General features: G+C 40.0%; 56 protein-coding genes (2 of these 56 running past the window's edge). 16 read left to right on the top strand and 40 right to left on the bottom strand.

Annotated elements, in window-relative coordinates; genetic code table 11:
* Both BMW98_RS04885 and BMW98_RS04880 read left to right on the top strand, forming a co-directional pair.
* Nucleotides 1–134: the 3' end of a flippase gene (locus tag BMW98_RS04885; RefSeq protein ID WP_090257388.1), read on the top strand. It extends 1,297 nt beyond the left edge of the window; 134 of the gene's 1,431 nt are visible here — the last part of the coding sequence; its start codon lies beyond the left edge, outside the window; the stop codon is at nucleotides 132–134.
* Nucleotides 131–1,027: a glycosyltransferase gene (locus tag BMW98_RS04880; protein WP_090257386.1), complete on the top strand. Its 897-nt coding sequence runs from the start codon at nucleotides 131–133 to the stop codon at nucleotides 1,025–1,027. Before BMW98_RS04885 ends, BMW98_RS04880 begins: the two co-directional genes overlap by 4 nt.
* Here BMW98_RS04880 and BMW98_RS04875 read toward each other — a convergent pair.
* Genes BMW98_RS04875 through BMW98_RS04855 form a run of 5 tightly spaced genes read right to left on the bottom strand, consistent with a single transcriptional unit; the run spans nucleotide 1,024 to nucleotide 6,120 of the window.
* Nucleotides 1,024–2,127, bottom strand: a complete 1,104-nt coding sequence (locus BMW98_RS04875) for a DUF1972 domain-containing protein (protein WP_090257384.1) — start codon at nucleotides 2,125–2,127, stop codon at nucleotides 1,024–1,026. The genes BMW98_RS04880 and BMW98_RS04875 overlap by 4 nt on opposite strands.
* The gene (locus BMW98_RS04870) at nucleotides 2,127–3,206 is read right to left on the bottom strand and encodes an acyltransferase family protein (protein WP_139177418.1); all 1,080 of its coding nucleotides are present in this window, start codon (nucleotides 3,204–3,206) and stop codon (nucleotides 2,127–2,129) included. The genes BMW98_RS04875 and BMW98_RS04870 overlap by 1 nt, the downstream gene beginning before the upstream one ends.
* On the bottom strand, nucleotides 3,199–4,350 hold the full coding sequence (locus tag BMW98_RS04865) for a glycosyltransferase family 4 protein (protein WP_090257380.1): 1,152 nt from the start codon (nucleotides 4,348–4,350) through the stop codon (nucleotides 3,199–3,201). Before BMW98_RS04865 ends, BMW98_RS04870 begins: the two co-directional genes overlap by 8 nt.
* A 17-nt stretch (nucleotides 4,351–4,367) precedes the next feature.
* Nucleotides 4,368–5,042, bottom strand: a complete 675-nt coding sequence (locus tag BMW98_RS04860; protein ID WP_090257378.1) for an acyltransferase — start codon at nucleotides 5,040–5,042, stop codon at nucleotides 4,368–4,370.
* The gene (locus tag BMW98_RS04855; protein WP_162844681.1) at nucleotides 5,035–6,120 is read right to left on the bottom strand and encodes a glycosyltransferase family 4 protein; all 1,086 of its coding nucleotides are present in this window, start codon (nucleotides 6,118–6,120) and stop codon (nucleotides 5,035–5,037) included. Before BMW98_RS04855 ends, BMW98_RS04860 begins: the two co-directional genes overlap by 8 nt.
* A gap of 171 nt (nucleotides 6,121–6,291) precedes the next feature.
* Here BMW98_RS04855 and gmd point away from each other — a divergent pair, with 171 nt between their 5' ends.
* A complete protein-coding gene (gmd, locus tag BMW98_RS04850) occupies nucleotides 6,292–7,308 on the top strand; it encodes a GDP-mannose 4,6-dehydratase (protein WP_090257375.1) in 1,017 nt (338 codons plus the stop codon).
* Nucleotide 7,309: 1 nt separating this feature from the next.
* On the opposite strand, the gene BMW98_RS04845 is transcribed toward gmd, so the two are convergent.
* The 35 genes from BMW98_RS04845 to cysC form a co-directional block, all read right to left on the bottom strand.
* A complete protein-coding gene (locus BMW98_RS04845; protein ID WP_090257373.1) occupies nucleotides 7,310–8,725 on the bottom strand; it encodes an O-antigen ligase family protein in 1,416 nt (471 codons plus the stop codon).
* Nucleotides 8,726–8,733: 8 nt separating this feature from the next.
* Entirely contained in the window at nucleotides 8,734–9,645 is a 912-nt protein-coding gene (locus tag BMW98_RS04840) for a glycosyltransferase family 2 protein (RefSeq protein WP_162844680.1), read from the bottom strand.
* Nucleotides 9,633–10,550, bottom strand: coding sequence for a sulfotransferase family protein (locus BMW98_RS04835; protein WP_090257369.1), 918 nt, complete (start codon nucleotides 10,548–10,550; stop codon nucleotides 9,633–9,635). Before BMW98_RS04835 ends, BMW98_RS04840 begins: the two co-directional genes overlap by 13 nt.
* Nucleotides 10,551–10,559: 9 nt before the next feature.
* The gene (locus tag BMW98_RS04830; protein ID WP_090257368.1) at nucleotides 10,560–11,633 is read right to left on the bottom strand and encodes a hypothetical protein; all 1,074 of its coding nucleotides are present in this window, start codon (nucleotides 11,631–11,633) and stop codon (nucleotides 10,560–10,562) included.
* A gap of 1 nt (nucleotide 11,634) precedes the next feature.
* Entirely contained in the window at nucleotides 11,635–14,199 is a 2,565-nt protein-coding gene (locus BMW98_RS04825; RefSeq protein ID WP_090257366.1) for an SLBB domain-containing protein, read from the bottom strand.
* A gap of 71 nt (nucleotides 14,200–14,270) precedes the next feature.
* Nucleotides 14,271–15,395 (bottom strand): glycosyltransferase family 4 protein, encoded by a 1,125-nt coding sequence (locus BMW98_RS04820; RefSeq protein WP_090257365.1) that lies wholly within the window; start codon nucleotides 15,393–15,395, stop codon nucleotides 14,271–14,273.
* A 25-nt stretch (nucleotides 15,396–15,420) separates the two neighbouring features.
* Nucleotides 15,421–16,401 carry an NAD-dependent epimerase/dehydratase family protein gene (locus BMW98_RS04815; RefSeq protein ID WP_090257363.1) on the bottom strand — a complete coding sequence of 327 codons (981 nt, stop codon included), beginning with the start codon at nucleotides 16,399–16,401 and terminating at the stop codon, nucleotides 15,421–15,423.
* Between the two features lie 108 nt (nucleotides 16,402–16,509).
* Nucleotides 16,510–17,292 (bottom strand): glycosyltransferase family 2 protein, encoded by a 783-nt coding sequence (locus BMW98_RS04810; RefSeq protein ID WP_245733486.1) that lies wholly within the window; start codon nucleotides 17,290–17,292, stop codon nucleotides 16,510–16,512.
* The gene (locus BMW98_RS04805; RefSeq protein WP_090257362.1) at nucleotides 17,289–18,032 is read right to left on the bottom strand and encodes a phytanoyl-CoA dioxygenase family protein; all 744 of its coding nucleotides are present in this window, start codon (nucleotides 18,030–18,032) and stop codon (nucleotides 17,289–17,291) included. Before BMW98_RS04805 ends, BMW98_RS04810 begins: the two co-directional genes overlap by 4 nt.
* Before the next feature lie 12 nt (nucleotides 18,033–18,044).
* Complete coding sequence (locus BMW98_RS04800) at nucleotides 18,045–19,670, bottom strand: sugar phosphate nucleotidyltransferase (RefSeq protein WP_090257360.1); 1,626 nt, start codon at nucleotides 19,668–19,670, stop codon at nucleotides 18,045–18,047.
* Nucleotides 19,651–20,391 carry a glycosyltransferase family 2 protein gene (locus BMW98_RS04795; RefSeq protein ID WP_090257358.1) on the bottom strand — a complete coding sequence of 247 codons (741 nt, stop codon included), beginning with the start codon at nucleotides 20,389–20,391 and terminating at the stop codon, nucleotides 19,651–19,653. Before BMW98_RS04795 ends, BMW98_RS04800 begins: the two co-directional genes overlap by 20 nt.
* Nucleotides 20,392–20,393: 2 nt before the next feature.
* A complete protein-coding gene (locus tag BMW98_RS04790) occupies nucleotides 20,394–20,771 on the bottom strand; it encodes an HAD family hydrolase (RefSeq protein WP_090257356.1) in 378 nt (125 codons plus the stop codon).
* Complete coding sequence (locus BMW98_RS04785; protein ID WP_090257354.1) at nucleotides 20,749–21,957, bottom strand: lipopolysaccharide biosynthesis protein; 1,209 nt, start codon at nucleotides 21,955–21,957, stop codon at nucleotides 20,749–20,751. Before BMW98_RS04785 ends, BMW98_RS04790 begins: the two co-directional genes overlap by 23 nt.
* Complete coding sequence (locus tag BMW98_RS04780; RefSeq protein WP_090257352.1) at nucleotides 21,954–22,886, bottom strand: WavE lipopolysaccharide synthesis family protein; 933 nt, start codon at nucleotides 22,884–22,886, stop codon at nucleotides 21,954–21,956. The genes BMW98_RS04785 and BMW98_RS04780 overlap by 4 nt, the downstream gene beginning before the upstream one ends.
* Nucleotides 22,883–24,040 (bottom strand): hypothetical protein, encoded by a 1,158-nt coding sequence (locus tag BMW98_RS04775; RefSeq protein WP_090257350.1) that lies wholly within the window; start codon nucleotides 24,038–24,040, stop codon nucleotides 22,883–22,885. Before BMW98_RS04775 ends, BMW98_RS04780 begins: the two co-directional genes overlap by 4 nt.
* Nucleotide 24,041: 1 nt before the next feature.
* On the bottom strand, nucleotides 24,042–25,400 hold the full coding sequence (locus tag BMW98_RS04770) for a hypothetical protein (protein WP_090257349.1): 1,359 nt from the start codon (nucleotides 25,398–25,400) through the stop codon (nucleotides 24,042–24,044).
* Nucleotides 25,401–25,420: 20 nt separating this feature from the next.
* The gene (locus tag BMW98_RS04765) at nucleotides 25,421–26,113 is read right to left on the bottom strand and encodes an acylneuraminate cytidylyltransferase family protein (RefSeq protein WP_090257347.1); all 693 of its coding nucleotides are present in this window, start codon (nucleotides 26,111–26,113) and stop codon (nucleotides 25,421–25,423) included.
* A complete protein-coding gene (locus BMW98_RS04760; protein ID WP_090257346.1) occupies nucleotides 26,110–27,156 on the bottom strand; it encodes a nucleotidyltransferase family protein in 1,047 nt (348 codons plus the stop codon). The genes BMW98_RS04765 and BMW98_RS04760 overlap by 4 nt, the downstream gene beginning before the upstream one ends.
* Complete coding sequence (locus tag BMW98_RS04755) at nucleotides 27,143–27,823, bottom strand: PIG-L deacetylase family protein (RefSeq protein WP_090257344.1); 681 nt, start codon at nucleotides 27,821–27,823, stop codon at nucleotides 27,143–27,145. Before BMW98_RS04755 ends, BMW98_RS04760 begins: the two co-directional genes overlap by 14 nt.
* Before the next feature lie 3 nt (nucleotides 27,824–27,826).
* Nucleotides 27,827–28,990 carry a UDP-N-acetylglucosamine 2-epimerase gene (gene neuC / locus BMW98_RS04750; RefSeq protein ID WP_162844679.1) on the bottom strand — a complete coding sequence of 388 codons (1,164 nt, stop codon included), beginning with the start codon at nucleotides 28,988–28,990 and terminating at the stop codon, nucleotides 27,827–27,829.
* A gap of 5 nt (nucleotides 28,991–28,995) precedes the next feature.
* Nucleotides 28,996–29,961, bottom strand: a complete 966-nt coding sequence (locus BMW98_RS04745) for a UDP-3-O-(3-hydroxymyristoyl)glucosamine N-acyltransferase (RefSeq protein ID WP_090257341.1) — start codon at nucleotides 29,959–29,961, stop codon at nucleotides 28,996–28,998.
* A gap of 13 nt (nucleotides 29,962–29,974) precedes the next feature.
* Entirely contained in the window at nucleotides 29,975–31,024 is a 1,050-nt protein-coding gene (neuB, locus tag BMW98_RS04740) for an N-acetylneuraminate synthase (RefSeq protein ID WP_090257340.1), read from the bottom strand.
* The gene (locus tag BMW98_RS04735) at nucleotides 31,021–32,175 is read right to left on the bottom strand and encodes a LegC family aminotransferase (protein ID WP_090257338.1); all 1,155 of its coding nucleotides are present in this window, start codon (nucleotides 32,173–32,175) and stop codon (nucleotides 31,021–31,023) included. The genes neuB and BMW98_RS04735 overlap by 4 nt, the downstream gene beginning before the upstream one ends.
* Nucleotides 32,176–32,188: 13 nt before the next feature.
* Nucleotides 32,189–33,373 (bottom strand): UDP-N-acetylglucosamine 4,6-dehydratase, encoded by a 1,185-nt coding sequence (locus BMW98_RS04730; protein ID WP_090257336.1) that lies wholly within the window; start codon nucleotides 33,371–33,373, stop codon nucleotides 32,189–32,191.
* 156 nt (nucleotides 33,374–33,529) lie between these two features.
* Nucleotides 33,530–34,648: a hypothetical protein gene (locus BMW98_RS04725; protein ID WP_090257334.1), complete on the bottom strand. Its 1,119-nt coding sequence runs from the start codon at nucleotides 34,646–34,648 to the stop codon at nucleotides 33,530–33,532.
* 200 nt (nucleotides 34,649–34,848) lie between these two features.
* Nucleotides 34,849–37,479, bottom strand: a complete 2,631-nt coding sequence (locus BMW98_RS04720) for an SLBB domain-containing protein (RefSeq protein WP_090257333.1) — start codon at nucleotides 37,477–37,479, stop codon at nucleotides 34,849–34,851.
* An 11-nt stretch (nucleotides 37,480–37,490) separates the two neighbouring features.
* A complete protein-coding gene (locus tag BMW98_RS04715) occupies nucleotides 37,491–37,997 on the bottom strand; it encodes a UpxY family transcription antiterminator (RefSeq protein WP_090257331.1) in 507 nt (168 codons plus the stop codon).
* Nucleotides 37,990–38,514 (bottom strand): helix-turn-helix domain-containing protein, encoded by a 525-nt coding sequence (locus BMW98_RS04710; RefSeq protein ID WP_090257329.1) that lies wholly within the window; start codon nucleotides 38,512–38,514, stop codon nucleotides 37,990–37,992. Before BMW98_RS04710 ends, BMW98_RS04715 begins: the two co-directional genes overlap by 8 nt.
* A gap of 136 nt (nucleotides 38,515–38,650) precedes the next feature.
* On the bottom strand, nucleotides 38,651–39,781 hold the full coding sequence (locus BMW98_RS04705; protein ID WP_222843602.1) for a DegT/DnrJ/EryC1/StrS family aminotransferase: 1,131 nt from the start codon (nucleotides 39,779–39,781) through the stop codon (nucleotides 38,651–38,653).
* Nucleotides 39,781–40,836 (bottom strand): NAD-dependent epimerase, encoded by a 1,056-nt coding sequence (locus BMW98_RS04700; protein ID WP_090257327.1) that lies wholly within the window; start codon nucleotides 40,834–40,836, stop codon nucleotides 39,781–39,783. Before BMW98_RS04700 ends, BMW98_RS04705 begins: the two co-directional genes overlap by 1 nt.
* Complete coding sequence (locus BMW98_RS04695; RefSeq protein WP_090257326.1) at nucleotides 40,836–42,113, bottom strand: nucleotide sugar dehydrogenase; 1,278 nt, start codon at nucleotides 42,111–42,113, stop codon at nucleotides 40,836–40,838. The genes BMW98_RS04700 and BMW98_RS04695 overlap by 1 nt, the downstream gene beginning before the upstream one ends.
* 2 nt (nucleotides 42,114–42,115) lie before the next feature.
* On the bottom strand, nucleotides 42,116–42,880 hold the full coding sequence (gene cysQ / locus BMW98_RS04690) for a 3'(2'),5'-bisphosphate nucleotidase CysQ (protein ID WP_090257324.1): 765 nt from the start codon (nucleotides 42,878–42,880) through the stop codon (nucleotides 42,116–42,118).
* The gene (cysN, locus tag BMW98_RS04685) at nucleotides 42,880–44,142 is read right to left on the bottom strand and encodes a sulfate adenylyltransferase subunit CysN (protein WP_090257323.1); all 1,263 of its coding nucleotides are present in this window, start codon (nucleotides 44,140–44,142) and stop codon (nucleotides 42,880–42,882) included. The genes cysQ and cysN overlap by 1 nt, the downstream gene beginning before the upstream one ends.
* Nucleotides 44,142–45,047, bottom strand: coding sequence for a sulfate adenylyltransferase subunit CysD (gene cysD / locus BMW98_RS04680; RefSeq protein WP_090257321.1), 906 nt, complete (start codon nucleotides 45,045–45,047; stop codon nucleotides 44,142–44,144). Before cysD ends, cysN begins: the two co-directional genes overlap by 1 nt.
* Entirely contained in the window at nucleotides 45,034–45,888 is an 855-nt protein-coding gene (gene cysC, locus BMW98_RS04675; protein WP_090257319.1) for an adenylyl-sulfate kinase, read from the bottom strand. The genes cysD and cysC overlap by 14 nt, the downstream gene beginning before the upstream one ends.
* Nucleotides 45,889–45,934: 46 nt before the next feature.
* Here cysC and BMW98_RS04670 point away from each other — a divergent pair, with 46 nt between their 5' ends.
* The 13 genes from BMW98_RS04670 to BMW98_RS04610 all read left to right on the top strand — a co-directional run.
* Nucleotides 45,935–46,603, top strand: a complete 669-nt coding sequence (locus BMW98_RS04670; RefSeq protein ID WP_245733484.1) for a heme exporter protein CcmB — start codon at nucleotides 45,935–45,937, stop codon at nucleotides 46,601–46,603.
* A 17-nt stretch (nucleotides 46,604–46,620) separates the two neighbouring features.
* Nucleotides 46,621–47,283 (top strand): cytochrome c biogenesis protein CcsA, encoded by a 663-nt coding sequence (ccsA, locus tag BMW98_RS04665; protein ID WP_090257317.1) that lies wholly within the window; start codon nucleotides 46,621–46,623, stop codon nucleotides 47,281–47,283.
* A 5-nt stretch (nucleotides 47,284–47,288) separates the two neighbouring features.
* The gene (locus BMW98_RS04660) at nucleotides 47,289–47,543 is read left to right on the top strand and encodes a CcmD family protein (protein ID WP_090258212.1); all 255 of its coding nucleotides are present in this window, start codon (nucleotides 47,289–47,291) and stop codon (nucleotides 47,541–47,543) included.
* Nucleotides 47,544–47,594: 51 nt separating this feature from the next.
* The gene (locus tag BMW98_RS04655; RefSeq protein WP_090257316.1) at nucleotides 47,595–47,993 is read left to right on the top strand and encodes a cytochrome c maturation protein CcmE domain-containing protein; all 399 of its coding nucleotides are present in this window, start codon (nucleotides 47,595–47,597) and stop codon (nucleotides 47,991–47,993) included.
* A gap of 30 nt (nucleotides 47,994–48,023) precedes the next feature.
* Nucleotides 48,024–50,561 (top strand): cytochrome c biogenesis protein CcsA, encoded by a 2,538-nt coding sequence (ccsA, locus tag BMW98_RS04650; RefSeq protein ID WP_090257314.1) that lies wholly within the window; start codon nucleotides 48,024–48,026, stop codon nucleotides 50,559–50,561.
* Nucleotides 50,562–50,622: 61 nt separating this feature from the next.
* Nucleotides 50,623–51,912 (top strand): aminotransferase class V-fold PLP-dependent enzyme, encoded by a 1,290-nt coding sequence (locus tag BMW98_RS04645; protein WP_090257312.1) that lies wholly within the window; start codon nucleotides 50,623–50,625, stop codon nucleotides 51,910–51,912.
* Nucleotides 51,913–52,025: 113 nt separating this feature from the next.
* Complete coding sequence (gene tnpA / locus BMW98_RS04640; RefSeq protein ID WP_090257310.1) at nucleotides 52,026–52,457, top strand: IS200/IS605 family transposase; 432 nt, start codon at nucleotides 52,026–52,028, stop codon at nucleotides 52,455–52,457.
* Between the two features lie 122 nt (nucleotides 52,458–52,579).
* Nucleotides 52,580–53,362 (top strand): Rossmann-like and DUF2520 domain-containing protein, encoded by a 783-nt coding sequence (locus BMW98_RS04635; protein ID WP_090258211.1) that lies wholly within the window; start codon nucleotides 52,580–52,582, stop codon nucleotides 53,360–53,362.
* 70 nt (nucleotides 53,363–53,432) lie between these two features.
* Nucleotides 53,433–54,293: a geranylgeranylglycerol-phosphate geranylgeranyltransferase gene (locus BMW98_RS04630; RefSeq protein WP_090257309.1), complete on the top strand. Its 861-nt coding sequence runs from the start codon at nucleotides 53,433–53,435 to the stop codon at nucleotides 54,291–54,293.
* Nucleotides 54,293–54,862, top strand: a complete 570-nt coding sequence (gene purN, locus BMW98_RS04625) for a phosphoribosylglycinamide formyltransferase (protein ID WP_090257307.1) — start codon at nucleotides 54,293–54,295, stop codon at nucleotides 54,860–54,862. Before BMW98_RS04630 ends, purN begins: the two co-directional genes overlap by 1 nt.
* 250 nt (nucleotides 54,863–55,112) lie before the next feature.
* Complete coding sequence (locus BMW98_RS20400) at nucleotides 55,113–55,274, top strand: hypothetical protein (RefSeq protein WP_162844678.1); 162 nt, start codon at nucleotides 55,113–55,115, stop codon at nucleotides 55,272–55,274.
* 98 nt (nucleotides 55,275–55,372) lie between these two features.
* Nucleotides 55,373–56,902 carry a bifunctional phosphoribosylaminoimidazolecarboxamide formyltransferase/IMP cyclohydrolase gene (purH, locus tag BMW98_RS04615; protein WP_090257304.1) on the top strand — a complete coding sequence of 510 codons (1,530 nt, stop codon included), beginning with the start codon at nucleotides 55,373–55,375 and terminating at the stop codon, nucleotides 56,900–56,902.
* Between the two features lie 74 nt (nucleotides 56,903–56,976).
* A protein-coding gene (locus BMW98_RS04610) for a rod shape-determining protein (protein ID WP_090257302.1) crosses the window boundary here: on the top strand, nucleotides 56,977–57,671 show its 5' portion. Its footprint extends 334 nt past the window's final position; only the first 695 of its 1,029 coding nucleotides appear in the window; its start codon is at nucleotides 56,977–56,979; its stop codon lies off the right edge, out of view.

Here is a 57,671-nt window from a genome sequence, read left to right as displayed (position 1 = left end):
TAAATTCTGAACTTATCATTTTCCTATCATCGGTATGCCTATGCCTAGCTTCTTATTTAGCTGTTCAGCATTTTCTATTTAAGGAAGGGCTAGTTAAAGAAGTCTTTGCGTTTTTAAAATCAAGAGGAAGATGAGCAGCAAGGTAACCGTGGTAATGATTACGTATAATGGGCATCAGTTCTTTAAAGAGCAGGCAGACAGCATACTAAATCAGAGCTACAAACCTTATCTATTATACATTCAGGACGACTGTTCTAACCCTGATTTTCAGAATGATTTACTAGCGTATAGCGTAAAACAGCGAGACAAATTGATGCTCAACATTTTAAACAAAAATGTTGGGGTAATTGAAAATATCAAATCAGCAATAGCCAGCAACTCAGACACCTCCTTAATTGCGCTTAGCGATCAAGATGATATATGGAAAAAGGATAAACTCCAGGCCGTAGTTAGCAAAATAGAAGCAAAATCAGGTTTAGATCACCCTCTTTTGGTTTACCACGATGCCGAGATAATAGACAAAAATGGCAAAGTCATTTTACCCTCTTTTTGGGCTTACTTAGGGCAAAATTGGTATGAGCATAGACTAGAAACATTCCTCTTTGGCAACTTTATTACCGGCTCAACAATGGTTTTTAATCAAGCATTAGCCAACTATTCCAAAGATATTCCAACCGATTTAGAAACATTACACGATGCTTGGCTAGGCTTATGCGCATTTTGTTTTGGTGAGGTAGTTCAAATTAAAAAACCTCTGAATCGCTACAGGCATCATGGAAACAATGTTGCTTTTAAAGAACTAAAAACAAAAAATACCCCACTATTTAGCAAAATACGCAACTGGCTAACGGATAGGCAACTGTTAAACGAAGAAGGCAAAATGGTTGAACGCTTTTTGCAAGTCTACAAAGAAGAATTGAGCCAAGACAAACAAGCCCAACTCATAAGGTTTTTAAGGTTAACTAAGCGCCCCCCTATCTTTAGAAGAATTGTAAAGTCAATAGTGTTAAGAAAATACAGGCTTTAGTTTCTTCGCAATTTTTGAAAAGCAGTATAGTACTGTTCTACCACATACTCCCATGTATATTTCTTGGTAATACCTTTTGGTGAGTTTTGCTTGAGCATGGCCATTTCCGAAGCGTTCGCTTCCATGCTATTAACCAAATGTGTGACTGACTTGGCATTTTTCTCAAAAAATCGGCCGAATTCCCCTCCATTGAGCATCTCCTGATTAAAGGCTGTATTTAAAGCCAAAATTGCCGAACCGTACGCCAATGCCTTCAACATTGTTGGGTTTGTACCGCCATATTCATGCCCATGAAAATAGCCAAAGGCCTGATGATAAAGCTCGGCCAATTCATTTTGATTGGTTACATAGCCTGTAAAGACCAACCTTTCATCGCTGATCCCTTTGATTTTTGAAGCATATTCATCGGTATAAGGCACATCTCCCACTACTACAAGCTTTTTACTAGAACCGGAGTTAATAAAGCCTTCAATTATCAAATCTGCATTGTTATCCGGAATTAGCCTTCCAACAATTAAATAGTAATCGTTTGATTTAAGCTCCCACTTTTCGATTAGCTCTGGAGCCTTTGATTTTCTGATTATGCCACCGTAAGCAATTACTTCAGAGTCAACATGAAAGGTTTCCTGATAAACCCGCTTCATTTCCTCTGAATCGTTGATAATTAAATCATAAAACTTAGTTGCTTGCTTTGCCGACCATTTAAAATACTTGGCTCCCAAGCCTTTCCACTTTGGCCTTAACCATTCCAAGCCATCAACATTTATGGCTGTTGGAATTCTAAAGAGTTTTGAGATTAGGCCATAAGGACCATTTGCAGCATTTACAACAAATAGCACATCGGGCTTATTAAAAATGAGATGTATGAATGAAAGCAGTGAATGTAACAGCTGACTCAGCGACTTTGTCTCTACTGTAGGAATGTAAGCCAAGTTAACACCATTCACCGTTTTAGGCCTTTCACTAAAAAGTCCCTTATGGCAATAAACCGTTACCTCTACTCCCTTTTCTACCAGTCCTTCTGCTAAATGCTTAATAAGCGTTTCGTATCCGCTATAAACATAAGGATACCCTCTTGAGCCAATAATTGCTACTTTCATTAAAAACCGAATCTCTTTTTGAGCTTATTACTGCAAAAAAGCTCTACATATTTAAAGGTAAAACTACTCACTAGAACAACTAATAACAGAGTTACTCCCCCTCCTAAAAAGGATAGCAACGGGGTAGGTTCTATCTTCAAAACCCTCCAAACAATTTGATGGAATACCCAAAGCACAATAAAATGATTGAGATAGAACGAGTAAGAGATTTTACCCAAATATTGCATCCATTTGCGCTTCAAAAAGCCAGAAACAGCGCCCTTTTCGAATGCAAAAACGTATACCCCAAAACTAAACATTACAGGTAATAGTAAATTCCATAATTCGTTTTTGCTAAAAGCAATTAGTCCAAGAGCCGAAAAAACAAGCAAAATGAACCACCATTCCAATCTTTTAATATTTGACCCTACGGTAGACCTACAAGCGTATAATTGATAAACCAAAACACCTGATGAAAAATTAATCCCCCCTCGAACAAAGCCGAAGTCACCGGTATAAAGGTACCTTCCATTAAACACCATAAATAATACGCCACCGCCAATCAGTGCAATAAATGGCCAAGTTTTATTAGGTATCATAAGGCCCACTAAAGCAAAAGTCACATAGGCAATCATTTCTGCAGAAATAGACCAAGAAACGGGATTCATGCCATTGTCGGAAGTGATTATTGGGGTAGAATTCATAAACGTGAGTGGCTCTATTGTCTCCAAAAACAGCGTATTTAGAGAATACCCCTCAGAATTGAAGTTGAAATCTGTAAAATACAAGGCATAAAGCTTTAAGCACACAAAGGCCATTACGGTAACAAAAAGTAGAGGGTACAACCTAATAAACCGCTTTTGGGTAAAGTGCTTAAATGACTGAAATGAATTGACTTTCCCCAAGTAATTGGCGGCAATTACAAAGCCACTCAACACAAAAAAGAAATCGACAAAAGCGTAGGACACTCTAAACACATAAAAACCTGAAAACAAGCTCAATGGATCAAAAAACTCGAGGCTGTAATGATAGAAAAACACCATTACGGCAGCAAAGCCTCGTATACCATCCAATGCCTGAAATTTGTGTACCTTATTCACCACCCGCTAAAGTATCATTTATTAGGGATAACATGCGTCTATCGAATTCGGCTTCTGAAAACTCCCTTTCCAATCTAAGCTTAGCTTCCTTCACAAATTGGCTCAACTTTTCCTCATCCTTAAGCAAACTATTGATGGAGCTTGCCGCGTTTTTTGGGTTCTGATAATCAACGAGCAAGCCTGTTTTGTTAGGCACAATCATTTCGGTTGGTCCGCCTAAGTTGTTTGCGGCTACTGCAGTGCCCACAATTTGTGCCTCAAAAATTACCGTAGGTAGCGGGTCAGGTTCAATTGCCGAATGGTAAAGCAAAGTGCTTTGCTCCAGAATATTTTTCACATCTTCTCTTTGCCCCAGCATAAACACATGGCTCCCTAAGTCCAGCTCCTCAATTCTCTCAGTAACGGTATTCACATAAGCCTCGTAACCAGGCGTGCTAGATCCCACAATCAAAAATTTAAGGTTTGGGTTTAGCTTTAAAAGCTCAGCCGCTACTTCCAAAAAGTACAGATGCCCCTTGTAAGGAATAATACGACTGACATTAGTAATGATGATGTCACTATCTCTTACAGGCAGCCCCTTAGCCGTGCCGACTATATTAGGAACAGTTGTTACACCATTATAAATTCTAACTATCTGATTTGGCTTAAGGCTTGCTTGCCAAAAATCCTTCACACTCTCTGAAACAGCAATAACATTTGAGGAGAACCACCGAAGCATTTTCCCAGTAAGTTTGATATACCGTTTATTTCCGAAAGGAATCTCATGCACATGCCATATATGTTTTTTCCTAGTAGCCTTAGCGGCTATGCCCGATGCCCATACCACTGAAGTATTCGAATAAACCAAAGTAACGCGCTGCGATAGGATAAGTACAATTAAACGGCCAACAGCTATTGACAAGGCAAAAAATCGGTTAACTAACCCCAGCGGGGTTAGGTACTTTTTTCTAAAAACACCAAGGTTGATAATTCGAACGTCAATTCTCAGGATCTTTAGCTTTTCTACCAGTGACCCATGCTCTGAAACAACAAAAACAACCTGCCATCCATTAGCGATTAGCAACTCCACAACCTGTAGAATTATTTTACTGGCGCCATAAAGGTCAGACGAAGAATGGGTGATTAAAATCTTCCTTGGACTCACTTAGCAGTTTTTAAAAACTAACGCTCTACCTTCCTGCTCTTAATTACCTTCGCTGGATTCCCAGCCACAATTGAATATGGCGGAATATCTTTGGTAACAACCGCGCCTGCAGCAATTATGCTACCCTCACCAATAGTTACACCGGCCAAAATCGTGGCGTTACTGGCTATCCAACAGTCGTTATTAACAACAATTTCGGACAACGAAACACCTTGCTCCTTCATGGGGATACTCGTATCACTGTAGTTGTGATTTTCCGCGAACATACTCACTCTTGGCCCCATCATCACATTATTACCAATTGTGACTTTTCCTGAACACCCTATGTAGGAATATGGCCCTATATTAGAATTATCGCCAATAGACATCCCTTCCCCTACTGCTCCCCCGTAAATATTAGACGGCCTAACAATGGCGTACTTCCCTATTGTAACCCTATTGCCAAAATGCATACCACCAAGAGCATTACAGTTTAGCTCAGCACCTTCTTCGATAAGAAAGTTCTTGCCTACAGAAAGTTTATGAGCACTCCTAATTGTAACTCTTCTCCCTACTAATACAAGCCCTTTTGAAGTGGAAAAGAACAACCTTCGCCATACCCCCCTTGTAAACCAAAATGCCAAAGCAAAATAAGCCCATAGCTTACTTTTAGCATCCCAGCCCAAGCCAAAGCGATTCTCTTTATTACTCATTTTTATCGTTCATGATAACTTTGGACAAGTAGTTCTCAAACTTATCAAAATAAGTTTGAAGCGTAAAGAGTGCAAGCCTCTCCTCACCTTTCAAAATCAAATCACTCCTCAACTTCTCGTCACTAACTATGAGGTTCATTTTTTTTATAAGTGACTCTTGATCTTGCATTTGAAAAACCAAAGCAGCACTTCCAGCAACTTCAACGATTGCGCCTTGACTCGAAATAATCAGTGGACATTTTCTTAAAAAAGATTCTAATACAGGAAGCCCAAAGCCCTCATTGATAGAGGGGAGAATATAACCGAAAGCTCTAGCGTAGAGTTGGTCTAACTGAGAGTTAGATATAAACCCTGGAAATAATACCTTGCCTGTCAAACCCAATTTTTCTACCAAACTCTGTACTTCATCATAGTCATCAAAACGACTATTAGGAGCCCTTTTTCCAACCAATATCAATTGAAACTCTTCTTTACTTGAATCCAACCAATTTGCAAATGACTTAACTAGAAATGGTAGTTGTTTTCTTTTCTCGAAAACACCTACATGTAGAAAGAAATTACATGAAACACCGAGTTCCTGCAACCAAGCATCATTTTTCAACTCTTCCTCTCGCTCAAGGTTAACAGGAAGATGAAGAGAGGTTACCCGACTATTTTCGATATTGAGTTTATTAATGAGCTTAATTTTAGAATAATCAGAGATAGTAAGTATTTGACCGTCTTTCCCCAACCCTTTGTTTATTATCCACTTAAAATACTTTAGCCAAAGACCACCGTAGTGTTCAGGTGAATCCCAAAAAAAAGTATCGTAAAAAACAGTTACTTTTTTACACTTTAAGGGTAAAACAGGGCTATAATAATCTGGAGAAAAAAGAATATCAGGCTTGGTGAAAAACACCTTGATGGGAATAATTAATTGCTTCCAGAGTAAAAGCTCTAACTGAGCCATTACACGAAACAAAACCCAAGGCTTTCTTCTATAGTTTGGTTTTAAAAGCTTTTCTATATCAGCAGGATAAAGTGTATAGTCATGAGTTTTTGGAGCGTCCGACTTTACCCACTTTGCCAAGTCTTTCATGTAGCTGCCAATTCCCGTTTGCGCTACATAAAGATGATGCATGTCTATTAGTACTTTTTTTCTTGCCGACAAGAGATTGTAATTAAGCTAGAAAGCTAGGTTCTAAAATATTGAGCAATATGTTAGTCTTATTTCAGTAGACCATATATTTTCGTCACAATCTTTAACTACATGAGCAAAAAAGCACTAATTACAGGAATTAACGGTCAAGATGGAGCATACCTTGCACAACACCTATTGGACAAAGGATATGAGGTTTACGGAGCAGACAGGAGAAGAGTAGATTCCGCAATTTGGAGGCTTAAAAGGCTGGGTATTGACGATGATGTAAAACACGTATACTTAGACCTACTAGAATTCAGTAATATTTTTAGTGTTATAAGAGATTTAGAACCTGATGAGGTGTATAACCTAGGGGCACAAAGCTTTGTTGGTGCATCTTTCGATCAGCCCATACTTACAGCCGAGATTGATGCCATAGGGGCTCATAGAATACTAGAAGCCATAAAAACTATTAACCCAAGCATTAAATTTTATCAAGCTTCAACAAGTGAAATGTTTGGAAAGATAACTTCTTCTCCTCAGAATGAAGACACCAAGTTTCATCCACGGAGTCCATATGGTGTTTCGAAGCTTTACGCACACTGGATTACCAGAAACTACAGAGAATCGTTTGGCATTTTTGGCTGCTCAGGAATACTCTTCAACCATGAATCTCCTTTACGAGGAATGGAATTTGTTACCAAAAAGATTGCCTATGCAGTTAGCGAAATTGAAAAAGGAAACAAGCAGCACTTGTCTTTGGGGAATTTGGACGCCAAACGCGACTGGGGTTTTGCCCAAGAGTACGTAAAAGGCATGCATGCCATGCTACAACATTCAACAGCAGATGATTACGTTCTAGCCACAGGTGAATCTAAAACGATTAGAGAGTTTGTTGACCTATGTTTTAAGGTAGTCGATAAAGAGATTTTATGGGAAGGTTCTGGTCTTGATGAAAAAGGAATAGATAAAGCTTCTGGAAAGGTTTTGGTAAATGTTTCTCAAGAATTTTTCAGACCTGCTGAGGTTGATGAACTGAGAGGAGATTTTACCAAAGCTAAAAAAGTGCTAGGCTGGGAACCTAAAGTTGGACTTGACAAGCTTGTTGAAATTATGATGAATTACGAGCTTAAAGGAGAGATCTAATTCAAACCTGCTGAGTTAACAAACCTTGCTGTGACTCCGTGCTCTTGTGATTAAGCACCGACAAGCGTTGAATGCTATAACCCACCATCCACCAAGAAAGGTAGGCCACCGCATTGTAGATTTCTGCATTTGCCGTCATTAACGAAAGCAAGAATGCTACTTTAAATGTGGTGGTTATAAACGGCACAACCTGATCTTTACCTGTTGATGATTTAAATACCTTTTTTGATAATGTAATTGACTTAACAGTCAACCACAAATAGAGCAACATACCCAATACTCCGAACTGTACTCCAAAAACGATAAACTGATTCTCCCCACCAACTTGTAAGGCCTCATCTACCCCACCTGCATTTCCGCTAGTAGCCATCCCTATTCCTTCGGGATTCGTGACCATACTTTCGATGCCAATTACCCAGTCCAGCACGTGCCCCATGCTTGAGGGGTCCGCAAAAGTAATTGTATCAATTATAAAGAACCTCAAATCTTGGCTTCCAAAGAAAAAAGGAATAAGAATGAAGAAGAACATCAAAACGCATGCTCCTAAAATATACCTCCAATAACCGTACAAATAACCAATGTAAACTAGCATTAAGAAGAAAGCGGCAATTGGTGCTCTAGAAAACGAGAAAAACAGGCAGCAAAAAGCCATTATGCCCGCAAAAACATACAGCAGCCTCAACCTCATGTTAGTTCTATAGAGGATAAAGGCGGCACTTATGGCTAGAATCGCCACAGTTGCCATTTCTAACGGACTAGCAAAAATAGAAGCAAACCGTTTGGCTCCACTACTGGCCTGAAAAGTATATTGAAGACCAAACCTTCCTGTTGGCTCACCTCCTTTTGCAATCACATAATCAGTATAACCTATTACCGACTGAAAATGTGTGTAAAGCAGTTTTTCTAACAATGCTACCGGAAAAGCAACTACAATAATCATTAATATTAAATGCGCCAGCTTCACCACATGGTTCTCATTAATCTGGGCGTTTCTACCCAAAAAATACATCAGTGCAAGCACTAAGAGGTTTTTCAGATAAATGGTCTTATTGGCGAAAGATGCCTCCCCAATAGGCAGAATATAGAATGCTAAAACAATCGCCAGAAAGAATAATGCGACATAATCGTATCGATATAAGCGAAACTCATAAGTAAAAATATTTCGCTGATAGAACAACCATGAACAGATAGCAATAAGCAGGAAAAGCTCCTTTAAGTAACTAATTGCTCCGGCAATTTCTACACTCCCGGTAACATCAAATACAACAATTTGTAGCGTTGCATTAAAAGAAAGGAATGCTACCAGAAAGTAAACCACATAAAACACTTCTCCTTCAAAAACAATCTTTTTGAAGCAGTGATAACCCAAAAACGCAAGTGGGCCACCAAGTAATAAAAGTGTAATTAGTGAAATCAACTTATAACCTATCCTTTAATACCATCACGAAATCCTTTGAGCGTCATTCTTAATTTATTTGGCCTATTCCTAAGCAAATAATAGCATGCAAAAATTGCTGACCGAATTGCGTAATAACCAAATCCAAGTGGTTTAAAATACCAAGGAACGAATTTTCTTACCAAATACAGGTGGTTTCTCACATTCAAATATTGACGAAATGGTGATCGATACCCTTCAGTCGTTCTGACTTTGCTTTTGTCCGAAGCACTTTCATGATGATAAATAACTGCACTTGGCACAACCTTAAGAGCGTACCCAGCTTCTTTGGCTCTTAAAGACCAATCTACATCCTCGCATAAAACAAAATATTTATCGTCCAACAGACCTATTTCTTTAAAAACACTAGTCTTTACGAATAAACAACAGCCCGTAAGCCAATCAACATTGTAAGCTTTAGCGCTCTGCACTAAAAGGTCTTCTTTACCAGCCCCAATAGTCTTAGCCTTGCCAAATGTTGTGTTAAACTTCCCACCCAAACTCCAAATATGCTTAGAATCCACCTGAAGTATTTTTGGCTGCACCGCTCCAGTTTCATTCTCTTGAATTTCAGCAACCAGAGGATCCAAAAAATTTGGCTCCACCAAGGTATCATTGTTCAGTAGCATTATAAGGTCAAACCCTTGGTCAATCGCATATTGAATGCCTACATTGTTGCCCCCAGTAAAACCAAGGTTTTCCCCGTTTTCGATAAGATGAATTGTATCAATTCCTTTGAGTGGATTAACTTGTGACGGCTCACTCCCATTATCAACCACTATAATCTTTAGACTTCTATAGGAGACAGCCCTTAGCGATTCAATACAATCGAGCGTGTATGCTAAGCCATTCCAGTTTACTAGTATTATGGCTACTAATGGTGTTTGAACTAGTCTTTCCACCACCTATCTAGATCAAGATTAAAAGACTCACCTAACTCTGCCTTCATTGGTTTAAAATGTATTCTTAAAAGCTCCAAGGCTGCTTCATTATCGCTATTTTCTTTTTCACCAAATTGAAGTTTAGCATATACTTTTTTGACTTGGGCTTTAAAAGGCAATCTATATCCAACGGCACCAAACAGCTTATAGAGTATGTAATGCAGTTGGCCATTTTTTACCGCAACCGTTTCATTCTTCGACTCACTCTCGGGCTCAAAGCCAATGGAGTTAAGTCCCAAAAAACCAAGAACCTCTTTTAAAACATGCTGTGTATTAGACATGAGGTCTTCAAAGAGTATAACCTTAAGGTTTTCTTCGGAAATCGAATCTTTCCACCTCTTTAAATATTTGGCATAATTCGAAAAATCAAGCTCATTAGAAAGTGAATAAAACGCCTTTTCATCACGGCAGTGTTTGCGTATTGAGTGGTAGTCTTCATTAATCAAGTAGCCAACATAGTCTTCAAATTGCATTGTTGGTTTTACTGCGCCAATATTATGCTTAGTGTAACCATATGAAGATAATATTCTCTTTGCCGGATCTCGCAACACCACAATCGCCTTAGGCTTTACACTAGCGCTCTCTACTATTTTTAGAATATCATTCTGATAAATAGTCTGAGATGTACCATCAAGTAACAGCTGTGAACCATCAACCTCATAAAAATCTATATAAGCGTTTTTAGCAGTGAGCGAAGACTTTTGATTATACGGGCAGGCATCATCTACATAGTAGAAAGGCTCCTTGGGGTTTGACGCGTTAATACCAGCATGTTGAGCCAATAAATCGAATAAAAACGTAGTTCCCGACTTTGGAGTTCCTGCCAAAAAAATATCGGGTAATATTAATTGCTCAGTGCCAATCATAGCACATATTTATTGGTGCTCTTCTTCCTTTAAAGCAACTCGTAACATTCTCACTCCCGTAAAGTAAATCAAGGCCAAAAATCCTCCAACAAGACCACCGACCACAATAGTTTTGGCAAGTTTCCACTGATTATCCTTTAGAGGCAGAATTGGATAATCAATGATCTGAATTAGTGGCATTTTGCTACGGTGCGACACTTTTGCAATCTCTAAATTCTTCACCACAGTCTCATACATTGCAGAACTAGCAGCAATATCAACCATAAGCTTTTGCTCTTCTACCAATGGTGTTTTGTAAAGTGGGTTTCGGTTGGGTGCCGACTCTTGCACTTGAGCAAGTCTCAACATAGCTGCTTCCAACACAAGTTTTACACTGTCCGCCTGTTTTTGTAAAATAGCTAAGTTCTCGCCAGATTTTTTGGTTCGAGTTTTTGTGTAAAACGAATTCACATTCTGCACTAAAGCATCATTAAATCGTTTGGCAAACTCTTGGTACTCATCAGTAACATTTACATTCAGTATACTCAGTTTTCTATTTGGTTTGGAAACAGCCAAATAGTCTTCTCTGATCATATCCGTAAACTCTAACAATAAGCTATCATGCTGAATAGTAAATTGCTCACGGGGTATACTAAAGCTTATGTTTTCCAACCCTTGTTCACCTTCCCACTCTTCTCTCAATTCATTTTGTTCAATGAACTTGTTCACCAGTAGGTCGCCTCCTTTTCTAAAAGGCGCTTCGGTTAGCATGGTTTCTGAAATCATTCTATGTGAACGATACAACTCTTGGATATTATCAATCTGGAATAGGTCATTTGATTCGGAAAGCGCTCCTCCCAAATTTACTCCCGCCAAAGACGCCAAAGAAGACAGATCTCCCAAACCAGCGCCTCCATTCTCCAAAACAAAACTAGTTGTGGCCGTATATTTTTTAGTTTTAAGGCCATTATAAGCAACCAATACGACTGCAAATGCCGCTGCAAAAACTAAGAACCATAACTTCTTACTCCATAAAAAAAGGAGGTAGTCTTTAAGTCGACTGATAAGTTCTTGAAGTGTTATTTGATCTGACTTTGTAGACATTTTAGTTATTGATTTGTGTAATAACCAAAACCAAAGTTGCTAGGCCACTGGTTACCGCCAGCACATCCTGAACCCTTACCGGAACCCTAAGCGGCTTACTTGGAACAATAATCTCAGCACCAGGTGCAGCTTTAGGATAGAACTTCATGAAGAGGAAACTCTTAGTTCTTGCTACATCGCCATTTGCATAAACCACATAAGTTCCTTTCTTTTTTGCACGGTAATCAAAGCCACCGGCATTATTGATGTAGTACTTAAGCGACTTACCCTCAATAAATCTACTGGTAGTTGGGTAAAGGAGCTTTCCTCTCGACCGAACAGTTTCCGTTTTCTTAGGGATAATCAGTACATCTCCTTCTTCAATGAGTAAATCGGAAGCCGAACCCGGTGAATTAAGTATCTTCTGTAAATCTATACCAATTGCTTCGGCTTGTTTAAGCTTAATATTCGAAAGGCCATTTCTTTCAATAACCTCTCTTATTCGCTCCTTTTTAGCATAATCAGAAAGGCTTTGGTTATTCGCATTACGCTCTTCTAACGTTTGAATATCCGATTCGATTCGTTGTAACAGGGCTAACTCTGATTCGGTTAACAATTCGGGGGTCTGATTGAACTTTTGCTGCAACTTAACCAAAGCTTCAATTTGTTGCTCTATATCGGTTGGTTCGTCATAGAACTCCGTTTTTCGTATGAGCGTTGCCCCTTCGATAAACGCAAACTGATTAATACCTCCAGCCCTTTTCAATAAATCAGATATTCGCTCTCCTTGGTTGGCAATGGCAAACTGGCCAGGAGAATTAACCTGCCCCTCTACAGCAACTAGTTGCTGTCTGTTAACATGAGGGTTTCTTCTAACAATTATTTGGTCGAATGGAAGTAGCTCAAAATCTCCTCCCTCAACCAAACCATTATTTAAATCGACCGAAAACACCTGCGTTTCCGATAGGTTAAAGCCATCCACATTGTCTGTAAGTACTCTTCTCGACACTTCCACCGTACCGCCAAAAGCATAAGAAGTAAGTCCCCCGGCAAGTAAAATAGCATCATGGAGTGTAGTCCCTTCTGAGTATTCTATAAGTTGAGGATCGTTGGTTTCCCCTAAAACCTCAATATAAGCCTCTTCCTTTATTTCATTTTTTGAGAAGATGGTGATTACATCTTCTTTCCGAAGCAGCACTTGGCCTTCTCCATTTATAATATCTGAAAGGTTGAAAGAAATTGTTTCGGTGGTTAAGTCGGGCTTTGTTCGTTTAATGATGGCCCTATCCAAAAACGCATCAGGCCTTAAGCCTTCCGTTTTAGTAATCAGTTCCTTCATTGTCATCCCTTGGGTAACAGCGTAGTTACCCGGCCTAAAAACAGCCCCTTGAACAACAACCCTATTGGCAAAGCGGTTAAGCACCTCTGAGATGGTATACACATCTCCGGGTTTGATTTCGAATATTTCAAACTGATCTTTGGACACATCCGCAACACGCTTTTCGCCATCTAAAATTCTCGATAGCTTGATAGTTTCAGTAAAGGCATTTTCTGAAAATCCTCCCGCGTAAGCCAATAAATCAGAGACCGTCTCATCCGCTTTCAACTCAAATCTTCCGCTAATTTTAGCAGCACCATTAAGCGTAACCCTGTTTGTATAGGGCTGAATCAGGATTACATCTCCGCTTTCTAGTCTATTGTCTCCTTCAGAATATCCGTTTGATAGAAATTCATAAATATCAACTGTAGAGATGAGTTTGCCTTTTCTGAAATGCTTGATTTCTCTAAGTGTACCATCTTCGGTTACGCCACCTGCAGCATACAAAGCATTAAATACAGTATTTAATGCGCTCAAATTATACGTTCCAGGAATTTCAACCAGACCGACTACATTTATATTTACGCTCCGAACCTTGCCTAAAGAAACGGTCAAGTTTGTATTTGAGCTTTCACCCCTTAGCCCTTCATAAATCTTTGAGAACCTCTGTTTAATTCTTGCCTCAGCTTGTTCAATGGTCAGCCCGCTCAATGAGATTGGCCCTATATTTTCCAAAACTACGGTTCCATCTGGAGTGATTATGGATCGATAGTAATTCTCAGAAGCACCATAAATATCAATGAAAACCTCATCTCCGGCACCAAGTTTATAATCAATGGGTGTAGCAATATTTTGGGTAGTTTGAAAAGAAAGGAAGGAGCCCTTTCTAAAAACATCTAAGCCATAAATATCCGTGCTTTTCTTATTTACGCTTTCTAAGGAGTCAATGTATGGCCCTCTTAACCTAGCCTCTGTAATTGGAGCGCCTTCTCCTTGGCTAACTCGAGCGGAGCTGATCGCGTTAAAGCGTTCGCTTAACAATGATAAGTCTGACTGCGACACGCCTTGAACCTGTGCCAAAGAGATGATATCCTGTGATGAGTAACCCATAGCTTGCGCCTGCTTCATCATCAGTTCTATTTGCTGATCTGAAAGCTCGGAAATATTAACCGAAGTAAAGTCGGGCAAAGTTTGAGCCTTCAGCCCAAAAACCACAACAAAAAAACCAATTAAAAATAAGGGTAAGCGAGTAGTACGAAATGCTCTCATTCTTGCTTTAAAACTTCAACGCAAGATAAGAGAATTAACTAAAAAGACAGGAAGTGAGGAGAGAGAAATGCCTAACCAGCATTCTTAGAAATGGAAACAACCTTACCCTCATCTCGAGAAGCACGGTTTCTTTCACGCAATTCCTCTTTGCGCTTTTCAATAGCTGCTCTGAAAATAAGATCTAGAATGGCTCCTAATGCCACAACAGTAATCAATACAGCAGGAATAACAACTATGTCACCAAAATCCTTGAGAACTAAAGCCAGCATAACAAATATTACATTCACAGTAACCAAAATTCCGGTAGCCTGTGCATGATTACAGCCCAACCTTAAAAGAATATGATGCACATGGGTTCTATCGGGATGCATTGGTGATTTGCCACGCATTACACGTTTTACAAACACTCTAAACGTATCCGCTAAAGGAAGAATTAGAACAGCTACAGCAGTTCCAATAGAGCCATCAAAGATGTATTCTCCTCCTAAATGGGTGTGGTTATAATGGATAAACTTAATTGTCAGAATAGAGAGGAAGAAACCAATAAATAACGAGCCCGTATCTCCCATAAAAATTTTAGATGGAGCCCAGTTATAATTGAGAAAAGCTAACAGCGCACCACAAAGTGAAAGTGTAATTAAGGCAAAGCCTGTTTGACCATTTAAAAAGAAGTAAATGCCAAAGAATAGCGTAGTAATTACTCCAACCGAACCTGAAAGCCCATCAATTCCGTCAATCAAGTTATAGGCATTGGTAATAACTATAATAGTGAACAAAGAAATCAAATAACTAACAGCTATTGGAATTTCTTCTATGCCCATAAAACCATAGAGTGATGTAAACCTTATATCGCAAACTGAAACTATAATCATAGCCGCTGCAATTTGACCAAGGAGTTTTTGATATGCTCTTAGATTTATCAAATCATCTCTAAATCCAATTACGAACATTATAGAAACTGCACTGAGTACGTACTTCACGTCTCTCAAAACGTTAAATGGAGCCCAAATAAGCACAGCGATACAAAACCCAATAAAAATTGGAAGCCCTCCCATTGCTGGAGTTCTAGCAGTATGAATCTTTCTCCCTCCCGGATCATCTAAGAAATTTCTTCGCTTAAAAAACTTAATGAACACAGGAAACACTAAGAATGTTAAGAGGAATGATGTGCCTGATATGAGGAGGGTTTGTTCCAAATGACTCTATTTTATAAGTTCAAAGTTACTCAGAATAAAAGAGAACCTCATCTTTCTTTTTTTGTAGAAACTCATGCTCCAACGTTCTATTCAAGCCTTCCTTTAACGTGTATGGGGCTTGAAAGCCTGAATGTACTTTCTCAGCGTCAAATTGAGTCGTTGCACAAAACTTCTTTACTCTTACCGAACTTATAGAGAACTTCTTCCTAGTCAAGAAGGCTATCAAATCAAAAACATAGCCTCCTAACATACCAAGCGAATATGGCACGCTTCCCTTTGGTAAGGTTATATTCATTCTATCCTCAATCGCTTCTATCAATTCTAGCATTGTGAAGTCCGGTTTATCCACATAATTAAAAATATGAAACCCCAATTCTCTTTGAGAAATTCTCTCATGAATAAAAGCAACCACGTTTCCAACATAAGCCATTGACTTCTTGTTAGTCCCTGAACCAATAAGCATGAATTTTTTAGATGCAATTTGCTTGAGTAAATTATAAACATTACCCCTGTTTCTTTCACCGAAGATCACGGTTGGCCTGACAATGGTCACCGATTTCCCTTCAGGATCAGAGTCAAACCATTCCTTAATTACCTGCTCCGCCTGCCATTTACTCTTGCCATAGTGGTTGAAAGGGTCTTCAGGATGCACTTCAGTTGGATTATCCTTATTAAGACCATAAATAGCAACAGAACTGGTAAAAACCAGATTTTTTATACCCAAACTGTCCATTACTTCAAGAACATTTTGGGTTCCGCCAACATTAACATCATAGTAAAGTGAGGTTGGTGATATATCATCTCTGTGTTCTGCCGCGAGCAAAACCACAGTATCAATGCTATCATCCAGAATGATGTCTTTTTTATTAAGAACGTTACCAATTGTGGTAAAAGACTGGTAGAAAGGACTCGGGTTTTTGTCGATATTTAATATCTGCTCACCTTCTAATTCCTTGATCAGGAATGAACCTACAAACCCTGAACCTCCAATAATTGCTATTTTCATTTGATCACGTATCAAGCTAGACTTTATGTTTTTGCAGTACTTTCTGAGATTATTGGCTTCTCCTATCTATTAATTCTTACTCACTTCCAAGAACACACTGACAGATTCTTATCTCCCCTTATCTTTTATACCAAAGACACTATAAAAAAACCAATAAATCAAGGATCTAATAGTCATTACGTAATTGAGACCAACCACTTTCTTATAAAATCGCCATTGATAGGCAATAAGCTTGAATTTGTTACTGGAAACCGATTGTTGTCTAATTCTGTACAAGCTCAGTCGTTCGTCCAGACCATGTGCCAACTTAACCTTTTTAATGATCTCAATCCAAAGGCCATAGTCCTGTCTCTTTCTTATTGATGGCATATAGACTTTGCCCAATTCGCGTGCATTGTACATGGCTGTGGAGCAACCAATGTAATTAGACTTGAGCATATCATGCATATCAACAGTTTCCTTTGCAACAACTATCTTGTGGAATTCTTTTTTATCCTCGCTAATTAGTTGATAGCTGGTAAAGCTGAGACAAGAATTTCTCCTTTTCATAAAGGCAATTTGCTTGTCTAGCTTTTGAGGCAACCAGAGGTCATCACTATCCAAAAAAGCGATAAATTCTCCGCTAGCTTCTTTAATACTATTGTTTCTAGCCAGCCCAGGCCCACCATTCTTTGCTAACCTATAAATTTTTATGCGCTCATCTTTCTGAGCAAATTTTTCTAGCAGACACCAAGTATCATCGGTGGAGCAATCATCGGTGATAATCATCTCCCAGTTTTGATAAGTCTGACTTAGCACTGAATCAATGGTATCACTGACAAAGTTTACTGCATTGTAGGTTGGTGTAATTACCGAAACAAGTGATTGAGGGTGGTCATGCAATTCCTTCACTTAAGCAATAGGTTTTCAATGTGAACTGGAATCTTGTGGTCGAACATATAGTTGGTCATTGCATATCTTACCCCCTCGACTATGGGCTTACCTCTATGAATACCACTGGTATCAGCCACAATAAGGGTTCCCTGTGAGCCTGTGAGTTCATCCACGCGGTTCCCGTTCTTTACTAGGGTATCTATATCTTCTTGGCTGTATCTATATTCTGAAAGCCCCTTCTTTAAAGATCTATTCTGCCCCAGCTTATCCCAAACCCTATGAGATTTTGGCATGTACTGGAAATTACCATTGACTGAACCTACATCAGAGAGATAGACAATGAACTTCAGTTGTCTTCGATTGATAGAATCACGATGCCATCCTCCCCCACTACCAAGGTTACCCGGCTTAGGAGTCACTCTATTAGCCATAATAAAAGAATTGAGCTGATTCCTGTCTACATATTTTTTGTATAAGCCTTCCAGAACCGGCCTCGCGAAGACATTCCTTATCTCTGGGATCAACCGGTCTATTCCGAATATCCTATAATCACTTTTTTCATCATCTGCCACACTCTCATATTTTTCAATTCCATCGTCAATCAACTGCCGGTATGTTTCACACTGGTCTTTAGTTAGAAAATCCTTGATGACACAATAGCCATTGGTCTTAATATCATCGTAAAATTCATCTTGAACCTCTTCGTTGTGGAGAAGCTCGTTGAACACATATTTAAACTCTGAGATGAAGTACTTCATAAGGTATACTTTTTAATGAGTTAGTACTTTGTTTAATAATTCTATTGCCTTGCAATACATAACATATTGCCTTCTTTGGCTATTGCTGTGATAAGGAATCATAGTTAAAAACAACAAGCCTTCAATGAGTTGAATTTGCCTTACATTGAAGCTTTCTGCGAGTTTCTGGTCAAAATAATCAGCTATCGGTCTCTTTTCCTCAAACCCGAAGAGCATGTACTCCAAAACATCCTCCTTTACCTCAATGTCAAATAAATCATTGACGATAAAGTCGTAACCACCTGAAATAGAATGTCTCATTTTGGCTAGATCATACTTGATATCACCATATTTACTTTTACCCCATCGTCCCCTAGGGTCGAGCAATCGTACGATGCCTGATGAGATATCGTAAAGAATGTTAGAAAAACAGTAGTCCCCGTGAATCAATCCAGTATCTTCCTCATTCCAAAGACCATCGGTCAAAGCAAGTACATCCGAGGCAATTCCCTTCCAATTGCAATATTCTTTTCCATTGATTACAAGAGTTGGGAATGAGAGGAGTTTCTTGAAAGTTTCGTTTTTTTCAATAGCCCGTACCCTAGACAATGTTTTTTCAACATACATCGCCTTGAAATCCTGCATATCAACGGACCCTCTTTCAGTCTTTTTGATCTCGATAAGAAGCCTCAGGAGCTTGTCGATCATTTCTTTAAAAACGTCTTGATCATACGAAGAGTATAACCACAACTCCGATACAGTTTGGTAGCTATAATATTCCATCGTTATGTGAGGATTTTCTTCATCCAAAGAATAATCCACCACCCTAGGGGTCAAAATTTTCAGCTCCTCCGGCAGCTCAACCTGCCACTTTATTTCATCAATGAATTTGAATGTATTCTCACTTCGCTTTGTAATGGTACCGAAAAAGTCGTTGAAGGAAAGCTCATTAAAAACCCTTGCCTCAAGCAGGTTCTTTTTCGTCCGTTGTAAAGTGTGTATATGACCGAAGTCTAACCAATTATTTACATCAGCACACAAAATCTGATTAGCACATTTCAAGACATCTGATATTTCGGGATTATCAATGTGACTGGCAGCGGCCAGTATACTAGGCACATTGCGCAAGAGATAAAGACCACACATCACCTGCAAGTCACTATCGCGCAAAACAGGAGTAGAATCATACATTGCCAAAACCCGTTCATTTTCGGTCTTCACCGAGCACCATAGGTCTGCATGGTAAAAGTTATTTGAGACAGCCACAGTACATTCCGCTGTACCAACACGACCTTTACTTAGGAGGTTTCGAATATCTTCGGGGGCAATTAAAGTGTCACCTAAGTTGACAATTACCTCGTCAGAGTCAATGGTCGACATGGCCTTTACAAGGGAGTGTCCCGGCCTTTTAGCAGCGTCTGTCTCTATAAAGTGAAGACGCACCTTTGTTTCATAAGTATTAGAAAGTAATCTCTTGAGTTTTTGCCCTTGATAGCCTACAGTGATATATATATCCCGTATACCACTGTCAATCAGTCGATTGACGATAAAAAATATTCCAGGTCTGCCGTTGACCGGTATGAGGCCAGTAGGAATATCTCCGTAAAGCTGAGTCAGGCTCTTGTCTGCTCTTCCAGAACTAAGAATTATTGCTTTCATTCAAATACTTTTGGTAATTAATCAAATCCTCAGGGGTTCCCAAAGCAACGAATTCATCGCAGAAGTCTACCAAGTATTGATTCCCTCGTTTAATCAGATCATTATACATTGGGGCCACATAATATTCACCAGCAAATTTACTTTTATTTTTAACATGCTCTTCAGCCACTTCAACAAAGTCGGCACCTCTGGTAAAATGGTAAAAGCCTGACAGCGCTATGTCTGAAATAGCTTCTTTTTCCGTAGTTCGTGAAACGAACCCATTGGCATCTACCTCCGCAAAGCTCCACTTATCTTCAGTAGCGCGAAAAGCCCCTAAAATACCGTCTTTCTTTTTATCGGTATCTGCCAAAAACTCACCAAGACGTTTCGACTGAAAGTAAGTGTCAATGTTATAAATGATAAGGTCGTCAAGGTTATTAATTTCATCTTTCAGCGTCAGTACAGTTTGTGCCTGCCCCTGAGTCACCTCATCAAGCCCTACAATTTCAAAGTTTAAAGCAGGCAATATACGCTCGATTAGACTTTGAACTTTGAATGAGTCAAGGTGTTCATTGAGGGCTATAAAGTATACTTTATCGACAATTTCCAAGGGTACACTCTCAAGAGAGTACTGAAGTAAAGATTTTCCATTGATCTCTATCAAAAACTTGGGCTGCTCATAACCAGCTTTTACGAACCTGCTGCCCCTCCCAGCCATAGGCATTACCAAATTAACCATTGTCAAATCTTTAATTTAGATTCTGTAGAAGTTGGAAGGTTTGAGCCGTCTCCATCAATTTCTTCCCAACTTGAAAACCTCATGGCATTGTCATCAATATAAACCTGAGCCCATGGCTTGCCAAAAAATATTTCATCGTATTCTATGCCATGCTTCTCTAGCCAGTCGAGCGTGGTCTTTCCTTGGCGGGCCACTACTTTGCCCACATTTCCATCGCAGGTTTTCATATGTCTGGCGGTTTGTATCATTATATAGTGGCCCTCCTCGCGCAGCTTTCTGATTTTCTCTGCTGCACCCGGAAGTGGCACTACGTCCATATAGGTTTCACCTGGCTGTTTCAGGCTACAAATCACACCATCAAGGTCTAGACAAATTCTCATTTAGCTTTAGTTTTAGATTTCGATAAAGTAAGGTTAGAAAAAGGAATATTATCAGGTTGAAGCCTAATATGGCAAATGCAATGTGTATATAGTTACCCAATTTAGCTGCCAAATATATTATCACACCAAAGATTACTGTACAAATTAAATACACAGTGGCAGATTGCTTCTGTCCCCGAATATGAACCAGATCTCGAATACGGTCTGATATCAGAACCCTAAAGAACCCTGCAAAGGCAAAGACTGCCACGAGAAAGGAGTGTTGCATATAGTCTTCACCAAACAACAAATCGACAAGTTGTGAATTCAATACCAGAGAAATTGTAACCAGTACGAAGACAATACCATACAATAATAACCTCAGATGCGAGGCCTCTTTCTTGTTCTTAAAAATATAGGTTTCAATGATGCTACCCAATGGCGTAGCGAGGAAAACAAGTCCCGTGTAAAAGTAGAAATAGGCCGTATACAGGCCTAGTTCATAATCTCCTCGAAAAGTCAGCACCAGCCACTTGTCCATATTCAACACAAACAGGTCCAAAAAGGAAACGAGTGTCAGTGGCCAGCCAATTCCCAAGAGTTCTTTATGCTTGGGTGGTTTCCCCTCAGTCTGGCCTCCTTCTTTGAAAATGAGGAGTAATAGTACTCCACAAACAGCCGTATAAACGAGTATTTGAGGAATTATTCTAGAGTAATAGCCTCCTTGAAACTCAAGGAATAGAAGCACCAATAGGTAAACGGAAAGGGTTGAAACAAACTTGATGATAGAAATAGAAATAAAACGCTCAAGCAACTCCCAATAAATTCTCAGAAATGACATGACAGCAATGGGGATGGCAGCACTTACCACTACGAGGAAGTTTACGGTCTCAAGCTCTACCAGATTGAGTAGCCTGGCAATAGCATATATTAATGAGACCACAACGGACTGAAACAAGATAAGGCCGCCCCAGGTTCGAATGGTCTTTCGAAAAAGGAAAGGAGACTGACTTATCTTAGACCTGATGGCAGTCTGATAGCCAAGGGTAAGAATGGGCATGAGAAAATACACAGAGCTATGCAAAAGGTTATAAAACCCAAACTCCTCCACCTCAAGTATATCTGATACGACAGGAGCAAAAATGAACGGCAAGGCTCCTGTGATGCTACTTACTCCATAAACAACAAAGAGATCTTTTGTTTTCACCTTTTTTTCAGGCTTCTCCTAAGCCAAATTGCCATTCTTATTAGTCTGAAACGCAGCCAGTGGTAGCCTTTTATTGATGAGTTTTGTAGTTCTTCAATCCCAGACAACTGGGTTTGATGTCCGATTTTGAAGTAAGCGGAATACTCTTTGGCAAAATCAAATTTCGTATAACTCAAAAAACCATTGGTGCCAATAGGTAGGTGGTATCCAAATTTATAACATTTCAAACCTAGTTGGTTGTAGCTGATGATTACGAAATTATTGTGAAGAACTTCTTGGTGCTTCTCTACTGAATTTTCAAACACCGGCTGCCAAAGCTTATGTTTCTTGAGCCACGAAATGATAATGTGCTGCTCTGGTGCTACCGTTGTACGACTAGTCGGATTGTTATCATAACCCGCTTGCTTATAAGGAAGAATATCCAGAAGGTCGATTAAGTCTTCTTTGAGACCAAAATAGAACCAATCGGAGAGATGAAAACAGGGATCAGTGCTTAACTTTGGATATTTTGTGGTGACATTGGAGACAGCTACTTTGTTCTTGAAAATGGCAATTTCATTGTCATCATGTCGCATGGAATAACGGTCACAATGCTTTTTCAACAAGTCTAATATTTCAGGCTTGAGAATTAGACAGTCACTCCTGAGCTTAATGCAATAAGGCTTAGTAGCCTCCTTCAAACCATTGAGGGTACTCACGAGCTGTCTGTCGGCATTTATACCTTTTCCATTGATATTGATACCCGAACTACCCGGGTCAACATTGTAAATAATCTTATCAAATGCATTTTCATTTTCAACCTCCTCGCCTTCCCAGGTAGAAAAGATAATCTCACAATCTGGGTTGAGAGCTCTCAGTTTTAAGGCAAAATGAGTAGTGGTCTGTCCCTTCCTCTTGAAATAAGGTCCCTGTATAATAAATGATATCATAAATATGAAATGGCCTCAGAATTTTGTGGCACCTTCTTATGAGGAGCAAATGTATAAGAGAAAGCTAAAAAGTAAATGAACCAATCAAACACAGTCGAAAACAAGAAATCAGCGCTTATCACTCTGAACAACAGTGCTCCTACCATAACTAAGAACATCTTGTTACCCTTGAAACCTCTTATCATGTGTTTGATGAGAATTCCCAGAAGCAAGACAGCTATCAAACCTGATTCTGATATTAATGATAAAATAGAACTTTCTGTTCTACCCACAGATTTAGGGTCAATGGGAGCAATGCAGTCGCCCACTAGACCAGCCTTGTTAAACCCAAACAGAAATTCAGACCACCCTATATGAAGGTAATAGCATCCATAGAGTGCTTCTCTCGGTCCAAGCTTTGCCCCTCTTGAGTATAAATCATCTGAAATAAAGCTCAAGCTCTCAGGGTCAAAGGAAACCACGCCTGACACCCCAAATACTAACCCCAAAAAAACAGTGAGTGCGAAGTACTTTCGGTAATAAACCCAGCACACATAAAATAATATCAAAAACCCCATAACGATTCCTGATCTGCCTTGCAGACTGACCATCGCCAACAAAAAGGTAAACGAAAGACGTAAGATTTTCTTTTTCTCAATAGAATGTGCTAAAGGAAGCAGTACCAATGTATTAAGTATGAACAGTAGCCATGCGAGTAAATGGTAGGAGCTACTTTGGAATATGATTTGGATCGCATCGAGGACAATAAAACCTGCTAATCTCATGACAACTATATAAGATACCATGAAGATGTTAAAGGCCAGTACTACCCGGTATAGCTTCTTACCATCAAATTGAGCTACTAAAAAGGCTACTCCAAGATTTGAGAAAATAAGTAGTGAACTGGTGAGGGCAGCGATAATATCTTCTCCGGTTCGCCTATATGCCGCTGATATCCAAAATGCAGCAATGGCCAACAACAAATAGACCATAACTACCTGTGCGTTCAAAATTACTTTCGCATACTTTAGGAACACCAACAAACCAAATAATACGGGTAGCAGCAACCCTACTCTTCCTAAAATCTGGGTGGTTGAAAAAAGCAGCAGGAACCAATAAATGGCAAATAAGTGTGTATACCAGTCGACCTCTAATTTGAGGGTTCCCTCCGTCATTTTATTGAGTTAATAATTCAGACAATCTGCCTAAATTATTGATATAGTTTCGTTCAGAAAATTGCTTTTCGTTAGTGCCCGCACCCATCCTTGAAAATGCCGGAAATTTCTCGAGAAACTCTTCAGGCGAATTGACAAAAAGGTTGTTCTGATTATCGCCCATCAAATCATATAGCACCTTGCTCGCCTGCCCGTTAACATCTATTAGCAGATTTTTTTTTCCAAGCACAAGCGCTTCATATGCGCATGAAGAAAAACATGTCATGTGATAGTCGGCAGTATTCATGAGTTTATAAATGCTCTCGTCACGCACAATGATCAAGTTATCCAAGGCTTCATCATCCAGAGTTTCTGGCTGCCATTCTCTTCTTCTGGGGACGTACCAAAACAACAGGCCTGAATTTTTTAGGGCAATGACTCTACATATTCCATAAAGTTGCTCTTCAAGGTGGCTCTGGCCCGAAACACAAATGGTGTATTGGTAATTTTTCTTTTGTCTATTATAATTATCCCAATTGTCGAACTTCTTTAAGCTATGCTCTAGTGCGAAATTTCCCACAGGGATTACCCTTTCTGAAGGAATAAAATTGGCCCCTTTTAAGACTTCTTTTTCATATGTACTGTAGGAAAGCAGGTAATCAGGAAAAAGATCAGAATCATAGGATCGAAAAAAGGAATAACCCTGATGTGCCCGGTTGATGAGGCCATGCTGTGCCTCCAAAACAGGTATTTTAAGCCGCTTACAAGCCAAAACCAAACCATGATTGGTGTAGGAACATACCACAAAAACCGCTTTGGGCCTGTAGAATCGCAGCAACCAGGAATAAACCACATATTTACTCCAGAACTTTTTGATTACCTGCTTATAGTTGAAGTAGGGTAATATATCATCAATGACCTGTTGCAAATACTCTTCTTCGGTGATCTCAACTTTCCTTAAGAAGAATATAGTATAAAGTTTCATGACTCCATGAATAAGCAAGGAAGACACCTTTCTCTCTTCATAGGGCTTCAGATTACTTGTGGTATTGTAACCGTGCGGTGTTTCTATTAAGAGCGATTTCCGAAATTTTGTAGAGATCATCCCAACGCATCTGTCTAAGGATTTGGACTCATATGCTATCCTTACACTGGAGTTGGAGAAAATCAGGTAGTCATATTTAGCAAAGTAGTTGGTAAAACCACTAAAGACATCCTTCAAGCCGAATTTCGAAGGTATACCGACTTTTACCTCCAAATTTGCCATTTTTTGCATGGCCAGATATACCCTGATTACCGGCCAAACCTGAATACCTTTGAACAAAATTTGCTCACTTCGCTGATCTGATTCTATCCGTCTTAGAAAGCCTAAAGATTTCATGATTGAGGATTACTTATTGCTCAGAGATTGATATTTCCGGTCAATAAATATTCAGCAAATTTAAAGTCATGAAAGTCGTCAATGTCAACACTCTCGTATTTCTTCATTATGTACTTTTTTACTTTTTTAAACTCTGAAATCTTTTTTGTGGTGACGCTTGAAGGGTTAATTAAATAAATCGCTCCGTTTAACTCCCATACATCCGGACAATCTTGCCTTCTTTTAAAGGTTCCTTTTTTAGACGGCTCCAGAAAACCTTCTTCGTTTTCTTCTCTTAGCACATAATATGGATTAGCATCTGTACTTTTCACTGAAGCGACCATATCAAATTGAGAATCCCATAGCTCCAGTGCCTGTTTTATATTTTGAGAGTTTCTTAAAGGAGAGGTAGGTTGTAGCAAAGCTACCACATCAAAAGTGATATTCTTCTCCTTATACCAGTGCAAACTATGCTCAATAACCTGCTGAGAACTGGCTGTGTCAGTTGCGTATTCTCCGGGTCTTACAAAAGGCACCGGAATCCCAAAACCTTCCACTACTTGTATAATTTCAGCATCATCAGTACTCACGCAAATTTCATCTCCGGGTTTGGCTACACCTTTTGCTGCCTCCAGCGTATATTGAATTAGAGGTTTACCATTTAAAGGCATTATATTTTTGCCAGGCAAGCCCTTCGACCCTCCTCTTGCTGGAATAAGAAATAAGACTTTCAAAGATCGAGATTCTTAACGTCAAAATTGGCCTTTTGGAAGTCATCATGCTTGCCTATATCCAGCCAGTATTCCCTGATTGGGTAAGATATGAGCTTGCCACCACCTTCAATCAGATCTTCCATAAGGTCAGTACTATTATAAAACGTATTTACAGGAACGCGATCAAGTATTTCCCTTTTCACAAGATAAATCCCGGCATTGGAGTAATAGGTGTAGGTAGGTTTTTCCTTAAATGCAACCACCTCTCCCTGGCGGGTTTCCATGACAGCATAAGGGATTTTCACGTCATAGGGAATGGTCACCACCGACATATCCGCATCCTTGTCAATGAAATCCAGAAAGAAACGCTCATAGTCCATTGTGGTCAGGATATCTGAATTGGTAATGAGCACATAATTATGTTTGAAGTTTTCTATCAAACTTACCGCACCTAGAGTTCCTAAAGGTTCATTTTCCCAAATAAACTCTAGGCCAATTTCTTTAAGATTTCTCTCGGCAAAATGTTCTTCCAACTGTTCTCCCAGATACCTAACAGAGATATAGAAGTCATCGATGCCAAAGCTCCTTAACCGATCTATGTTGTGGTCTATAATTGCTTTTTCTCCTACTTTAAGTAAGGGCTTAGGGGTTTGATCTGTCAAAGGGCGTAAACGTGAACCTCTTCCACCGGCCATCACCAAAGCGTCCACAGGCAAGTATGATTTTAAAAACCTGAAGTTAATGACATTAATGATGAAACCTTCATCATTTACTACAGGAAGAATCTTAAAATTCTTTTTTCTGAGATCAATGATCTCATGAAGTGAGTACCTGGCTTTGTGAATACTTTTGGGGTTAGGCTGAATAAACCTCCACACTTTATCTCCTATACTTGCCCCCCTTAACAGGCCTCTTCGCACATCCCCGTCTGTAAGGCTTCCGAGTAGTTTTTGATCCTTATCTAAAACAAAAAGAATCGCATCTGCTGCCAAAAAATCTAATCTAGCGAGAGCCTCTTTCAAGGTTACTTCACATCCAATTAAGTGCTCCTTATAGTTTCTCAAAACGGTATGATTTCAATATTTGAAACGCTTCAGCGTACTCTACTCCACAGCTTGCGCCTCGAAAGGTGGCCAATGCTTTAATATTTCTTATAGAACGAGGAAAGGGATGCGAGCCTAACTCGGATTCATAGATACGCATAAGCTCTAATTTCTCGTCTATTTGCTCAGAAATATCAACATAGCAATGAGGAATAAATGCCTTCTCGGCAAGTGGCGGTGCAAACTCTGTCTCAGACAGACACTCGTACATGAACACTTCTCTTATGAATGGGTATCTAAATGACTTCGTACAAGCCATCACCGCGTCAAACAGTACCCTATGATCTGAATGAGCATCTGAGCGATTGACCAAATAAATTTTTGATGGTTTTACCTTGTTGACTACTTCAGAAACTTTTGGAACCAAATCTACCAAATCCTCCGAAGTTAGCGTCATAGTCGGGTAGTCAAGTTGATATGTATCCATTGAGAGTTGATTTGCAACCATGGCTATTTCATTTTGACGACTTGCTATTCGTTCTGGGGAAAAACCGTGTCGCTCAAATAAGTCAGTAGCTATAAGCCAGGAAAGTTTATCTCCTACCTCCCTATGCCTGACTAAAGTCCCGCCCGCTCCGAGTATTTCGTCATCGGGATGAGCAGATACAACTAAGACTGATTCACACATTTTCTAATAAGTGATGTTTTTATATATCAATTCATCATCAAACTTTAGATTCCTTAAAGCCTGAATTACTTTTTGAGCACTGTCACCGTCTCCGTAAGGGTTTTTACATTCTTCTACCAAATTTCGAAAATCAACATCATTTAAACATTTATCTATAGCTGAAAGGATTTGCTGCTGATCATGGTCAACGAAGATAACATTCTCACCGTGAACCCGACCTCTTTGTCTATTACCTACATTCACTGCTGGTAGATTCAAAGAAGGAGCTTCCAACAAACCACTGCTCGAATTACCTACTAAAACCGATGCATAACGTAAGAGATTTACGTAAACTATTCGGTCTAGATTTTTGAAGCTGAAAAAACGATCTGGATATTTCGTACAATACTCATTAATGACTGTCCTAATATCCAAACTACCAGGGTCTGAGTTTGGATAATTGATAAAATAAAATAAATCCGTTTTCAAAAGCGATTCCATGGTATTTCTCATCTGTCGCTCCTGCTGATCTACTTCGGTTAATATTGAGTGTTGAATAACGACTCCATACTTTCTATCTTCAGATAGGTCTACGTCCAAATTCTTAAGTAAATCTCTCTTTGAACAGACTTTAGTTGATAGAAAACGGTCTAATGCCGGATTACCGACCACATGGATTCTCCAATCATTTTCACCTAGCTTTTTAAGAGTTTCAGCATGTTCATGGAGTGTGGTGAAGTGGACATTAGCGAATTTACTTGCTGCATACCTTACGGTATTATCAATATTTCCATCTTTAGCAATATCTCCTCCAAAAAAATGTGCCACGGGAATACTCATATAGGCAGCTGTAATACATACGGAAATGACATCTTCCCTGTCTCCGGCCACAATAACCAAGTCTGGGTTTTCTCGATAAAGCGTCTGTGCAATTAGAGGGATTTGATTCCCAACAGAGACTACTCTTGCTAACTTTTCATCAGAGTCCAGCAGATTGAAGCAATAATCTGCAATTACAAAACCATCTTTCTTGATCTGGTCTACTGTAAGGCCATAAGTTGGACTCAAGTGAGGGCCTGATACAATAAGCTTGAAATCAAAACCTGCGTCTTCATTCAATCTTAAATAAACTGAGTGCAATAGGTCATACTCTGACCTAGCCGCGGTGACTGCGATTATCTTTTTCAAAACACCTATAAATCAATTAATCCCTTTAATGCTCTTTGGGTTTTCAAAAAAGAGCCTAACTCTCTAGCAGGTGCTCCTGTCCAAGTTTCACCACTTGGGATATTCTTAGTTACAACACTACCAACTCCAATCTTTACATCATCTCCAATGTGCAAATGTTCTAAAATATTTGAGCTTGGAGCAACCCATACTCTCTCACCAATCTTAACACTACCTGCAATCATAGAATTGGCAATGATGTGTGAATGTTTGCCAATTTCCACATTATGAGCAATGTGAACCAGGTTATCAATCTTCACACCTGTTCTGATAGTGGTATGCTTAAGGGCTCCTCTGTCAATTGACGTATTGCTACCAATTTCTACATCATTTTCTATAATGACGCTTGCTATGTGAGGAAACTTAACTAAAACATTGTTTCCATCTTCAATGTAACCAAACCCTTCGCTGCCTATTACCGTGTTCGAACCTATCTTAACATTATTACCAATTGAAACACCATCATAAATCACTACATTGTTCTCTATCTTTACATTATTGCCTAATCTGACATTGCCAATCACCGAGTGATCTCCGACAGATAGATTTGCTCCTAAAGTGGCTTTTTCATTGATCAATGCGCTTGATGATACTGAGGGAACCGAGCTGACTTTATATTGTTCGTATACTTTCGCATAGACCAATTTTGGATTCTCAACCAATAATAAATTTGGAAGTTTCTCCTGACTCTTGAGCATCTCAAATTGCTCTACTTTCTTCACTAGAATTAAACCTGCGCTTGCCTGAGTACAGTACCCGAGTATTGCCTCTTCTGTTTCGCCACTACACCAGTCAAGTGTTCCAACGTTCTCTTCTCCCTGAATACTTATATTGTCTATTTTTACGTCCTCACTGGTACCTAGGAACAAGTAATCGCCATTTGTGATAGCTGTAATATCGGACAGATTTATTTTTTTTGATAGCTTTTCCATAATAAAATTAGCTTCAATTGTTACTCGATAATGAATGTATGATGTGGCTCAAATTCAGTTTCTCATTGACCATCACATCGGTAAGTAGTGTTTTTCCGATAATTTCTTTCATTTTCATCGGTGAAACGCCATCACCTGGCCTCAAGGTCATTAAGTCGTTTTCACCAATAGTCTGGCCCTTTTTCATATTGTGAGCAAAGAATAAGGATTTTCGACCAACGACACGGTTTTTCAGTTCGCTCTTGCTGGGTTCTTTACGCCCATTTCCAGCTATGGCCTTTTCAATATTTCTAATGCCCGCAACCATAGCCTTTAGCTCTCCTGGTTCAAGTGATGCTCTATGGTCTGGGCCAGGCATACTTCTATCGAGTGTAAAGTGCTTTTCAATGACTACTGCTCCTAAGGCTACAGCGGCTATTGGCACCTCAATACCCAAAGTATGGTCTGAATAGCCAATTTTAACACCCATTTCCACCTCAATGGTTTTCATTGCGCGGAGGTTTACGTCTTCCATGGGGGTGGGGTACTCTGTGTTGCAATGCAAAATGGTGATATCCCCTTTGGGCAATCCCTTCGAGGTAAGCAAGTCCACGGCCTCTTTGATTTCCTTCATATCAGCCATTCCCGTAGACAGTATCACGGGCTTCTTGAAGGATGCAATTTTTTTCAAGTAGGGGTAATTGGTGATCTCACCGCTGGGTACTTTAAACCTGCTAAAACCAAGGCTGTTTAAGTACTCGAGTCCATCCGTATCAAATGCCGTTGAAAAAAACTCCAAGCCTTTTTCTTTGGCATAGGCAATGAGTTCTTCATGTTGGGCCTCCGTTAATTCGAGCCGCTTGAGCATCTCGAACTGACCTTCCTCTTTCTCATTGGTGTTTTTCTTCTGGTAACTGGCCTTCTGTGCACCTTTTGATACTAATTTCTCTGCTTTAAATGTTTGAAATTTAATCAAGTCAACTCCGGCTTGTGCAGCAGCATCGATGAGTTTCTTGGCCAGTATTGTACTACCATTGTGATTGACTCCTGCTTCGGCAATAATTATAACCTTATTTTGTTTCATTGGACTTTTCTGGCACTACTCGGGATATTCACTATTCTCTTTTCTAGGTACTCGGCATTCACCTGACTATCTTTTCGGCAGTCGGCATACATAGGCAAACGATGCATTAGCTGCCATATCGGCCTGGTCATTACGCCCAAATCATTGGTGCATTTAAGAAAGGCATCTCTCTCATCTTCTCCTTCCAGCTCCACACTCATCAGCCAATAGTTCCAGTCTGTATCTTCCGGAATAGCCTTCAGTCTAAGACCATAGTCAGCTATACATTGTCGATAGTCTTCGTATAGCTCCTTTTTGCTCTCTTTCAAAAAAGTAAATTTCTCAAGTTGAGCACAAATCAATGCTGCATTTAGATTTGGCATTCGAAAGTTATAGCCTAGCTCATCGTGATAGTACTCCCAGCGATGCGGCACCTTTGCGGTTGTCGTGAGATATTTGGCCTTGTTACCCAACTCTACATCATTTGAAACGATGGCACCACCACCACCAGAAGTGATGATTTTGTTGCCATTGAATGAAAATGAACCGAAGGTACCAAAACTCCCGGCTGGCTTTCCTTTGTAAGAGCTGCCAAGAGCCTCTGCGGAATCTTCAACAACCGGAATATGCCATTTTGAGCAGATTGCCGTGATCTGATCCATTTGACACATAAACCCGAATGTGTGCATGGGCATACATGCCGCAATACGCCTTCCTGAAGACTTATTGTAACAACCATCTTCTCTCAGTTCGGCAAACTCTTCCAGAAAATCACCGAGAGCTGTAGGCGACATACCCATGGTTTGCAAATCTACATCAACAAACACGGGATGCGCGTGATTGTAGGTAATGGCATTGGCGGTGGCTACGAAAGTAAGAGATTGTGTTATTACCTCGTCATTTTCTCCAACACCCGCCAACCTGAGAGAAACCTGCAACGCAGCAGTACCATTGACCACCGCCACGGCTCTATTTGTTTGGGTAAACGTAGCAAACTCAGACTCGAACTTGTCAACAAACGCTCCTACTGATGAAACGAATGTAGACTCAATAGTCTCCGAGAGGTATTTTTGCTCATTACCCCAAAACCTAGGTTCATGCAAAGCAATAAACTCCTGATGTCCGAACAGGCTCTTTACCTGCCCACAAAATGCCCTAAAACGATTATCCACCTCTTGCCCTTTGTTACATCTTACCGTCCAGATACTTACCTGTTTCTTTATGACCGAAATTGGGGATCATTTTGAAAAATAGGTCGACAAGTTCGGCCTTGGTCCAGTCTCCCTTAGATTTGATTGCCTCAATCTCTTCCTCGAAATATGTAATACTTTCCAGGTCGAGATCCAAATCATTTTTGATCACTCCAAGGTTATTAAATCGCTCCATGTCGATCTTTTCAGTGCTGGTAAAAAACTCTTCGAAGTCTTTTTCACCTGTGGTATCACTGGGTGTAAAGAGACAGGGCCAATCCTTAATTAAGGGCTCTTTGGCCAATTTTCTTGCTTCATCCTCATCTTTACACTCTTTTACCCCATAACCCATTGCCTGCAAATACTTTCTGGCTATTTCGGCAAATGTGATGAGGTGAAGTTCTTCACTCAATTTTGGAAAAAAAATGTCACGATTTTCTCCGAATATACATGACATCAGACATAATTCACCTGACTCCTTTGGGGTAACAAAATAGCGCCTCACATCATTTGGAGCCACAATAGGTTGCTTCTTAGCCAGCCTTTGATTAAAACCAAACAATAGAGAACCATCAGAAAATGCCACATTGGCGAATCGTGCCGTGGAAATGTCAATCTCGACTGACCTTCTCATTAGAAACTTCTCCATTATGCGCTTGGAGCCCCCCATCATGTTGACAGGATTGGCAGCCTTGTCAGTAGACACACAAAAATACTTCTTCGTCCCGTTTTCAATACTTTGCCTAATGGTTTTATCGGTATTGAAAACATTTACTTCGATCATCCTCATCAGTGTGTAGGGGTCTTTCTCGCTACGCACATGTTTGAGGGCCGACAGGTTCAACACATAATCATACTGTCCGTCCTTTTCTATAAATGCATCATACTGCCATGATCCGATATCAAGGGCAAATGTTCTGAAATCACCTTTGATATACCCATGAGAGCTCCTCAAATCACGGACCAACTCTACCAAGTTATTCTCAGAGATATCAACAACATGTAGCTTTTTTGGCTGTCGACTAAAAATCTCATTAACAACTGCTTGACCTATGGACCCACCACCTCCTAAGACCAAAAAGGAAGATTCACCAACCTTTGTGGTTAATTCTTCTTCTCTTTCATTAATGTCTTTAGTAAAAAGGGCCTTATTTCTTCCAACTAATTCTAAGAATCTCATGTATAACGTTAACTTCTTGGATTAAATCAGCTTCGAAAGAAGCTTTAATTTATGGCTTGACCCGTCAGGTAAGCTGAAAATACATTTCTTGATTTAGTGACATTTTTCAAATCCAAGCCATAATAGGCGCTTTGAAGCTCCACTTTAAATTGAGCCCTAACTAGATTTATACTTAATTATTTTTTTATTCACCTCGGTTGGTAAGAAATAGTATTTGGCAATAAAAAAAACAATTGATAAAGTAAACCCAACGAGTCCAAAGAGTATAACCATAATTGCTCTTCGGGGTCGTGACCTTTCTACTGGCACTACTACCTGTTCAATAATGGTAAAGAGAGGTGTGTCTTTTTTTACCTGTATTCTTTGGGTTTCGAGCTGCTGCGCTAACTCCTGAAAAACACTATATGTCAAATCATATTTAGACTGAAGCACCTGTAATTCTGTTTGAGCTATTGCCGTACTAATATTAGCATTTCTGTCACGAAACTCTGCCAATTCTAATTGAACCTTCCTAAATTCTTTTAACTTTTCTTGATAACGCTGCTCTATGAACTCCAATTGTACCTCTGCTTTTTGAATCTTATGGGCTACAATTTTCTTCTGTAGAATAGACATAGCCTGATATACTACCTGCGCAGAAGATAGTGCCTCAGGCATTTCTGCAGATATCTTAACATAGCCATCCAAATCGTTCACGGATATAAATACTTGACTTTTTATCTTTCTTATAACTTCTAACTCTGACTTAGAAATATACACTATACCCTCTTGGCCTACATCGCTTTGATTCAATGGATCGCCTACTTCTGAAGAGCCGACTATTGCATGTCGGAAAAAATCTGATACCTCACCAATGTAGTTTAAAAATTTTTCACCATACCTTGGCTTGTAAAACTTGCTATAATACTCAAACAGTGTAACAGTAGTATCAAGGTCATGCACTGTTATTTCAGAGTTGAGCAATTCTTTTTGATAATGGACGCTTTCAAAAATATTGGGGTAAAGGCTTGGTGAAATACTACTAGCATCGCCACCGTTTATGTTTATTCCAGCAATAGCTGCCAAATTACTCAGACCACCTGGCGCTTTCTCCCCACCAGAGTTTTGTGGCACAAAAGTAACATTAGTCGAAAAATACACAGGGCTTAGCAAAGCTATAATTATCCCAATCAACACGAAGCCCGTAGTAATTGTCAAAATAATTTTTCTAGCGTTTAAAACGAACTTTGCCAAAAAAACCAAATCAATACTCCTTCTGTTTATATCACCATCCATTAAATTTTCGATAATAGTAAAGATTTAACAAAGTAAAATAGTCCAATCCAGTTACTCTACCTATTAACTATTAAAGCCAAAGAACCAGAGACTACAATTACTGGCTGGGCCTACTATCAATTTCTCTCTTAGCATTAAATTCGTCTATAATCTGCTCACACAATAGGCATTAGCCATAAAAAAGTGAGTTAATTAAGTCATCAATTTGTAATCCTGTCAACTAAGAAAACAATAGTAGCAAGACTAGATGTTATAGCCAATACCTCTTGTAAGCTCATCGGTTGCTTTTCCTTCTTCCTACTCACAAAAATTGTTGATCCAGGTTCAATTTTAGGATATTTCTTGAAGAACAAGAATCGCTTTACACCTTGGCGTTCGCCATTTGGGTACTGAACGTAGCTTCTACCACGTTTGGCCGTAATTAAGAAGCCTCCAGATTGATAAATATAGTCTTTAAAATTGAAGGATTTGTCAAACCGTAAGTTAAGTGGTGAAGTCACTTCTCCTGCCACCCGAACGGTCTCCAGTCTCCCTGGGACAGATATAACATCCCCAGGCTTAACTATGAAATCATACTTCGAGCCTGGTTCATTCAGGATTTTAACTAGATCCAATGCTACTGGTTCCTCTTCTTTTAGCTCAATATCCCTTATTAACGAGTCTTGCTCGGCAATATCTTCTATTAAATCTCTTTTTACTCTACTTCCCACCAAGTCTTCCTCGGAATTAACATTTGCCCTATTTTCTACCTTATTTAGTCTTTCAATTAGCCGTTCTTGACTAATATTTTTCAATTCAGACTCTTCACTAAGAAGTTTAGCTCTTAACTGTTGTAAGTATTGCTGAGAAATCTCCCCGTTGGATTTGTTGGAAGAAAACTCAGTCTGTCTAATCAGAATAGCCCCTTCTGGATAGGCATATTGAGTGATTCCCTGGGCTCTCTTTATAATGTCTGATACGCGCTCATCCTTCCTGCTGATAGAATATGTGCCTGGAGCTCCAATCTCTCCTTCAACAGTCACCTGTTGTTGAACCGTATATCCAGGAGATTTCCTAATATACACTTGATCAAATGGTTGTAGTAGTAAATTTCTATCCTCTGTGTCTATAGAAAGACTCTTGTCAATTTGAATAGTTACAATCTCAGCCGTTGTATTAAGATTGGCATCCTTATTTCGTCTTGAAATTTCAACCATCGAACCCGAAGCCCCTTCTGTTAGTCCTCCACCAATAATAATCAGGTCTTGAACTGTCATGGTGTTAAAGAAAGGATATACACCTCCTTCAAGAACTTCGCCAGAGATTGAAACGTAATATTCTTCCTTCAAGTCGTAAATCGAACTAATACGCACCAAGTCCTCTCTCATCAATGGAATATCTTCTATTTGGCTTGACATTAACTTACCTAAGTCTACAGGTACCGTGTTTTGTGAAAAGTCCTCATTTGTTCTATAAATGGTAGCTCTAGTAAGGAAGGCGTCTCCTCTCAAGCCATCAGCCTTTTCGATTAGTTGCTTCAAGGTTAACCCATCAGTTAATTGATATTCACCTTCTCGATAAACAGCTCCTTCAATTTGAACCCTGTTTTTATATCGATCTAGAATAGGAGTCACCTGAAACACATCACCGTCTTTCGGTTGAAATAAGGCAAATTCATCGGAAGTAATGTCTATAACTTCTCGTTCTCTTTGGCCACTTCTTCTCACTGTTACCAACGACCTATAGGCGGTATTGGTAAAGCCTCCTGCATATTCTAAAAGGTCATTGAAACTCTCACCTTCTGTTAATTCAAAAAGGCCCGTTCTTTTAACCTCTCCATCAATTTCAACACGGTTAGTATATGATTTAACCAAAACCACATCGCCACTTTTTACTCGAATATCGCCTTGCTTTATACCCGTAACTAAAAACTCGTATAAATCGACCTCCTTTACCAATTTGTTGTTTCGGATAAGTCTAACCTTTCTAAAGGTTCCATTCTCAGATGGCCCCCCAGCTGCATAAAGTGCTGTAAATACTGTCGAAAGTGAGTTCAATGCGTAATTACCAGGACTATTTACATCTCCCACAATGGCAACGTTGATTGTACGAATTTTACCAAGGCTTACCTGGTAAAAAATTGATGGTGCTTGTCCATTTGTCCCTTTAATTCCGCTGTAAATTTGGCTCAATCGCTCGCCAACCTTTTCGCGCAATTCCGCTACTGTTAGGCCATTCACATAAACAGGGCTTAAATTTTCAGGCCTAACATACCCCTCTGGAGTAACTTCCAAAGCAATATACTGCTGTGTTGCGCCCCATAAATCAATGATTATTTCATCACCTGGGCCCAGCACATAATCGTCCGGAGTTGGAATATTTAGATTAGGAGCAAAGGTTAAAACATCAGAATGAAAAAGATCATAGCCAAAAATATTTTTCTCCTCTTCAGTCAAGTTTTCTTCAGGGTTGTTTCCTCCAAGTTTACCAAAAACATCTCCTTCATTAAAAATTACTTCTTGACGACCACTAGTATTTGTAGGCTTGAGTTCTGATTCAGGATCCATTCCAACGCCCATTCGCAGTTGCTCTACTCTTCTTCTCAATTTCGAAATTTGAGATTCTGGCATTCCGCGTTGGCGCGCCATTGCTTCTAGTTGCTGTTCTGTAAAACCACTATTCTCAGCTTGTTTCATGTAGTTGAGAATGTCTTGATCAGATAAATCATCGACATTAATGGTAGCCAGATTGGCACCTGACAGGCTTTGAGCGTTCTGCGCATGTAAGTGAGCCGCTGAAAACACGGTCAACACCAGTATAATCAACCCAACAAAAATTCTTTTTGAATCCATATAATTCAATATTAGCTCACTAGCTGCACTCTACTTTTTGCTACCTCAGCAACAAGTGAAAAGCCCAGTGACTCTATTGTTAAAATTAGTTTCGTTCCTTTTATCTTTAATAACTCACCCGTTTCGCCACGCAGTGGCCCATCGGTGATTTGTAACTTTTCTCCTTCATGAAAGATTCTTGAAACAGCATCTGCTTCAGGATTTTCACTCAAAAAGTCATCAATTGCTCTTATTTCAGAGTCTCGTACAACAACAGGCTTACCCAACCAAAAAACGGAGCTTACAATTCCCTGATCCTTTAGGATTTCTTGGCGTAACACTTCATCAACTCTTGCAAAAATGTAAGAAGTAAACAAAGGCTCCTTTACTTTCTTCTTCCTGTCAGACCATTGCTTAAGCACAGTTCTAACAGGGCAGAAAATTTCGTAGCCTAAATCACTTAGCCGTTCACTCACCTTTTTCTCATTGCGAGGTTTGGTGTAAAATGCAGTCCAATATTTGCTTTGCGCTTTACTCATTCCACAACAATAGATACTTTTCCTTGGCAAAATCGATTTCCAAAGATTCAGCTTCGCTATAAACCAAATACTGAATCTTTTTTTCAATCAATTTTTCTGCTTTTTGAATTAAATCCGTCAAAAATACTCTTTCTGGATTACCCACAAAAACGAGACTCACTACTTCAGAACTCCTGCCTTTGGCCAGTTCACCAGTTAAGTAAACTCTTTTTACATCACCAAGCTCGGCAACCACCTGATCAATGATACTCTGCAAGCCAGTTTGTTTAAGTAAAATACTCCTAACCTCTTTAAATAAAGGGAAGGTCTGATTGGCCTTGTATAGCTTCTTATTCCCAACTAACTCACTTTCCACCATTCCCGCTTCTTCAAAACGAGATAACTCCAACCTAACGGAATTCGTGCTTTCTTGGAACTCATCGGCCAACCCCCTTAAGTACGACTTACTTTCAGGATTGAGGAAAAGCCTTAGTAGTAGCTTGATTCGGGTTTTAGAAGAAATCAGCGCCTCTAACATGAGTTGGATACAGCTTCGCCTGGTCGGTCACAACTGAGACTTAGCTTTGAGTAGTAAAACTACTCATTCTTTATTCACTTCAAAAAGGGAAACGAAGAATTTTATATTATTCTAGGAAATACTAGTTCTAAAAAGATTAAGATCGAAAAGAGAGCACCTTTTCAATAATGAACGATTGTTGTTCATCATTCATTTCTGTATGTATAGGCAGAGAAACCACTCTTGAACACAGGTCTTCTGTGTTTAGCATATCCCCTTCTTTGTACCCATAGTATGCATAAGCTTTTTGCAAATGATTTGGTACCGGATAATAAATCATAGCTGGAACATCGTGTGCAGCCAAATGATTGACCAATGCATCACGATCTACGCCATCGGCTAGTTTCATAGTGTACTGGTGGTAAACATGCGTGCTAAACTCAGATTCTACAGGAGGTGTAATCCAATCAGCTTTAGAGAATGCTTCAGAATACCTTGAGGCAACCTGATAACGAGCCTCATTATATCCATCTAGGTATTTTAGTTTTACCTTCAATACTGCGGCTTGCATACTATCCAAGCGAGAGTTCACCCCAATGGAATCGTGGTAATATCTTTTGCTTTGACCGTGGTTAACAATCATCCTTAGCTTTGCAGCCAGTTCATTATCATTGGTCATAATGGCACCACCATCGCCATAAGCCCCAAGATTCTTCGAAGGGAAGAAAGAAGTGGCTCCTGCATCGCCAATTGTACCTGCTTTAGATACACTGCCGTCAGATGACGTATATTCGGCACCAATGGCCTGAGCAGTGTCTTCAAAGACTTTGAGATTATTCCTTTTGGCAACTGCCATTAACCTGTCCATATCGGCACACTGACCATAAAGATGAACAGGAACAATTGCCACAGACTTATCTGTAATTTTTGACTCAAGGTCTTCAATATCAATATTGAAGGTATCAGGATAAACTTCTACAAAAACAGGCTTGAAACCTAGTAGCGCTATTACCTCAACTGTGGCCACATAAGTGAATGAAGGTACTAGCACTTCCGCCCCCTTTGGAAAGTTATGAGCCATCATGATGATTTGTAGGGCATCGGTACCATTGGCACATGGAATGACATGCTTGGCTCCAAGGTACTCTTCTAAATTCGCTTGGAACTCATGAACCACTGGCCCATTGATAAATGTTGCTGACTCCAACACCTTATCAATTTCCAACTTAACTTCTTCTTTTATTTTGGTGTATTGACCGACAAGGTCCACCATTCTGATTGGCTCCATCACACTTTATAAAACTCTCTGTACCACGTTACAAATTCGCCAACACCATATTCTAAACTAGTCTCTGGCTTATACCCCAAATTATTGATTAAATCCTGAACATCAGCATAAGTGGCAGCAACATCGCCTGGCTGCATCGGCATAAAGTTTTTTTCTGCCTCCATGCCCAAGCACTTCTCAATGGTAGAAACAAAATCCATCAGTTTCACTGGCGAATTGTTTCCTATATTATAAACAGTGTAAGGAGCTTTTGCCGTACCTGGGTCTGGATTTTTGCCCGACCAATTTGGATTGCCCTTTGGCGGATTGTCATTCACCCTAATTACTCCCTCAACTATATCATCTATGTAAGTAAAGTCTCTCGACATTTCACCATTGTTGAAAATGTTAATTGGGTTTCCCTCTAAAATCGCCTTAGTGAACAAGAAGAGCGCCATATCAGGACGACCCCATGGGCCATAAACGGTGAAAAACCTCAGGCCTGTTGTTGGTAGGTTGAACAAATGGCTGTAAGTGTGCGCCATTAATTCGTTGCTCTTCTTACTTGCAGCGTACAAGCTTATCGGATGGTCAACATTATGATGTATGGAGAATGGCATTGTTTCATTCAGCCCATACACAGAAGAACTACTTGCGTATGACAAGTGCTCGACACTATTGTGCCTGCAAGCCTCAAGAATATTGACAAAACCAACAATGTTACTATCAACATAAGCCTGAGGATTCTCAATGCTATATCTTACACCGGCCTGTGCAGCCAGATTAATTACATTGTCGAACTTTTGTTGCTTAAATAGATTGTTAATTCCTTGTTGGTCTTCAAGGTTCAGCTGTATGAATTTATAGGCATCATAAACGGTACTAGAAACAAGTTTACCATATGAAATAGCATCCTTCTCAATGCCAGTAAGCCCTAAGCGACCATACTTAACCCGTAAATCATAGTAATCATTAATGGAATCTAACCCAACTACTTCATCGCCTCTTTCCAATAGCTTCTTTGCTAAATGAAAGCCTATGAAACCGGCTGTTCCAGTAATTAATATTTTTGCCATTACAGTCTTGCGGTTACTAATTCTTTAGGAAGGATGGACTTCACATCATAAATAACCTGACTAGAGGAAAGCGTATTTGCATTGAGTATTTCTTTAAACTCATTGTGTGCCACAGCTAAAACAATTCCGTCATAATCACCAATGCTTATCTTCTCCTTTAGGTCTATCCCATATTCATGCCTCACCTCTTCAGCATTTGCCCAAGGATCATAAACATCTACCTTCACCTCAAATTCACCTAGCTCCGTCACAATATCTATGACCCTAGAGTTTCTAATATCGGGACAGTTCTCCTTGAAGGTAATTCCGCATACTAAGACTTTAGAATGATTGATAACCTTGCCTTTTTTCATTAACAACTTCACCACTTGGCTTCCTACATAGGGACCAATGCTATTATTAAGTCTTCTACCTGAAAGGACAATTTGAGGGTAGTAGCCAGCTTTTTTTGCCTTTTGAGCTAAATAGTAAGGATCTACACCAATACAATGGCCTCCTACCAAACCGGGTCTAAACGGAAGGAAGTTCCATTTAGTACCTGCAGCTTCTAGCACGTCTACAGTATCAATATTCAACTTGTTGAATATCATTGCCAACTCATTGACGAAGGCTATATTTATATCTCTTTGCGAATTCTCAATTACCTTTGCAGCCTCAGCTACTTTGATAGATGCGGCCTTGTAAGTACCAGCAGTTATCACTGATTTGTACAATTGATCTACCTTCTCTGCAATTTCAGGTGTAGAACCAGAAGTAACCTTCAGTATTTTGGTAACAGTATGTTCTTTATCTCCTGGGTTAATCCTTTCTGGCGAGTACCCGCAGAAGAAATCCTTGTTATATACTAGCCCCGATTTCTCTTCTAAAACTGGAACACAGTCTTCTTCCGTTGCCCCAGGATAAACCGTTGATTCATAAATCACAACATCTCCAGCTTTTAATACTTTTGCCACTGTCTCCGAAGCCTTAACCAGAGGTGTTAAGTCGGGGTTAGAATCACTATCTATTGGCGTAGGAACAGTAACAATAAAAATATTACAATCCTTAATATCTTCTAAGTTACAAGAATTGAAGAGGCCTTTAGAAGCATCCTTTGTGGATAAAACAGACTTCAACAAGTCATCCTCAACCTCTAAAGTGTGGTCGTTACCAGCGTTCAATTCTCTTACTCTGGCTTCATTAATATCAAAACCAACCACGTGGTACTTCTCTGCAAAAGCTACTGCAAGAGGGAGTCCTACATAGCCTAATCCGATTATGGCGATTTTGTCACTCATGACTAGTATACCCGAAAGTACGGGTTTAGTAAATTGTGTTTGTTATAGATTAATTCAACACCTTCTGGAGTTACTACCCTACCACCCATTGCAGAAATAATCGCATGAGCAGCGGCAGTATCCCACTCCATGGTAGGGGCAAATCTAGGATAAATATCTGCTTTTCCTTCAGCAACCATCATGAATTTTAGGGAACTTCCCATTGAAACTATTTCTGGGGCATTTAATTTATTCAAGAAACTTTGTGTTTCTTCATTGAGGTGAGAACGAGAAGCTACCACCTTCAGTCCTTCCTTTTTCTCATCAAAAGCAGATATTTCATTCAGCTTGTCTTCAACTCCATTTGTTGATTTAAAGCCGCCCTTTTCACTAATTCCGTAATATTGAACACCCAAAACTGGAGCATCTACCACACCAATTATTGGTTTCCCATTATCTATAAGAGAAATGTTAACCGTAAACTCTCCATTACGCTTAATGAATTCCTTTGTGCCGTCTAAAGGATCCACTATCCAAAGCCTTTCCCAGTTTTTTCTTTCTTCGTAGGCTGTATGCTTGCCTTCTTCACTTAAGATTGGAATACCCGTTTTTTCAAGGTGCGAGCAAATGACCTCATGTCCCTTCTTATCGGCCTTTGTTAAAGGAGAATCATCTGACTTCATATCTATACCAAAGTCTTCAGATTCATATATTTTCAGTATTTCCTTACTTGCATGGCTCGAGGCTTCTCGAGCTATTGATAATAATTCGTCTAATGAATAACCCATTACACAATCATTCCTGCGGCTACAGTTTCGTTTGTAGCCTCATCGACAAGAATTAAAGCACCCGTAGATCTGTTTTTACGGTAACTGTCATTCATAATTGGCTTAGTTGTTCTTAAAGAGACTTTTATGATATCATTCAAGGTGATTTTATCATAAGATTCTTCCTTATGAAGCGTATTTATATCAAGCTTATAATGAATATTTTTAACCATCGCTTTCACCTCGTTCGAAGCATGCATTAATGTATACTTAGACCTTACTTGGGGCCCTTGTGGAGAAAACCAGCAAAGCATCACATCAACATCTTGAGAAACATTGGGCTGATTACCAGTTTTCACAATCATGTCCCCTCTTCCAAGGTCTATATCATCTTCAAGTGTCATGGCAACACTCATTGGAGCGAAAGCCTCTTCAATTTCTTCTTCCATTAAATGGATTTGCTTCACCTTTGAGGTAAAACCTGAAGGTAAAACAGTCACCTCATCACCTTTTTTGAAAATTCCACCAGCAATTCTACCGGCATAACCTCGATAATCATGATATTTATCGCTCTTTGGCCTAAGTACTGTTTGAACAGGAAACCTTCCATCAATGTGATTGTAGTCGCTAGCTATGTGTATTGTCTCCAACGTATTCAACAACGTGGCGCCCTCATACCAAGGCATATTCTCAGACCTGTTAACCACATTATCGCCATTCAAGGCGCTAATAGGTATAAACCTAATATCCTTCACATCAAGCTTAGCCGCAAAGTCTTTATAGTCAGACTTAATCTTCTCAAAAGCCTCTTCACTGTGATCAACCAGATCCATTTTATTCACGCACACCACAATGTGAGGAATCTGAAGAAGGGAAGCGATAAAGCTATGCCTACAAGTCTGCTCAACAATGCCTTTTCTTGCGTCAATTAAAATCAAAGCTAAGTTAGCCGTAGAGGCTCCCGTAACCATGTTTCTTGTGTATTGAATATGGCCTGGAGTATCAGCGATTATGAACTTTCTTTTTGGAGTAGCAAAATACCTATAGGCCACATCAATCGTAATCCCTTGCTCTCTTTCGTCTTTCAGACCGTCCGTTAGCAGCGCTAAATCCGTATGTTCCAAACCGCGTTTTTTACTAGAACTGGCTACGTGGTCGAGCTGATCCTCGAAGATAGATTTACTATCAAATAGCAACCTTCCTATTAACGTACTTTTCCCGTCATCAACACTGCCCGCTGTAGTGAAGCGCAAAAGCTCCATATCTAAGTAAGACTTTTCCATTAGAAATACCCCTCCTTCTTTCTGTCTTCCATTGCTGTTTCAGAGCGTTTATCGTCTGCTCTGTTGCCACGCTCTGTTTGGCGCGCGGCAGCCACTTCACCTATAATTTTTTCTACCGTATCTGCTCCAGACTCAACTCCACCAGTAATGGTAATATCCCCTAGTGTTCTAAAACGAACCTGCTTATTCACTACCTCTTCTCCCTCTCTTAACTGAATGTATTCAGACATTGGCAGCCAAGAATTATTTCTCCAAATGACATCTCGGTTATGAGCAATGTAGAGAGAAGGAATATCAATATTTTCGGCCAAAATGTATTGCCAAACATCCATCTCAGTCCAGTTGGAAATAGGGAATACTCTGAAATGTTCACCAAAATTCTTTTTACCATTATACAGATTCCAAAGCTCTGGACGCTGATTTTTCGGATCCCACTGGCCAAAATCATCTCTGTGTGAGAAGAAGCGTTCTTTCGCACGTGCCTTTTCCTCATCTCTTCTGGCTCCTCCCATCAAAGCATCAAACTGATGCTCTTCAATAGCATCAAGAAGAGTCGTGATTTGAAGCCAGTTTCTTGAAGCATCTTTACCAGTTTCTTCCCTTACTCTACCTTTATCAATAGACTCTTGAACAGACGGAGCAATTAGTTCTGCGCCTATCTTTTCTGCCAAATTATCCCTAAACTGAATCGTCTCGGGGAAGTTGTGACCAGTATCGATATGAACCAATGGAAAGGGAATTTTAGCTGGCCAAAAGGCCTTTCTAGCCAAATGTGTTACAACAATTGAATCTTTCCCCCCAGAAAACAAAATTCCGGGTTTTTCGAACTGTGAATACACCTCTCTGATAACATAAATCGCTTCCGATTCTAGCTCTTTAAGGTGGGTTAAATTATACTTCGACATTTTGTCTGAGTGATATTTTTGATTCTACTACTTTTAATAACTTTTCAAGCGACTCTTGTGGGCTTTCCCCTGCTGTCTTCAGTACAACATCAGGATTTTTTGGCAACTCGAAAGGGGAATCAATCCCAGTGAAGTTCTTAATCTGACCTTCTCTCGCCTTTTTATAAAGCCCTTTTACATCACGCTGCTCGCAAATTTCTATAGGGCAATCCACAAAAACCTCAATAAACCTATGTTCACCTACTAAATGCTTAACCCTATCCCTATCCTCCTTAAACGGAGAAACGAATGAAGAAAGCACCACAATACCTGCATCTACAAATAACTTCGAAACCTCGCCAATGCGCCTAATATTCTCAACTCTGTCTTCATCCGTAAAGGCCAAATCATTGCATAGTCCATGTCGGATATTATCTCCGTCCAAGGCATAGGTTTTAAAACCAGACTCATGCAGTTCATTCTCTAGTAAATTCGACATTGTTGATTTACCAGAACCAGACAATCCAGTAAACCAAACAACTATTGGTTGTTGTTTCAAAAGCACTTCTCGCTTTTCTCTATTAATCTTAAAGCTTTGCTTTGTAATGTTTTCTGCAACGCTTTTTGCCCGCTCTAGCCTTTTCCTTCTTTCTCGTTTTCTATCAAGACCAAAATTTAACCTATACCAAACACGTTCATGCAGGTAGTATAAAATCATCTTGGTGATAATCTCAGCTGCGCCAATCTTTAATCCTGTAACAGGACTCCCCGATATCACCCAAGCAAGCAACATTGTGTCCAATGTACCCACAATTCTCCAGGTAACGGATTTTGCAATATGCCTAAGCCTACTATCTACCATGCCTTAAGTTCGTTAATTCACAAACCTAGTATATATTTGAAATTCAATGATGAAAAGCTCTTTTTTTACATTAATCTCAAAAGAATTTTTGGCCGAATGGCGACAAAGGTACGCACTTAACGGCATGCTATTGTATATAATCTCTACCATTTTTGTATGCTATTTGAGCTTTAACATAAAAAACACTGATTTACAATTAGTTACATGGAATGCTCTTTTCTGGATTATCATACTTTTCACTTCAATAAACTCCATTGCCAAGAGTTTTATTCAAGAAAATGAGGGTAGACTGCTGTACTATTATTCGCTCGCAAGTCCTCAGCACATCATACTATCTAAGATAGTTTACTACGGCACCATCATGACTATTCTGTCTTTTGCCGGGTATTTCTTTTACAGTTTTGTAATGGGCAACCCTATTCAGGATTTAACCATGTTCGCTTTGGTTGTTCTACTTGCTTCCTTCGGGCTTTCTAGTGCACTTACCATGCTTTCAGGCATAGCCTCCAAAGCACCAAATAGCACCTCGCTTATCGCTATTTTGAGCTTCCCTGTTTTGCTGCCCTTATTACTTGTTATCATTAAGGCATCGAAAAACGCCATGGACGGTATAAACCGAAGCCTCTACATGGACGATATTCTTCTACTGGTAGCGATAAATGCAATAATTGTTGCGGTATCGTACATGTTATTCCCCTATCTTTGGCGCTCATAGAGCAAACGGTTACTGGCATGAAGAAAAAGTGGTGGAAAATTCTATGTGTAGCCCTACTTAGTTACGCCCTTTTAGGTGGATTACTATTCGAGGTTCCAAGGTTGGGAATTCTAAACGAAACCATCAGAAACCTACACTTCCACGTTCCTATGTGGTTCGGAATGATTATCCTACTCACCACCTCTGTTGTTTACTCCATTAAATATTTAAGCTCGAACGATTTGGCAAAAGACCGAATGGCTGTGGAATTTGCCAATGCAGGTGTTCTGTTGGGCATTCTCGGAATTTTAACCGGAGCTTTTTGGGCCAACTACACTTGGGGAGAGCCGTGGAGCGGTGACCCAAAACAGAATAGTGCAGCCATCTGTCTGCTCATTTATTTTGCCTACCTCATTTTAAGAAACTCACTGGAAGACCAGCAACAAAGGGCTAGAATAAGCTCTATCTATAACATTTTCGCATTTGCGGCTATGATTCCATTGCTGTTTATTCTACCAAGAATGACTGACAGCTCACTACACCCAGGAAATGGCGGCAACCCAGGCTTTAATGCCTACGACATGGATAGCCGACTTCGCCTAGTGTTTTACCCGGCAGTAATTGGCTGGACCTTGCTAGGTGTTTGGTTGGTTTCTCAACGCGTAAGAATGCGCAAAATTCAAACGGCTTTAGAAGATTAATGAATATGAAAAAATTCATCGTAACATTCCTTTTATTCCTCTCGTTAAGCGTTTTTGCGCAAGATGGGCAATACACCATTACGGAAGACGACTACAATAATACGTCTATCGAAATGGCAGACACATTACGCTCCAATGGCAAGATTTACGTAGTTGTTGGTGTAGTAATGATCATCTTTGCTGGGGTAATTACTTACATGGTGTTAATTGACCGAAAGATCTCCAAACTAGAGAAGGAGGTTTTTAGTGAAAAAGGTTAATTCTTAGCGGTTTGTGTAGTACTTTTGCCCCGTGATAAACGGGAGGCGGACATGAAGAAATCTAATATAATTGGGCTAATCGTGATAGCAATTGCGGTGGCCGTAATCCTTTCAACAAGACAAAGCGCCAGCTCTTATGTAACTTTTGACGAAGCCTATGCCATGTCTACCAACGGAGACGCTGGTTCGATACACGTGGTGGGCGAACTAAAAAAGAGCAGCAATGGCGAAATTGTTGGAGTAAACCCAAGCTCAGATAGACTTTCCGTTGAATTCATTCTTGTTGATGACAACCACAAAGAACAAAAAGTATTCTTAAATCAACCTATGCCTTCAGACTTACTGAAGTCTGACAAAGTAGTGGTAATTGGCGGCTACCACAACGATAAATTCGTAGCAGATAAAGTTCTATTAAAGTGCCCTTCGAAGTACGAAGAGACTTCACTCTAAATTGAGCCCCAACCTGCTAAACACAACTACATGGCACATATAGGAATCGGAAACGCTGGCCACCTTCTCGTAATTATTTCTTTCATTACTTCTATTGTAGCAGCTATTGCTTACGGAAAAGCCGCTGTTAACAATGAGTTGGGCAACCAGCCGTGGGTAAAGTTTGGTCGATTTACCTTCATTACACACGGTTTAGCGGTTTTAGGTTCTGCAGCCATACTCTTCATTATTATTTACAACAACTACTTCGAGTATCATTATGCTTGGAGTCACTCCTCAAAAAACTTGGCAGTACATTATATGATTGCCTGTTTTTGGGAAGGACAAGAAGGTAGTTTCCTTATTTGGTCTGTTTTCAACGCGCTTTTAGGCTTTATACTTATAAAAACCAATAAGAAATGGGAAGCGCCAGTAATGACCATTTTCGCATTGGTTCAGGCGTTTTTGGCTTCAATGATTCTGGGCGTTGTAATTGGCGATATGAAAATAGGAAGCTCGCCATTTATGCTGCTACGCGATGTTGTTGACAACCCAATATTCCTTATTAATCCGAACTTTGTACCAGAAGATGGCACCGGACTAAACCCATTATTGCAAAACTATTGGATGGTGATTCACCCTCCGATGACATTTCTAGGTTTTGCATGTACACTCATTCCTTTCAGCTTTTGTATTGCTGGGCTTTGGAGAAAAGACTATACCGACTGGATTCGTCCTGCATTACCATGGACAATTTTTGGCGGGGTAATTTTAGGAACCGCCATTATAATGGGTGGTTATTGGGCGTATGAAACGCTGAATTTTGGAGGATACTGGAACTGGGATCCGGTAGAAAATGCCGTTTACATTCCGTGGTTGGTGCTTATTGCCAGCATGCATACCATGATCGTTTTTAAGAAAAGCGAAACAGCACTTAAAACATCAATTGTACTGGTAATCGCTACTTTCTTACTTATTCTATATGCTACTTTCTTGGTAAGAAGTGGTATTCTTGGTAATGCCTCCGTTCACTCATTTACGGATTTAGGCCTATCAGGACAGTTATTGATCTACTTACTCTTCTTCCTAATTGCCTCAATAGTCATTGCAGCCAGGGTATGGAAGGACATCCCTACATCGGAGAAAGAAGCTTCGGCCTATTCGCGCGAATTCTGGATTTTCATTGGAGCACTAACACTTTGCCTAATGGCCTTCCAAGTGTTCGTACCAACATCATTCCCTGTATTCAATAAAATTGTGGAATTGTTCGGAGGACTTTCAAGCCTAGCTCAACCGGCCGACCAAGTACAGTTCTATTCTAAATGGCAGGTTTGGTTTGCCATTGGTATAGCGTTACTTTCTGGTACTGGCCAATTCTTCTTTTGGAAGAAAATGGACAAAGACAAGCTGAAAACGGCTTTAGCCTTTCCTGTAATTATTTCGTTGTTGCTATCGGCCATCATTTTTGTGATCGCCAAAATGTCGAACCCATTGTACATTCTAGTGCTTGTTGCAGGCATGTACTCAATTGTTTCAAATGGAAAAATACTGATCGACCTTTTCAAATCGGGTAGCTATAAACTAACCGGTGGTTCAGTAGCACATATTGGTATTGCCATGATGCTCATTGGTATTATGGCCTCTGAAGGCTACTCTCGCATTGTTTCGAAAAACACCACTACGATTAGTAGAGATTTCACAGAAGAGCAAAACTCTAATATGATCGTGCTTTTTAGAAATGACCCTAAGCCAATGGCGGGTTATTACCTACAATACAAAAGCGAAAATATTAAGGCGGAAAACATCCCGGGGCATATTGAAAAATCTTGGGTGCGCCCTACCGAAGACCCGCATTACAAAGTGGCCAAACACAGCATAGTAATCGATGGGCAAGCATATGCCGAAGAAGGCGACACACTATACTTCCGTAACCCGGAAAACACTTACCACGAAGTGCAATACACTTCGATGGATTCGAGCAAAACCTTTACACTATTCCCAAGGGTTCAACAAAATGAAGACATGGGGTCAACGGTGGTTTCTCCAGACATTAAAAAACTATGGGGAGGTGACCTGTATACTTTCGTGGCGCTACAGAATGATTTTGAAGATGAATTCACTGAGTGGAGCCAACCAGAAACCAAGAACTTAAAACCGGGAGACAGGTTCTTTATCAATGATTATGTGGCTGAATTTACTGGCTTGGTAAGACTAACAAAGGTAAATGGCATTGAACTAGGCGGACAAGACGCTGCCGTGCAGGCAAACATTACAGTATTTACCGAAGAGGGCAAACAAGTAAAGCTGGAACCAAAATTTATTATTAAGGACAAAGCCGTTGGCAAACCAGTTGAAATGAATCAGGAAGTTGCCACAAGAGTAGCCTTGGACAATATTTATCCTGAAAACGGTTCAATTGATTTGACCATTGAAACCACACAAAAAGACTGGATCATTCTTCAAGCAATAGAAAAACCACAAATCAACATTCTTTGGATTGGTACGATTATAATGATCGTAGGCTTTATTATTGCCACCAGAAGAAGGTATGTGGAGTTTATGAAAATGCGCGATAAGGGCTTGGCATAAAGTAGGTTTCAACCGAAAGCTTTTTTCCCTATTTTGAGTCTTTTACCATTTCTGACTCAAGATGAAAAACCGAAGATCCTTTCTGCGCAAAACTTTTTTAACTGCGGGCACACTTTCGCTTTCAAGTTTCTTTCAAAAATCATTGGCTGAAGACATTTCCGATGCCATGATTAACCTGAATAGGCTTAGCCCAGAAGCTGCCGCCCAGGACGAAGAACTTTGGGCAAGAATTAGGCAAGCCTATACCACATCACCAACCATTATTAATTTAAATAACGGAGGCGTTAGCCCACAACCAAAAGTGGTGCAAGATGCTGCCAACCGATATTATACCTATGCCAACGAGGCCCCTTCTTACTACATGTGGCGCGTGCTTGATCAGGGTCGTGAGCCGCTTAGGGCTAAACTTGCCGATCTGGCCGGAACCTCACCAGATGAGTTAGCGATTAACAGAAACACTACCGAAGCCGTGAACACCGTGATATTTGGGCTTAACCTAAAAAAAGGTGACGAGGTAATTCTAACCAAATACGATTACCCAAACATGATGAACGCATGGAGACAGCGAGAAAGACGTGATGGCATTGTGCTGAAATGGTTAGACCTAGATATTCCTACGGATGATAATGATGCAGTTGTGGAGAAATTCAAAGCGGCTATTACTCCAAAAACCAAGGTTTTTCACATTACGCACATCATCAATTGGACAGGGCATATTATGCCGGTAAAAGCACTTTGTGATGTTGCGCGTGCTAATAACATTTACTCCGTGGTAGATGGTGCGCATTCATTCGCTCATTTAGACTTTAAAATCTCAGACTTCGGTTGCGACTTCTTCGGAACAAGTCTGCATAAATGGCTATGTGCTCCTTTCGGCACAGGAATGCTCTATGCTAAAAAGGATAAGATCAAAGATGTCTGGCCTTTGCTCGCCTCTCCCGAAGGCCAAGAAGACAACATCCGCAAGTTTGAAAATATTGGTACGCGCTCATTCGCCATTGAACAAGCAATAGCCTCGGCTATCGACTTTCACAATGCGATTGGCTCGGCCAGAAAAGAAGCCCGACTGAAATACCTCAAAACGTATTGGGTTGATAAGGTAAAAAACATAGATAAGGTGAACTTTTACTCGAGTATGAACCCCGAATATACTGGTGCACTCTTCAACTTTGGCATTGAAGGAAAAGATGCCGGACCAGTTCACAACGACATTTTCCGAACGCACAAGATTCATTCAAGCCCGGTGAAGTACGAACAAGTAAACGGCCCTAGAATTACCCCACATGTATACACATCTAAATACGACTTGGACAGATTATGTGAGGCCATTGAGTTGTCTGCAAAATCATAATAGAGCATTCGTTTATACCCCACGGTTTAAACCGTGGGTTTATGGGATGGCATTTACGCCTTTCAAACCATTTCAATGGTTTTTGTTAAATTGAGTAAGAACAAACACACAACATGTCACACTCATTCCCAAAAATATGGGTTCATTTGGTGTTCAGCACAAAAAATAGACACCCCTTAATTTCTCGCAATCAGGAGGGTAAAATTTATAACTTCATTAAATCCCAAATGATTGACAAAGGCTGTTTTGTTAAAGCTATTGGTGGCATTGAGGACCACATTCATTTGCTTTTCCTTCTTAACCAGAATATTTGCCTAGCCGACCTGGTAAAGCAAATAAAAGGCGCTAGCTCTCATTGGATTAACCAATTCAATCTTTCTTCGGAAAAATTTGCATGGCAAACCGGCTACGGTGCTTTTTCAGTTAGCGAATCACAGCTATTAAAGGTTGAAAAATACATCCTCAACCAAAAAGAACACCATAAAACAAAATCATTCCGTCAGGAATACGAAACATTTCTTAAGATTCACAACCTCAATGAATGAAGTGGTTAAAACCACTATTATTTCATCGCAACCTCAATTTAGCCCATGGTTTAAACCATGGGCTAAATTGAGGTTGAACCGAAACTTGTATAACCTTAGGTTATATGTGCTACCTTCGCAACATGGCACAACGCATTGCTATAATCGGAACGGGAAATGTAGCCTGGCACTTGGCCAGAACATTGGAGAATGCCGGACACCTAATTGTCCACATTTATAGCCGAGATGCAGCCAAGGCCAAAAACTTCGGCCTCGACTTTTTTAATGCCAGCACAGGCGACTCAACCGATTTAAGAAGTGTCGATGCCTTCATTTTCATCATGGCCATTTCTGATGATGCCATTCAGCAAGTTGCGCAAAGTCTTCAGTTACCAGAAAATGCTGTACTCTGCCACACTTCTGGCACTCGCCCACTGCTCGATTTGGGCTATGCCTCCACCGAGCACATTGGCGTTTTTTATCCACTCCAAACCTTTAGCAAAGGCAAAAGGGTAGATTTTTCTGAAATCCCGATTTGTGTGGAAGGTGATACACAGTTTGCTCATGAGTCATTGACCCAGCTAGCCCATTCCATAAGCGGCAATGTGCAGGAGGTAAACAGTGCTCAGCGCAAAGTGCTTCATTTAGCTGCAGTTTTTGCCTGCAACTTTACCAATCACATGTTTACCATTTCGAAGGAAATTCTTGAAAACGGCAACCTCAACTTTGATATACTAAAGCCATTGATTGCCGAAACACTCAACAAATCCTTTGAATTAGGTCCTGAAAATGCCCAAACTGGTCCAGCTGTTCGTGGCGATTTAGAAACACTCGACAGGCAACATGAACTGCTAACAAACCAACCTGAGTTAGCTGAGATTTACAGGCAAATTTCGCAGCACATAATCGATACCTACGAAGAATAACGAATTGATAGCAAGCTTTTTTGCTCACCTTAAGCCAAACCGAATTACCTTTGTAGCGTAATAATTTGCGATGCAACTCTCAACAATTCTAAGACCAAGCTTTGTCTTTAGCTACCTCAAGCTTATTCGCGGGGTCAATTTGTTTTTGGTTGCGTTAACCCAATACCTCACCGCTATCTTTCTTATTGGCAACCGCGAAAGCTGGCTACAAATTCTTACCGACAAAGGCTTTTTCCTAATGGTATCGGCCACGGTAATGATCACTAGCGCTGGCTACCTAATAAACGACTACTACGATGTAAAAATCGACTTTGTGAATAAGCCAAAGCGCGTGGTAGTAGGTAAAAAATTGGGTAGGCGCTGGGTAATTGCCGGCCACACAATACTTAATCTTACGGCCATTGCTTTCGGCTTTTTGCTTTCTATAGAAATAGGGTTAATCATGTTCGGGGCAGCATTTTTACTTTGGTTGTATTCCAATCAGTTAAAGCGACTGCCGTTTGTTGGTAATTTGAGTGTAGCACTTTTAACCGGAACCACACTAATATTAGTAGCCGAATACTTTCACGATCGAGCCTACATAATTGCTTGCTATGCCATATTATCGGCTTTTATCACACTCATTCGCGAAATCATTAAGGATATGGAAGACATGAAGGGCGATGCCCGATTTGGTTGCAAAACTGTACCTATAGTGCTTGGCATTGCCAAAACCAAGTGGGTGCTTTACTGCATCAGCTTGGCCTTTATCATCACTGTTTTTGTACTTATTCAGCACATTTCGTTGGTGCTTCCTTCCATTCTGTTCATTACATTAATACTTTTGAACCTGAGTATTGCAAAAGCAGATACTGTAAAAGCATTTGGCACGCTCAGTACTTACTGCAAAATTATCATGTTGCTGGGCGTACTAAGCATGATTTGGATTTAATGAAGAAGAGAATTTCCATTTTCGCATCGGGCAGCGGGTCTAACGCTGAAGAGTTTTTCAAGCACTTTCAAAACCACCCATCGGTTGAAATTGTATCGGTTTTTACCAATAACAAATCGGCCGGGGTAATTGAACGTGCCAGCCGATACCACATTCCGCACCACGTTTATAACCGAACGTTTTGGCAAACTGGCGATGTAATTCTCGATATTCTGGCAGAAGAGAAAGTAGACTACATTGTATTAGCCGGCTTTATGCTGCTAATTCCTCAAGCGCTGGTAAAGCAATATTCCGATAGAATTTTCAATATTCACCCAGCTTTACTACCCAAATTTGGCGGCCAAGGCATGTACGGTAGCAATGTACATAAAGCCGTAAAAGCCGCTGGCGAATCAGAATCGGGCATTACCATTCACTTTGTAAACGAAGAGTACGACCGTGGCACCATCATCTACCAAGAAAGCTGCGCGCTGAGCCCAGAAGATTCTGCCGAGGAGATTGCGGCCAAAGTATTAAAGCTCGAACATAAAAATTATCCAAAAGTGGTGGAGCAAGAAGTTCTGAAGTAAAACACGTTTCTCACTTACGATTAACCCGTTCAAAAAAGAAATTATTTATATAAAGACATACGAGAACAAGGTCGATTTAAGACACGTGAATTCCGGAAGACAATTCAAAAGGGAAAGCGTTAATAAATTCTCGAATGAAAGATTACTAATCGCAAGCGTTTCAATTGCCTCTGCATTTTTAAAAGAGGTTTTGAAAGAAGTTTTTAACAATAACCTACTTGACCCAAAGCTTGTAATTTTAATTCAACCAATGGAAAAAGTAGAGGGAGGCATATCGGAAGTGGAAAGAATGACTTTCAATGATTTGGTTGAACAAATTGGAGGCAAGTACGTCTTCGTTCACGATACTTGTGAAGAACTATCTGATGAAATGGTAAAGCAAATTACCAAAACCCCTATCCTGTCCATTTAGGTTATTAAAAAGGTTTTAGCCAAAAAAAGTATAAGTCCTAACGGTTCTCAAAACCATATAAATTCCCTAGTTTTGCGACTTAATAAATCCCCTCGGAAATGTCGCAGGTAAAAATTCAATCCGCTTTAATATCAGTATTTTACAAAGACAATCTAGCTCCAATTATTGAGCTACTTAAGTCGAATGGCGTAACCATCTATTCTACAGGTGGTACACAAAAATTTATAGAAGATCAGGGTGCCGAAGTTATTCCTGTGGAAGACCTAACCAGCTACCCATCGATTTTCGGTGGAAGAGTAAAAACCCTTCACCCAAAAGTATTTGGCGGAATTTTACACAGAAGAGACAACGAGGGCGACTTAGACCAAGCCAAAGAATTCGAAATTCCTTCAATAGACTTGGTAATTGTAGACCTTTACCCGTTTGAAGAAACCGTAGCTTCTGGTGCACCTGCACAAGACATTATCGAGAAGATTGACATTGGTGGCATTTCACTTATTCGTGCCGCTGCCAAAAATTATAAAGACGTGTTGATCGTTTCTTCTCGCGAGCAATATGGCGCTGTAGAAACCTTGCTACAGGAAAAGAACGGTGCTACTGACCTTGCTGACAGAAGAAAATTTGCCGCGCAAGCTTTTGATATTTCTTCGCACTACGATTCGGCCATCTTCAATTACTTTAACGAGGAAGAGAAGCTGGACAAATTCAAAGTTAGCGAGCGTGAAGGCAAGCAATTGCGTTACGGTGAAAACCCTCACCAGGAAGGTCACTTCTACGGTCCGTTGAATGAGTTGTTCGACCAACTGAACGGAAAAGAACTTTCTTACAATAACTTGGTAGACATTGATGCTGCCGTTTGTTTGATTGAAGAATTTGATGCCAGCGAGCATGCTTTTGCCATTCTTAAACACACTAACGCATGTGGCGTAGCCATTGGCACCGATGTGAAAGACGCCTACTTAAAAGCTTTTGCAGCAGATACTGTTTCAGCTTTTGGTGGTGTTTTGGTAAGCAACCAAAACATTGACTTAGCTGCTGCAGAGGAGCTACACAAACTATTCTTTGAGGTGTTGATTGCCCCAAGTTTTGACGATGATGCACTTGAGTTACTAAAAGGCAAGAAAAACAGAATTTTGCTCGTTAAGAAGCAAAATCTTTCTGCCCAAACGCAATACAAGAGCTTATTGAATGGCGTAATTGTTCAAGATCGCGATTTGGTAACCGACAAGGCTGAAGATTTTAAAACAGTTACCAAGAAAGACGTAACTGAGGCTGAAAAGAGGGCGTTGGTATTTGCATCTAAAGTTTGCAAGCACACTAAGTCGAACACCATTATTTTAGCAAAAGAAGGACAAATGCTATCGAGCGGAGTTGGCCAAACTTCAAGGGTTGATGCCTTGAAACAAGCCATTGAGAAAGCTAAAGCATTTGGCTTTGATTTGAACGGAGCTGTAATGGCTTCCGATGCTTTCTTCCCTTTCCCTGACTGTGTGGAAATTGCTCACGGAGAAGGCGTAAATGCAGTGATTCAACCAGGTGGTTCTATTAAAGACGAACTATCGATTAACTACTGCGATGAGCACGATATGGCCATGGTATTTACCGGTACCCGCCATTTCAAACATTAAGCTTTTGATAAGCTTAATTTTTTAGTAAATAGGTACTTATTAGTTAAAAATAATCAGACAAGGAGACGCATTAGATGGGGTTTTTTGACTTTCTAACAAGTGATATAGCGATTGATTTGGGTACAGCAAACACCCTGATCATTCATAAAGATAAAATCGTGGTTGATGAACCTTCCATCATTGCCATTGACAAGAATACAAACAAGGTTTTGGCCATTGGTAAAGAGGCCATGAACATGCACGAAAAAACGCACGAAAACATTAAAACCATTCGCCCATTAAAGGATGGTGTAATTGCGGATTTCGAAGCAGCTGAAATGATGATTAAGGGAATGATCAAAATGATCGACCTGAACAAGCGTAGCTTTATGCCATCATCTCACCGCATGGTTATTTGTATTCCGTCTGGTATTACCGAGGTGGAAAAAAGAGCGGTACGTGACTCTGCCGAGCACGCCAACGCCAAAGAGGTTTACATGATTTACGAGCCAATTGCAGCAGCCATTGGTACCGGAATTAAAATTGATGAGCCAGTAGGTTCAATGATTGTAGATATTGGGGGTGGTACTACCGAGATTGCCGTTATCGCATTGAGCGGTATTGTTTGCGACCAATCTATTCGTGTAGCCGGAGACACCTTTACCAAAGACATTCTCGACTATATGAGAAGACAGCACAACCTGTTGATTGGTGAAAGAAGTGCTGAAAAAGTAAAAATCGCCATCGGTTCTGCCCTAACAGAACTGGATGACGCACCGGAAGATTACGA

Origin of the sequence: Roseivirga pacifica, assembly GCF_900111145.1 — a bacterium.
In the GTDB taxonomy this organism is placed as follows: domain Bacteria; phylum Bacteroidota; class Bacteroidia; order Cytophagales; family Cyclobacteriaceae; genus Roseivirga; species Roseivirga pacifica.
The sequence above is the reverse complement of the archived record's forward strand: the minus strand, read 5'-3'. Positions and strand labels throughout refer to the sequence as shown.

Excerpts from the sequence above, each read along its gene's own strand:
- BMW98_RS04755 (WP_090257344.1), bottom strand. The coding sequence starts at position 27,823 with ATGTGTGAATCAGTCTTAGTTGTATCTGCTCATCCCGATGACGAAATA.
- ccsA (WP_090257317.1), top strand. The coding sequence starts at position 46,621 with ATGAAGAAAAAGTGGTGGAAAATTCTATGTGTAGCCCTACTTAGTTAC.
- BMW98_RS04710 (WP_090257329.1), bottom strand. The coding sequence starts at position 38,514 with ATGTTAGAGGCGCTGATTTCTTCTAAAACCCGAATCAAGCTACTACTA.
- BMW98_RS04790 (WP_090257356.1), bottom strand. The coding sequence starts at position 20,771 with ATGAGAATTTGTCTAGACCTTGATGGTGTGATTTGTAGCCTGAAACAG.
- BMW98_RS20400 (WP_162844678.1), top strand. The coding sequence starts at position 55,113 with ATGGAAAAAGTAGAGGGAGGCATATCGGAAGTGGAAAGAATGACTTTC.
- BMW98_RS04775 (WP_090257350.1), bottom strand. The coding sequence starts at position 24,040 with ATGACGGAGGGAACCCTCAAATTAGAGGTCGACTGGTATACACACTTA.
- cysD (WP_090257321.1), bottom strand. The coding sequence starts at position 45,047 with ATGTCGAAGTATAATTTAACCCACCTTAAAGAGCTAGAATCGGAAGCG.
- BMW98_RS04780 (WP_090257352.1), bottom strand. The coding sequence starts at position 22,886 with ATGATATCATTTATTATACAGGGACCTTATTTCAAGAGGAAGGGACAG.
- BMW98_RS04655 (WP_090257316.1), top strand. The coding sequence starts at position 47,595 with ATGAAGAAATCTAATATAATTGGGCTAATCGTGATAGCAATTGCGGTG.
- BMW98_RS04730 (WP_090257336.1), bottom strand. The coding sequence starts at position 33,373 with ATGAGATTCTTAGAATTAGTTGGAAGAAATAAGGCCCTTTTTACTAAA.
- BMW98_RS04670 (WP_245733484.1), top strand. The coding sequence starts at position 45,935 with ATGATGAAAAGCTCTTTTTTTACATTAATCTCAAAAGAATTTTTGGCC.
- BMW98_RS04880 (WP_090257386.1), top strand. The coding sequence starts at position 131 with ATGAGCAGCAAGGTAACCGTGGTAATGATTACGTATAATGGGCATCAG.
- ccsA (WP_090257314.1), top strand. The coding sequence starts at position 48,024 with ATGGCACATATAGGAATCGGAAACGCTGGCCACCTTCTCGTAATTATT.
- BMW98_RS04830 (WP_090257368.1), bottom strand. The coding sequence starts at position 11,633 with ATGTCTACAAAGTCAGATCAAATAACACTTCAAGAACTTATCAGTCGA.
- BMW98_RS04855 (WP_162844681.1), bottom strand. The coding sequence starts at position 6,120 with ATGAAAGACTTGGCAAAGTGGGTAAAGTCGGACGCTCCAAAAACTCAT.
- BMW98_RS04770 (WP_090257349.1), bottom strand. The coding sequence starts at position 25,400 with ATGAAATCTTTAGGCTTTCTAAGACGGATAGAATCAGATCAGCGAAGT.
- BMW98_RS04805 (WP_090257362.1), bottom strand. The coding sequence starts at position 18,032 with ATGAAGTACTTCATCTCAGAGTTTAAATATGTGTTCAACGAGCTTCTC.
- gmd (WP_090257375.1), top strand. The coding sequence starts at position 6,292 with ATGAGCAAAAAAGCACTAATTACAGGAATTAACGGTCAAGATGGAGCA.
- BMW98_RS04795 (WP_090257358.1), bottom strand. The coding sequence starts at position 20,391 with ATGGTTAATTTGGTAATGCCTATGGCTGGGAGGGGCAGCAGGTTCGTA.
- BMW98_RS04635 (WP_090258211.1), top strand. The coding sequence starts at position 52,580 with ATGGCACAACGCATTGCTATAATCGGAACGGGAAATGTAGCCTGGCAC.
- BMW98_RS04745 (WP_090257341.1), bottom strand. The coding sequence starts at position 29,961 with ATGGAAAAGCTATCAAAAAAAATAAATCTGTCCGATATTACAGCTATC.
- BMW98_RS04875 (WP_090257384.1), bottom strand. The coding sequence starts at position 2,127 with ATGAAAGTAGCAATTATTGGCTCAAGAGGGTATCCTTATGTTTATAGC.
- BMW98_RS04705 (WP_222843602.1), bottom strand. The coding sequence starts at position 39,781 with ATGGAGCCAATCAGAATGGTGGACCTTGTCGGTCAATACACCAAAATA.
- cysN (WP_090257323.1), bottom strand. The coding sequence starts at position 44,142 with ATGGAAAAGTCTTACTTAGATATGGAGCTTTTGCGCTTCACTACAGCG.
- cysC (WP_090257319.1), bottom strand. The coding sequence starts at position 45,888 with ATGGTAGATAGTAGGCTTAGGCATATTGCAAAATCCGTTACCTGGAGA.
- BMW98_RS04835 (WP_090257369.1), bottom strand. The coding sequence starts at position 10,550 with ATGATTGGCACTGAGCAATTAATATTACCCGATATTTTTTTGGCAGGA.
- tnpA (WP_090257310.1), top strand. The coding sequence starts at position 52,026 with ATGTCACACTCATTCCCAAAAATATGGGTTCATTTGGTGTTCAGCACA.
- BMW98_RS04860 (WP_090257378.1), bottom strand. The coding sequence starts at position 5,042 with ATGAGTAATAAAGAGAATCGCTTTGGCTTGGGCTGGGATGCTAAAAGT.
- BMW98_RS04700 (WP_090257327.1), bottom strand. The coding sequence starts at position 40,836 with ATGGCAAAAATATTAATTACTGGAACAGCCGGTTTCATAGGCTTTCAT.
- BMW98_RS04815 (WP_090257363.1), bottom strand. The coding sequence starts at position 16,401 with ATGAAAATAGCAATTATTGGAGGTTCAGGGTTTGTAGGTTCATTCCTG.
- purH (WP_090257304.1), top strand. The coding sequence starts at position 55,373 with ATGTCGCAGGTAAAAATTCAATCCGCTTTAATATCAGTATTTTACAAA.
- BMW98_RS04630 (WP_090257309.1), top strand. The coding sequence starts at position 53,433 with ATGCAACTCTCAACAATTCTAAGACCAAGCTTTGTCTTTAGCTACCTC.
- BMW98_RS04645 (WP_090257312.1), top strand. The coding sequence starts at position 50,623 with ATGAAAAACCGAAGATCCTTTCTGCGCAAAACTTTTTTAACTGCGGGC.
- BMW98_RS04725 (WP_090257334.1), bottom strand. The coding sequence starts at position 34,648 with ATGGATGGTGATATAAACAGAAGGAGTATTGATTTGGTTTTTTTGGCA.
- BMW98_RS04825 (WP_090257366.1), bottom strand. The coding sequence starts at position 14,199 with ATGAGAGCATTTCGTACTACTCGCTTACCCTTATTTTTAATTGGTTTT.
- BMW98_RS04715 (WP_090257331.1), bottom strand. The coding sequence starts at position 37,997 with ATGAGTAAAGCGCAAAGCAAATATTGGACTGCATTTTACACCAAACCT.
- cysQ (WP_090257324.1), bottom strand. The coding sequence starts at position 42,880 with ATGGGTTATTCATTAGACGAATTATTATCAATAGCTCGAGAAGCCTCG.
- BMW98_RS04695 (WP_090257326.1), bottom strand. The coding sequence starts at position 42,113 with ATGAGTGACAAAATCGCCATAATCGGATTAGGCTATGTAGGACTCCCT.
- neuB (WP_090257340.1), bottom strand. The coding sequence starts at position 31,024 with ATGAAACAAAATAAGGTTATAATTATTGCCGAAGCAGGAGTCAATCAC.
- BMW98_RS04800 (WP_090257360.1), bottom strand. The coding sequence starts at position 19,670 with ATGAAAGCAATAATTCTTAGTTCTGGAAGAGCAGACAAGAGCCTGACT.
- BMW98_RS04720 (WP_090257333.1), bottom strand. The coding sequence starts at position 37,479 with ATGGATTCAAAAAGAATTTTTGTTGGGTTGATTATACTGGTGTTGACC.
- BMW98_RS04660 (WP_090258212.1), top strand. The coding sequence starts at position 47,289 with ATGAAAAAATTCATCGTAACATTCCTTTTATTCCTCTCGTTAAGCGTT.
- purN (WP_090257307.1), top strand. The coding sequence starts at position 54,293 with ATGAAGAAGAGAATTTCCATTTTCGCATCGGGCAGCGGGTCTAACGCT.